The organism is Kocuria sp. MNB10, from assembly GCF_054073685.1.
Genome location: NZ_CM133411.1, coordinates 691,016 through 748,686 on the forward strand (window position 1 = coordinate 691,016; position 57,671 = coordinate 748,686).

General features: G+C 69.2%; 46 protein-coding genes, 4 tRNA genes and 1 pseudogene (1 of these 51 cut by a window edge). 21 read left to right on the forward strand and 30 right to left on the reverse strand.

Annotated features, from left to right (window positions below; all coding sequences use genetic code 11):
• Positions 1-41: 41 nt before the first annotated feature.
• Positions 42-857: a class I SAM-dependent methyltransferase gene (locus ACW9PK_RS03035; RefSeq protein WP_167318798.1), complete on the forward strand. Its 816-nt coding sequence runs from the start codon at positions 42-44 to the stop codon at positions 855-857.
• 81 nt (positions 858-938) lie between these two features.
• Here the strand turns inward: ACW9PK_RS03035 and ACW9PK_RS03040 are convergent, their stop codons facing one another.
• Together ACW9PK_RS03040 and ACW9PK_RS03045 are read right to left on the reverse strand one after the other, a co-directional pair.
• Entirely contained in the window at positions 939-1,286 is a 348-nt protein-coding gene (locus ACW9PK_RS03040; protein WP_167318799.1) for a DUF2516 family protein, read from the reverse strand.
• Between the two features lie 9 nt (positions 1,287-1,295).
• Positions 1,296-2,426: a trans-sulfuration enzyme family protein gene (locus tag ACW9PK_RS03045; protein ID WP_085108318.1), complete on the reverse strand. Its 1,131-nt coding sequence runs from the start codon at positions 2,424-2,426 to the stop codon at positions 1,296-1,298.
• A 93-nt stretch (positions 2,427-2,519) separates the two neighbouring features.
• On the opposite strand from ACW9PK_RS03045, the gene tmk reads away from it, so the two are divergent.
• From tmk to ACW9PK_RS03065, 4 genes are all read left to right on the forward strand, one after another.
• The gene (gene tmk / locus ACW9PK_RS03050) at positions 2,520-3,176 is read left to right on the forward strand and encodes a dTMP kinase (protein WP_457016418.1); all 657 of its coding nucleotides are present in this window, start codon (positions 2,520-2,522) and stop codon (positions 3,174-3,176) included.
• Positions 3,173-4,300, forward strand: coding sequence for a DNA polymerase III subunit delta' (locus ACW9PK_RS03055; protein WP_259864904.1), 1,128 nt, complete (start codon positions 3,173-3,175; stop codon positions 4,298-4,300). Before tmk ends, ACW9PK_RS03055 begins: the two co-directional genes overlap by 4 nt.
• 14 nt (positions 4,301-4,314) lie before the next feature.
• Positions 4,315-5,883 (forward strand): alpha/beta hydrolase, encoded by a 1,569-nt coding sequence (locus ACW9PK_RS03060; protein ID WP_457016421.1) that lies wholly within the window; start codon positions 4,315-4,317, stop codon positions 5,881-5,883.
• A 126-nt stretch (positions 5,884-6,009) separates the two neighbouring features.
• Positions 6,010-6,085 (forward strand) — tRNA-Thr (locus ACW9PK_RS03065).
• A 519-nt stretch (positions 6,086-6,604) separates the two neighbouring features.
• Here the strand turns inward: ACW9PK_RS03065 and ACW9PK_RS03070 are convergent.
• From ACW9PK_RS03070 to ACW9PK_RS03085, 4 genes are all read right to left on the reverse strand, one after another.
• The gene (locus tag ACW9PK_RS03070; RefSeq protein WP_457016423.1) at positions 6,605-7,189 is read right to left on the reverse strand and encodes a hypothetical protein; all 585 of its coding nucleotides are present in this window, start codon (positions 7,187-7,189) and stop codon (positions 6,605-6,607) included.
• 51 nt (positions 7,190-7,240) lie between these two features.
• A complete protein-coding gene (locus ACW9PK_RS03075; RefSeq protein ID WP_064846287.1) occupies positions 7,241-7,459 on the reverse strand; it encodes a YbdD/YjiX family protein in 219 nt (72 codons plus the stop codon).
• Positions 7,459-9,744, reverse strand: coding sequence for a carbon starvation CstA family protein (locus ACW9PK_RS03080; protein ID WP_457016425.1), 2,286 nt, complete (start codon positions 9,742-9,744; stop codon positions 7,459-7,461). Before ACW9PK_RS03080 ends, ACW9PK_RS03075 begins: the two co-directional genes overlap by 1 nt.
• 117 nt (positions 9,745-9,861) lie before the next feature.
• On the reverse strand, positions 9,862-10,845 hold the full coding sequence (locus ACW9PK_RS03085) for an NAD(P)H-quinone oxidoreductase (protein WP_457016427.1): 984 nt from the start codon (positions 10,843-10,845) through the stop codon (positions 9,862-9,864).
• Positions 10,846-11,027: 182 nt separating this feature from the next.
• Here ACW9PK_RS03085 and ACW9PK_RS03090 point away from each other — a divergent pair.
• Both ACW9PK_RS03090 and ACW9PK_RS03095 read left to right on the forward strand, forming a co-directional pair.
• Positions 11,028-11,115 (forward strand) — tRNA-Ser (locus ACW9PK_RS03090).
• A gap of 451 nt (positions 11,116-11,566) precedes the next feature.
• Positions 11,567-11,866: a sortase domain-containing protein gene (locus tag ACW9PK_RS03095; RefSeq protein WP_144998960.1), complete on the forward strand. Its 300-nt coding sequence runs from the start codon at positions 11,567-11,569 to the stop codon at positions 11,864-11,866.
• 40 nt (positions 11,867-11,906) lie between these two features.
• Here ACW9PK_RS03095 and ACW9PK_RS03100 read toward each other — a convergent pair whose 3' ends face one another.
• The 3 genes from ACW9PK_RS03100 to ACW9PK_RS03110 form a co-directional block, all read right to left on the reverse strand.
• Positions 11,907-13,607, reverse strand: coding sequence for a phospho-sugar mutase (locus tag ACW9PK_RS03100; RefSeq protein ID WP_457016430.1), 1,701 nt, complete (start codon positions 13,605-13,607; stop codon positions 11,907-11,909).
• The gene (gene deoC / locus ACW9PK_RS03105; RefSeq protein ID WP_085108293.1) at positions 13,607-14,263 is read right to left on the reverse strand and encodes a deoxyribose-phosphate aldolase; all 657 of its coding nucleotides are present in this window, start codon (positions 14,261-14,263) and stop codon (positions 13,607-13,609) included. Before deoC ends, ACW9PK_RS03100 begins: the two co-directional genes overlap by 1 nt.
• A 100-nt stretch (positions 14,264-14,363) precedes the next feature.
• Positions 14,364-15,659: a thymidine phosphorylase gene (locus tag ACW9PK_RS03110; protein WP_144998988.1), complete on the reverse strand. Its 1,296-nt coding sequence runs from the start codon at positions 15,657-15,659 to the stop codon at positions 14,364-14,366.
• Between the two features lie 122 nt (positions 15,660-15,781).
• Here ACW9PK_RS03110 and ACW9PK_RS03115 point away from each other — a divergent pair, with 122 nt between their 5' ends.
• Together ACW9PK_RS03115 and ACW9PK_RS03120 are read left to right on the forward strand one after the other, a co-directional pair.
• Positions 15,782-17,056, forward strand: coding sequence for a NupC/NupG family nucleoside CNT transporter (locus ACW9PK_RS03115; protein WP_457016432.1), 1,275 nt, complete (start codon positions 15,782-15,784; stop codon positions 17,054-17,056).
• Between the two features lie 33 nt (positions 17,057-17,089).
• A complete protein-coding gene (locus ACW9PK_RS03120) occupies positions 17,090-18,025 on the forward strand; it encodes a sugar-binding transcriptional regulator (RefSeq protein ID WP_457016434.1) in 936 nt (311 codons plus the stop codon).
• A gap of 140 nt (positions 18,026-18,165) precedes the next feature.
• Here ACW9PK_RS03120 and ACW9PK_RS03125 read toward each other — a convergent pair whose 3' ends face one another.
• Entirely contained in the window at positions 18,166-20,169 is a 2,004-nt protein-coding gene (locus ACW9PK_RS03125; protein ID WP_457016436.1) for an FAD/NAD(P)-binding protein, read from the reverse strand.
• Between the two features lie 246 nt (positions 20,170-20,415).
• Between ACW9PK_RS03125 and ACW9PK_RS03130 the strand changes: the two genes are divergently transcribed.
• Entirely contained in the window at positions 20,416-21,906 is a 1,491-nt protein-coding gene (locus ACW9PK_RS03130) for an MDR family MFS transporter (protein ID WP_144998954.1), read from the forward strand.
• Positions 21,907-22,047: 141 nt separating this feature from the next.
• Here ACW9PK_RS03130 and ACW9PK_RS03135 read toward each other — a convergent pair whose 3' ends face one another.
• Entirely contained in the window at positions 22,048-24,006 is a 1,959-nt protein-coding gene (locus tag ACW9PK_RS03135) for a S8 family serine peptidase (RefSeq protein WP_457016439.1), read from the reverse strand.
• Between the two features lie 179 nt (positions 24,007-24,185).
• Positions 24,186-24,274, reverse strand: a tRNA-Ser gene (locus ACW9PK_RS03140).
• Between the two features lie 200 nt (positions 24,275-24,474).
• On the opposite strand from ACW9PK_RS03140, the gene ACW9PK_RS03145 reads away from it, so the two are divergent.
• Both ACW9PK_RS03145 and ACW9PK_RS03150 read left to right on the forward strand, forming a co-directional pair.
• Positions 24,475-25,596: a glycosyltransferase gene (locus ACW9PK_RS03145; protein ID WP_457016441.1), complete on the forward strand. Its 1,122-nt coding sequence runs from the start codon at positions 24,475-24,477 to the stop codon at positions 25,594-25,596.
• Between the two features lie 10 nt (positions 25,597-25,606).
• Complete coding sequence (locus ACW9PK_RS03150) at positions 25,607-27,109, forward strand: lipopolysaccharide biosynthesis protein (RefSeq protein ID WP_457016443.1); 1,503 nt, start codon at positions 25,607-25,609, stop codon at positions 27,107-27,109.
• A 22-nt stretch (positions 27,110-27,131) separates the two neighbouring features.
• Here the strand turns inward: ACW9PK_RS03150 and ACW9PK_RS03155 are convergent, their stop codons facing one another.
• From ACW9PK_RS03155 to ACW9PK_RS03165, 3 genes are all read right to left on the reverse strand, one after another.
• Complete coding sequence (locus ACW9PK_RS03155; protein WP_457016445.1) at positions 27,132-28,265, reverse strand: glycosyltransferase; 1,134 nt, start codon at positions 28,263-28,265, stop codon at positions 27,132-27,134.
• 81 nt (positions 28,266-28,346) lie between these two features.
• Positions 28,347-30,503: a RecQ family ATP-dependent DNA helicase gene (locus tag ACW9PK_RS03160; RefSeq protein WP_457016447.1), complete on the reverse strand. Its 2,157-nt coding sequence runs from the start codon at positions 30,501-30,503 to the stop codon at positions 28,347-28,349.
• Positions 30,504-31,101: 598 nt separating this feature from the next.
• Positions 31,102-32,142, reverse strand: a complete 1,041-nt coding sequence (locus ACW9PK_RS03165; RefSeq protein WP_457016449.1) for a hypothetical protein — start codon at positions 32,140-32,142, stop codon at positions 31,102-31,104.
• A 100-nt stretch (positions 32,143-32,242) separates the two neighbouring features.
• On the opposite strand from ACW9PK_RS03165, the gene ACW9PK_RS03170 reads away from it, so the two are divergent.
• Positions 32,243-32,641 carry an SRPBCC family protein gene (locus ACW9PK_RS03170; RefSeq protein ID WP_085108167.1) on the forward strand — a complete coding sequence of 133 codons (399 nt, stop codon included), beginning with the start codon at positions 32,243-32,245 and terminating at the stop codon, positions 32,639-32,641.
• Between the two features lie 143 nt (positions 32,642-32,784).
• Here the strand turns inward: ACW9PK_RS03170 and ACW9PK_RS03175 are convergent.
• Positions 32,785-32,860 (reverse strand) — tRNA-Lys (locus ACW9PK_RS03175).
• 278 nt (positions 32,861-33,138) lie between these two features.
• Here ACW9PK_RS03175 and glsA point away from each other — a divergent pair.
• From glsA to ACW9PK_RS03195, 4 genes are all read left to right on the forward strand, one after another.
• On the forward strand, positions 33,139-34,980 hold the full coding sequence (glsA, locus tag ACW9PK_RS03180; RefSeq protein WP_457016451.1) for a glutaminase A: 1,842 nt from the start codon (positions 33,139-33,141) through the stop codon (positions 34,978-34,980).
• Positions 34,981-35,023: 43 nt separating this feature from the next.
• Complete coding sequence (locus tag ACW9PK_RS03185) at positions 35,024-35,644, forward strand: hypothetical protein (protein WP_457016453.1); 621 nt, start codon at positions 35,024-35,026, stop codon at positions 35,642-35,644.
• A gap of 258 nt (positions 35,645-35,902) precedes the next feature.
• A complete protein-coding gene (locus tag ACW9PK_RS03190; protein WP_085108141.1) occupies positions 35,903-36,520 on the forward strand; it encodes a hypothetical protein in 618 nt (205 codons plus the stop codon).
• A 6-nt stretch (positions 36,521-36,526) separates the two neighbouring features.
• Positions 36,527-37,558, forward strand: a complete 1,032-nt coding sequence (locus ACW9PK_RS03195) for an anion permease (protein ID WP_457016455.1) — start codon at positions 36,527-36,529, stop codon at positions 37,556-37,558.
• Between the two features lie 205 nt (positions 37,559-37,763).
• Here the strand turns inward: ACW9PK_RS03195 and pstB are convergent, their stop codons facing one another.
• The 4 genes from pstB to pstS all read right to left on the reverse strand — a co-directional run bounded on the left by pstB (position 37,764) and on the right by pstS (position 41,904).
• On the reverse strand, positions 37,764-38,543 hold the full coding sequence (gene pstB / locus ACW9PK_RS03200) for a phosphate ABC transporter ATP-binding protein PstB (protein WP_064846305.1): 780 nt from the start codon (positions 38,541-38,543) through the stop codon (positions 37,764-37,766).
• A gap of 36 nt (positions 38,544-38,579) precedes the next feature.
• Positions 38,580-39,695, reverse strand: a complete 1,116-nt coding sequence (gene pstA, locus ACW9PK_RS03205; protein WP_085108135.1) for a phosphate ABC transporter permease PstA — start codon at positions 39,693-39,695, stop codon at positions 38,580-38,582.
• Positions 39,695-40,642: a phosphate ABC transporter permease subunit PstC gene (gene pstC, locus ACW9PK_RS03210; protein ID WP_064846307.1), complete on the reverse strand. Its 948-nt coding sequence runs from the start codon at positions 40,640-40,642 to the stop codon at positions 39,695-39,697. The genes pstA and pstC overlap by 1 nt, the downstream gene beginning before the upstream one ends.
• A gap of 149 nt (positions 40,643-40,791) precedes the next feature.
• Positions 40,792-41,904 carry a phosphate ABC transporter substrate-binding protein PstS gene (pstS, locus tag ACW9PK_RS03215; RefSeq protein WP_368836082.1) on the reverse strand — a complete coding sequence of 371 codons (1,113 nt, stop codon included), beginning with the start codon at positions 41,902-41,904 and terminating at the stop codon, positions 40,792-40,794.
• Positions 41,905-42,156: 252 nt separating this feature from the next.
• Here pstS and ACW9PK_RS03220 point away from each other — a divergent pair, with 252 nt between their 5' ends.
• The 3 genes from ACW9PK_RS03220 to disA all read left to right on the forward strand — a co-directional run bounded on the left by ACW9PK_RS03220 (position 42,157) and on the right by disA (position 45,928).
• On the forward strand, positions 42,157-43,314 hold the full coding sequence (locus ACW9PK_RS03220; protein ID WP_085108132.1) for an FUSC family protein: 1,158 nt from the start codon (positions 42,157-42,159) through the stop codon (positions 43,312-43,314).
• A gap of 57 nt (positions 43,315-43,371) precedes the next feature.
• Positions 43,372-44,763: a DNA repair protein RadA gene (gene radA / locus ACW9PK_RS03225; protein ID WP_064846324.1), complete on the forward strand. Its 1,392-nt coding sequence runs from the start codon at positions 43,372-43,374 to the stop codon at positions 44,761-44,763.
• 88 nt (positions 44,764-44,851) lie between these two features.
• Positions 44,852-45,928, forward strand: a complete 1,077-nt coding sequence (gene disA, locus ACW9PK_RS03230) for a DNA integrity scanning diadenylate cyclase DisA (protein ID WP_457016460.1) — start codon at positions 44,852-44,854, stop codon at positions 45,926-45,928.
• Positions 45,929-46,079: 151 nt separating this feature from the next.
• Here the strand turns inward: disA and ACW9PK_RS03235 are convergent, their stop codons facing one another.
• Positions 46,080-46,805: a hypothetical protein gene (locus tag ACW9PK_RS03235; protein ID WP_457016462.1), complete on the reverse strand. Its 726-nt coding sequence runs from the start codon at positions 46,803-46,805 to the stop codon at positions 46,080-46,082.
• Between ACW9PK_RS03235 and ACW9PK_RS03240 the strand changes: the two genes are divergently transcribed.
• Positions 46,804-47,814, forward strand: coding sequence for an A/G-specific adenine glycosylase (locus ACW9PK_RS03240; RefSeq protein ID WP_457016464.1), 1,011 nt, complete (start codon positions 46,804-46,806; stop codon positions 47,812-47,814). The two genes, ACW9PK_RS03235 and ACW9PK_RS03240, sit on opposite strands and share 2 nt — an antisense overlap.
• 16 nt (positions 47,815-47,830) lie before the next feature.
• On the opposite strand, the pseudogene ACW9PK_RS03245 reads toward ACW9PK_RS03240, so the two are convergent.
• From ACW9PK_RS03245 to ACW9PK_RS03285, 9 genes and pseudogenes are all read right to left on the reverse strand, one after another.
• Positions 47,831-49,391: pseudogene (locus tag ACW9PK_RS03245) on the reverse strand (IS1634 family transposase).
• A 126-nt stretch (positions 49,392-49,517) separates the two neighbouring features.
• Positions 49,518-50,036: an amino-acid N-acetyltransferase gene (locus tag ACW9PK_RS03250; protein WP_179861259.1), complete on the reverse strand. Its 519-nt coding sequence runs from the start codon at positions 50,034-50,036 to the stop codon at positions 49,518-49,520.
• A 115-nt stretch (positions 50,037-50,151) separates the two neighbouring features.
• Positions 50,152-52,770 carry an ATP-dependent Clp protease ATP-binding subunit gene (locus ACW9PK_RS03255; protein WP_368844804.1) on the reverse strand — a complete coding sequence of 873 codons (2,619 nt, stop codon included), beginning with the start codon at positions 52,768-52,770 and terminating at the stop codon, positions 50,152-50,154.
• A gap of 217 nt (positions 52,771-52,987) precedes the next feature.
• The gene (locus ACW9PK_RS03260) at positions 52,988-53,329 is read right to left on the reverse strand and encodes a histone-like nucleoid-structuring protein Lsr2 (RefSeq protein ID WP_035959173.1); all 342 of its coding nucleotides are present in this window, start codon (positions 53,327-53,329) and stop codon (positions 52,988-52,990) included.
• A gap of 218 nt (positions 53,330-53,547) precedes the next feature.
• Positions 53,548-53,820 (reverse strand): hypothetical protein, encoded by a 273-nt coding sequence (locus tag ACW9PK_RS03265; RefSeq protein ID WP_240918959.1) that lies wholly within the window; start codon positions 53,818-53,820, stop codon positions 53,548-53,550.
• A gap of 61 nt (positions 53,821-53,881) precedes the next feature.
• A complete protein-coding gene (gene lysS, locus ACW9PK_RS03270; protein WP_241247141.1) occupies positions 53,882-55,330 on the reverse strand; it encodes a lysine--tRNA ligase in 1,449 nt (482 codons plus the stop codon).
• Positions 55,331-55,438: 108 nt separating this feature from the next.
• Positions 55,439-56,281, reverse strand: coding sequence for a pantoate--beta-alanine ligase (gene panC, locus ACW9PK_RS03275; RefSeq protein ID WP_206479341.1), 843 nt, complete (start codon positions 56,279-56,281; stop codon positions 55,439-55,441).
• On the reverse strand, positions 56,278-57,270 hold the full coding sequence (locus tag ACW9PK_RS03280; RefSeq protein ID WP_085108109.1) for a Rossmann-like and DUF2520 domain-containing protein: 993 nt from the start codon (positions 57,268-57,270) through the stop codon (positions 56,278-56,280). The genes panC and ACW9PK_RS03280 overlap by 4 nt, the downstream gene beginning before the upstream one ends.
• Positions 57,271-57,321: 51 nt before the next feature.
• Positions 57,322-57,671 carry the 3' portion of a PH domain-containing protein gene (locus tag ACW9PK_RS03285; RefSeq protein ID WP_457016469.1) on the reverse strand. The gene runs 1,486 nt beyond the window's last position, so only the last 350 of its 1,836 coding nucleotides appear in the window; its start codon lies beyond the right edge, outside the window; it ends in the stop codon at positions 57,322-57,324.

The window sequence follows — 57,671 nt, forward strand, 5'->3', positions numbered from 1 at the left end:
CGAGGGAACGCGTGTCGTGACGTGCGCACTACAGTGTGGGTGTGCCAACCCAGCCCCGCCCCGTGGGATCGATCACCCGCGGGACCACGAACCCGAACCGCCTCCGGCGCGCGGACCGGTACCTCACCGGGGTCCTGGCCCCGCTCGTGCGCCGGGCATACGACCCCCTGCTCGTGGACCTGGGGTTCGGGGCGGCCCCGATCACCGCGGTCGAGCTGTGGCAGCGGGCGCGCACGGTGCGCCCGGACGTGGAGGTCATGGGCATCGAGATCGACCCGGACCGGGTGGCCGCGGCCCAACCCCACACCCGCCCGGGGCTGTCCTTCCGGTGCGGGGGCTTCGAGATCCCCTCGGGGTCACGCTCCCCGGTCTTCGTACGCGCGTTCAACGTGCTGCGGCAGTACCCGGTGGAAGAGGTCCCCGCCGCGTGGCACCTCGCGTGCGGGCGGCTCGCGCCGAACGGGGTCCTGATGGACGGCACGTGCGACGAGATCGGGCGCCTGGCCACGTGGTTGTGTTGCACCGTGGAGGGCCCCCGCACCTTCACCGTGAGTATGCGTCCAGGTGCGTTCACCGTGCCCTCGGACGTGGCCGCGCGACTGCCCAAGGCGTTGATCCACCGTAACGTCCCGGGCGAGCGGGTCCACGCATTCCTCGCGGCCGCCGACGCCGCGTGGCTGGCCAACGCGGCCCTGTCACCATTCGGTCATCGACAGCGCTGGACGGCGATGTGCCGGGACCTGCGCGCCGCCGGGTGGCCCCTACTGCACGGGCCCCACCGGTGGCGGTTCGGGGAACTCACGGTGCCGTGGTCCGCGGTCGCGCCGGACGAACCGGGATGGCGCGTCGAGGGCTGACCCACCGAGCCCGTGGGAGGTCGACCCCACGGTGGCTCGACATGCGCTCCGGGAGAGACCTCGAACGGTAAATGCCTACTACTAGTACCCGGGGTTCTTGGACTCGCCCGAGACAGCGGGGCGCACGTCCGCGAGGTACACCCCGGTGATCGTCGCGGCGATCAGCATGAGGATCAACGAGCCGGTCCCCGGGACACCCACGGCCAGCAGCGCGAGGGTGGAGAACACTGCACTGAACACGGACACCACCGCGGCACCACCGGTCAGGGCGAGCCAGAACGTCTTGGTCCGCTTCCACGCGCGTTCGAACTGCACCGCCGAACGCCGCAAGCAGTCGAACACCGCGAGCAGCGCGAGGACGGCCACCACCAAGGTGATGGCGTAGTCCAGGTAGTTCGCCAGAACGATGGCCCAAGGAATGGAAGTCACGGGGTCAGTCTATCGATCCGCGAGCGCGTCGAGTCCGGCCCGGAGGTCCTCCCAGAGGTCCTCCACGTTCTCGATCCCCACGGACAGGCGCAGCAGGTTCTCGGGGACGGTCTCCGGTTCGTCGTGGTGGCGACGACGCCGCTCGATCAAGGACTCCACCCCGCCCAGGGACGTGGCGGGGGTCCACACGCGAAGGTCCGTCAAGAGACGTTCGGCCGCAGCGACGTCGCCGTGGGGGACCACCGAGATCACCGAACCGAACCCCCCCTGCAATTGCGCGGCGGCGCGCTCGTGGCCGGGATCGGACGCGAGGCCCGGGTAACGCACGTGGGCCACGGCGGGGTGGGCCTCGAGCCGGCGGGCCAGTTCCGCGGCGGTGGCCATGGAACGTTCCACGCGCACCGCGAGCGTACGCACGCCGCGCAGCGCGAGCCACGCCTCGAAGGGCCCGGGGATCCCGCCCTCGAGAGATCGCTGGGAATGCAGCCGTTGCCGCAACTCGGGCGTGGCGCACAGCACCGCACCCATCAACACGTCCGAGTGACCGGCGATGTACTTGGTCGCGGAATGCACCACCAGATCCGCCCCTACGCCCAGGGGACGCTGCAGCAGGGGCGTGGCGAACGTGTTGTCCACGCACGTGAGCACCCCCTTTTCCCGTGCGGCGCGCACGAGTGCGGGCACGTCCGCGATCTCGAGCATGGGGTTGGTGGGGCTCTCGACCCAGAGCATGTCCGCGCCGTCGAGTGCCGCGGAGGTGGCCTCGGTGTCCGTGATGTCCACGGTGCGCACCGTGAAGATGCCGCGCTCCTGCCATGTGTGCGCGAGTGCCACGCTGCCCTGGTAGCTGTGGCGCGGCAGCACGAGCGTGCCGCCCACGGGCACGAGGGTGAGCACCGCGGTGATCGCGGCGAGCCCGGACGCGTAGGACAGCGCGGGGCACGGGGCCTCCTCGAGCTGGGCCAGGACGTCCTCGAACGCCTCCCACGTGGGGTTGGTCAACCGCGCGTAGGTGCGGTCCGCGGGGTCGAGCTCCCCGGTGCCCCGGTAGGTGGAGGTCAGCACCACGGGCGGGTTCACGGGCGCGTCGTGTTCGTGGTCGGGGCGGCCGCCGGCGACCACCACGGTGTCTTTACGCATTGCTCCAGCCTAATCCCGCGGCGCCGTGCGGCCCGTCCTGTGGACACCCACGGCACCGCTGTAGCTGTCGGGTGCGATCGCTACAGTGGGGGCGTGAAGCAATCAGCGCGCGGGGCCCTCATCGTGTTCGAAGGCGGTGACGGCGCCGGGAAGTCCACCCAGGCTGCGGCGCTGGTGGCCGCCCTGCGCCGCGACGGTCGTACCGTGACGCTCACGCGCGAGCCCGGGGGTACACCCCTCGCGGAATCGGTGCGCGCGCTCGTGCTCGATCCTTCCCACGCGCCGGTGTCCGCGGTGACCGAGGCACTGTTGTTCGCGTCCGCGCGCGCGGACCACGTGGCGCGCAGGATCCGCCCCGCCCTCGAGCGCGGGGAGATCGTGATCTGCGACCGGTTCGTGGACTCCTCCGTGGCCTACCAGGGAGCGGGACGCGGTCTGGGCACCGAACGCGTGCTCGAACTGAACCGGTGGGCGGTCCAGGGTCTCGTCCCGGAGCTCACCGTGCTGTTGGACGTGGACCAGACCACCGCCGAGGCCCGACGCCGCGAGCGCGCCGTGGCCACGGACCGCATGGAGTCCGAGGCGCGGGCGTTCCACGACGCCGTCAACGCGGCCTTCCGTGAGCTCGCCGCGCAGGCACCCTCCCGCTACCTGGTCCTGGACGCGTCCGCGCCCGCGGCCGAGCTCACCGACGCGATCGTGGACCGCGTCACCGGGATCCTCGCCGAGCGCACGGAGGTCTCCGCGTGAGCGTGTGGGACGAGGTCGTCGGTCAGCCCCGCGTGGTGGAGCAGCTGCAACGCGCGGCCCGCGACAACGACCCGACCCACGCGTGGTTGTTCACCGGGCCCCCGGGCTCCGGTCGCTCCACGGCCGCGCGCGCCCTGGCCGCCGCGCTGTTGTGCGAGCACGGCACGGGCTGCGGCACGTGCCACGCGTGCCGCACGGCGTTCGCCGGGACCCACGCGGACGTGACCCATTTCGTCACGGAGAACCCGCAGATCAGCATCGAGGAAGCCCGCGAGCTCGTGGTCAAGGCGCAGGACCGGCCGTCCGTGGGCTCGTGGCGGATCATGATCGTCGAGGACGCCGATCGGATGACCGAGCGCACCTCCAACGTGATGCTCAAGAGCATCGAGGAACCCCCGCCGCACACCATCTGGTTGTTGTGCGCCCCGTCCCCCATGGACGTGCTCGTCACGATCCGTTCACGCTGCCGCGCCGTGACCCTCAAGGTCCCGTCCCCCGAGGACGTCGCCCGGCTGCTCGTGGCCCGGCACGGGGTCCCGGAGCAACGCGCCATCGAGTGCGCGCGGTTGTCCCAGTGCCACGTGGGCGTGGCCACGCGACTCGCCCTGTACGACGACGCCCGCACCCGCCGCCAGGAGGTCGTCTCCCTGCCGCTGTCCATGCACGGGGTGACCCGGGCGGTCAAGGCCGCGGACCGGTTGCACCGCCTCGCCGTGGACGAGTCCACCGCGGACGCCGAGGCCCGCAACGACGAGGAACGCGCGCAGTTGCTCGTGGCCATGGGTGCCCCCGAGACCGGCCGCGTGCCACCCGCCATCCGGGGTGCCCTGAACCGGCTCGAAGCCGATCAGAAGCGACGCTCCCGGCGCATCCAGACCGACACCCTGGACCGCTTCCTGATCGACCTCACCACGTTCTACCGGGACGTGCTGAGCGTGCAGCTCGACACCGGGACGGCCCTGATCAACCAGCACCTGGGCGAGCAGATCCACGGGTACGCGACCAACACCACCGCCGAGCACACCCTGCACAAGATCGACGTGATCAGCGAGACCCGGCGCCGCATCCGCACCAACGTCAGCGCACAACTCGCGTTCGAGGCCATGATGGTGGCCATCGTCTGACCCGAGAGGACCCCGTGAACCGTTCCCTCCCCCGCCGCCTGGCCGTCCTGCTGTGCACCGCCGCGCTGGCCCTGACCGCGTGCGCCGATCCCTCCCGGGAGACCGACGCCCGGGGCAGCGCGGACCCGGATGTCACCTCCGGCGTGGACTCCGCGCTGACGTCCTACTACACCCAGACGCCGCAGTGGCGGGAGTGCACCAAGACCTCCGAACGGCAACAGTTCCCGAGCGGTCTGGAGTGCGCGGGCATCACGGTCCCCGTGGACTACGCGAACCCCTCCGCCGGTGACACCACCGTGGAGATCGCCCGGTTGAAGGCCACCGGTTCCTCCCCCGTGGGTGCCCTGTTCCTCAACCCCGGCGGTCCGGGCGGATCCGGCGTGGACATGATGGGCTCCGCAGACTACTTCACGGCCAAGGAGGTGCGCAGGAAGTACGACCTCGTGGGGTTCGACCCCCGCGGTGTGGACCGTTCGGACGGGATCCGCTGTCTCACGGATCGGGAGATGGACCAGTGGCGTTCCGAACCGGCCTTCGACCCGCGCCGGCAGTCCCTGGACGAGGTGCGGCAGAGCTCCCGGCAGATCGGTGAGAAGTGCCACGAGCACTCCTCGGCCGTGGTCTCCCACATGGACACCCAGAGCGTGGCCCGGGACCTGGACGTCCTGCGCGCCGTCCTGGACCAACCCACGACCCACTACCTGGGGTTCTCCTACGGCACCGAGATCGGCGCCACGTACGCGCACCTGTTCCCCCAGCGTGCCGGGCGCATGGTGTTGGACGGCGCCGTGGACCCCACCCTGGACGATCGCGCCACCACGCTCGCGCAGGCCAAGGGCTTCGAGGACAACCTGCGCCACTTCGTGGCCGACTGCCAGGAGACGAACAACGACTGCGCCGTGGCCGGCGCGGACGTGGACGCGGGGATGGCCACCATCCAGCGCATGTTGCGCTCGGTGGCCCAGGACCGCCCCACGGTCTCGGACGGACGCTCCGTGACGCCGACCAATGCGATCGAGGGGATCCTGGTCCCCCTCTACTCGACCGCCTCGTACCCGCAGCTGAACTCCGCCCTGCAGCAGGCCCTGGACGGCAACCTGGACGCGCTCATGGCGTTCTCCGACTCCAACCATGGGCGTGAACCCTCCGGGAAATACACGTCCAACGTGTCCATGGCGTTCACGGCGGTCTCCTGCCTGGACACGGTGTCCAACGACGTCACGGACGAACAGATGGCCCGGGCGGCCCGTGAGATGACCCAGCAGGCCCCCACGTTCGGTCCCTACCTGGGTTATGGTGCGGCCGCGTGCCAGGGCTGGCCGGACAAGCCCGTCAAGCCCTTGGACACGTATCGGGCGGATCTGGAGACTCCCACCCTGGTGATCGGCACGACCCACGATCCCGCCACCCCGTACCCGTGGGCCCATTCCCTGCAGCAGCAGATGGGCGACGCCCGTCTGCTCACCCACGAGGGGTACGGGCACACCGCCTACACCTCCGGCAACCCCTGCGTGACCCGCGCCGTGGACGACTACCTCCTGGACGGCACCCTGCCGGACGAGGGTGCCACGTGCGGTGACTGAGGCCCGCCGCCGGGTGCCATCCACGCGACCACCGGCCCCTGTACCCGGGTGATCCGTGATTGGTGGTGTTCCGGCCCGATCTGATACTGTTTCCGGGTGCATCTGGGCCGCAATGGTCCCGGTCACGCCGCCTTAGCTCAGTCGGTAGAGCGATTCACTCGTAATGAATAGGTCGCCGGTTCGATTCCGGCAGGCGGCTCCATGGACCATCCCCGTTCTCCCCGGCAGGACCTGCTGCGCGGAGGGCGGGGATCGTCATTTCCGCGCCCGCTCCCTGTCTAGTGCGGCCGGCCCCTGTCACCCACCCTCCGCCGGCCGGCATCTGTGGTTTCAGGCCTGTGGGTCCTTACGCCGGTGACATATTGGCAACGATTTCGCGCAACACTTCCTAAACACAACGCTGTTCCATAACATATGTGTCAGGACGTTGTGGCTCTGGCTGCCCAATGATCCAGGACAGGGGACACCATGGCGCCCCGGGGGTTCCTTCAATCGGCCGAGATCCACGACCGACGGGCAAGGGGAACCCCCGGAGCCCCTCCCGAGCCTGAGACGCCACCGTCCACACCCACATTTGTTGCCTGCGGGCATCGGGTGCGCTGAGGGTGCAATACCTCTGAGGCACCGCTCATCCGACGTGAACGTCAACCACCCAGGGGAACGTCAACCATCCCGAGAGACGTAACGGATCCGGTCACACACCCGTTACCCGGTGGGGCCCTCAATCCTCCGGCGAGTGCTCCGCATGCTCACCGAGCAGCCGCTCCGCCGCAGTTACGTACTCCGTCACGACCGTTGAGCGGCGCTGGATGGCGCTCACACCCTGCGATGGTGCCGAGAGCTGCTCGGGGGACCCAGCGGCGTCGCCCCCGGAACCTGGCTCACCCACGAGACCCGACGTCCCCTCCCCCGCCACACCCGACGCGGACGAATGGGCATGGGAACCCGCGGCGAACCGCGCCATGGTGAGCGCCTCCGCGGCCTGAGCCATGGAATTGCCGGCCCGGGAGAGCTGCCGGTGCACGTCCGAGAGGTAACCGTCCGTGGAGTGCGGGATGTCCTGCGAGCGCGATGGGGCGCGCACGTGCGCTTCCATGCACACGGCGCGCACCCTGGGCAATAGGTCCGCGAGGTCGTTGGCCACCGGCACGGCGGCGGCGCGCAGTTCGGGGTCGCGCACGGATTCCAGGATCTGGTGGTAGCGGTCCAGGCCGCGCTTGAAGCGGTCGTGGGCCCGGCGCCAGACGCCCTCGCCCAGTTCACGTTCGTCGCGGCGCGTGGCCCTGTAGTCGCTGAAGAAACCCACCGATACCCCTTTCCGATCCGCCACCCGCGGGCAGCAGTCCATGGTACCGCTTCAGCAGCAACGGCCCTCGGGGTGCGCCTCCTGCCAGTCCTGGTAGTCCCGCCAGAATTCGCGTTCCGTCATGAGCGGCGTCCCGCACCCCGAGGCCCGGTGGTACTGCACGTAGTGCTCGTACTTGTCCGCACCGAGCACCCCGTTGCCGAAGCGCAACGCGCCGCGCCACCACGAGCCGACGCGGGCGAGCACCGGGATCTGCGCCGCGCCCGACATCAGTGGTGTCCCCCGCCGGTGGGGGTGCGCTGCTCGATCGGCAGCGCGTCCCATTGCTTGGCCAGGGCCTTCTCGGAGGGTGTGGCTCCCAGGCCCGACGGCGCGTAGAAGCGGGACTCCACATAGGGGTCCTCGTGCGTGCGGCGCTCGTGCCCGCGCAACGCCTTGACGGCCTCCACGACGGCCATGATCACCACGATGATCGTGAGCACCACGAAGAGGATGGACAGGGTGCCCTGCACGAACGTGTTGCGCACGACCGCTTCCATGGCCTCCACGTTCTTGGCGGTCCCGAAGCTCGTCTGTCCCTGGGCCAGTGCGTCCTTGAACGCGAAGTGGTTGGCCCAGTAGCCCACCTTGGGGTCCGGGGAGAAGATCTTCTGCCAGGACCCCGTGACGGTAACCAGGACGTCGAATGCGAGCGGCAGCAGGATGATCCACAGGTACTTGAAGCGGTGCAGGTTGGCCGCTATGGCCAGACACACCGCGAGCGCGATGGCCGCGAGCAGCTGGTTGGCAATGCCGAACAGCGGGAAGAACGTGTTGATACCGCCCAGCGGGTCCGTGACGCCCAGGATCAGGATGGATCCCCAGCCGGCGACCATGATGGCCGTGGTGAGCCACGCACCCGCGCGCCAATCGGCGTCGCGGAACTTGGGGATGAAGTTGCCCAGGGTGTCGGTGAGCATGAAGCGGGCCACGCGCGTGCCGGCGTCCACCGCGGTGAGGATGAACAGGGCCTCGAACATGATCGCGAAGTGGTACCAGAAGCTCATCATGGAGGCCCCGCCGAGCCACTGGTGCATGATGTGCGACAGCCCGAGCGCGAGGGTGGGTGCGCCACCCGTGCGGGAGATGATGGTCTCTTCGCCCACGGCGTCCGCGGTGCCCTGCAGCAGTTCCGGGGTCACGTGCACGCCGGAGAGACCCAGCGAGTTCACGAACGCCGCGGCGCCCTCCACGGTGCCCATGGTGGCCGCCGGGGAGGAGTTCATCGCGAAGTAGATGCCGCGGTCGATCGACACCGCCGCCACGAGCGCCATGATGGCCACGAAGGACTCCATGAGCATGCCGCCGTACCCGATGAACCGGGTCTGGCGTTCCTTCTCGATCATCTTGGGCGTGGTCCCGGATGCGATCAGGGCGTGGAACCCGGAGAGCGCACCGCACGCGATGGTCACAAACAGGAACGGGAACAGAGAACCGGAGAACACGGGCCCGTCCGAACGGCCCGCGAACTCGCTGACCGCGGGGACTGTGATCTCCGGGCGCACCACCACGATGGCGGCCGCGAGCAGCACGATGGTGCCCACCTTCATGAACGTGGAGAGGTAGTCGCGCGGGGACAGCAGCAACCACACGGGTAGCACGGCCGCGATGAAACCGTAGACGATCACGCACCACGCGAGGGTCACGCGGTCCAGGGTGAACAATTGGGCGCCGAGGTCCGTGCCCGCGACCCAGCCACCGGTAACGATCGCGGCCATGAGCAGGACGAACCCGATGATCGAGACCTCCATGACCTTGCCCGGGCGCAAGTACCGCAGGTAGACACCCATGAACAGCGCGATGGGGATCGTCATCCCCACGGAGAACACACCCCACGGCGACTCGCCCAGGGCATTGACCACCACGAGCGCGAGGATGGCCACGATGATGATCATGATCGCCAAGGTCGCGATGATGGCGGCGTACCCGCCCACCACGCCGAGCTCCTCACGGGCCATCTGACCCAGGGAACGGCCACCGCGGCGCATGGAGAAGAAGAGCACCAGGTAGTCCTGGACCGCACCGGCCAGGATGACGCCCACGATGATCCAGATGGTCCCGGGGAGGTAGCCCATCTGGGCGGCCAACACCGGCCCCACGAGCGGGCCCGCACCGGCGATGGCCGCGAAGTGGTGGCCGTAGAGCACCCGCCGGTCGGTGGGCATGAAGTCCTTACCGTTGGCGTTGTACTCCGCCGGCGTAGCGCGACGGTCGTCCGGGCGGGTCAGCTTCCGTTCGATGAACTTGGAGTAGAAGCGGTACGCGATGAAGTAGCTGCACACCGCCGCGAAGACGAACCAGATGGCGTTGATGGACTCACCACGCGCGAACGCGATCATGGCCCATGCGATCGCGCCCAGCAGGGCGATGCCCACCCAGATCACGATCCGCAGCGGGGTCCAGCGAGTCTGCTCGTGTTCCAGGACCTCGGGGTCCACGTGATTGGGGGGAAGGTCGGTGCGACCCTCGCCCGCGGGCCGGGGTGCGCCCGCCGATTGCTGATGTGTGGTGCTCATGGGGAAGGCTCCGGATCTCGTGCCAACACGCTGGCAGAAGCGTGAGATTGTTGGCACGAGTGTATGCGAGCGGGACCACATTGTCCCGGCATTGGCACCCTGTCTCGGGCACCCCGATCACACGGTCAGCAGCACCTTGCCCACGTGCGATCCGCTGTCGAAGTACTCGTGCGCTTCACGCACCTGGTCGAGCGGGAACGTGCGCGCGACCAGGGGGCGCACCTGTCCGGACGCCACGAGCGGCCACACGTATTCGCCCACCGCCGTCATGATCCGCGCCTTCTCGTCCGCCGGGCGTGCCCGCAGGGTCGTACCGATCACCGCGGCCCGCTTGTTGAGCAACCGTCCCACGTTGAGTTCGCCCTTGATCCCGCCCTGCATCCCGATGATCACGATGCGCCCGTTCGTCGCCGCGGCCCGGAGGTTGGGCTCGAGGTACTTGGCGCCGACGACGTCCAGGATCACGTCCGCGCCGTGGCCGTCCGTGAGTTCGTGGACCCGCTCCACGAAGTCCTCGTCCTTGTAGTTGATGGGCGTGGCGCCGAGTTCGCTCACGACGTGCATCTTCTCGTCACTGCCCACGGTCGCCAGCACCGTGAGCCCCAGGGCGCGGGCCACCTGGATCGCGTGCGTCCCGATCCCGCCCGCTCCGCCGTGGACGAGCAGGGTTTCCCCCTCCCGGGCCGCGGCGGCCATGAACACGTTGGAGTACACGGTCGCTGCCACCTCGGGCAGCCCCGCCGCGGCGACCGGGTCCACACCGTCGGGCAGCGGGAGGACCTGCCGCCACGGCGCGACCACGCGTTCGGCGTAGCCGCCCGAGTCCACCAGGGCGACGACGCTGTCGCCCACCGCGAGACCCGCCGCCTCCGGGACGTCCGCCCCGAGTTCCACGACCGTGCCCGACACCTCCAGGCCAAAGATGTCCGTGGCGTCCGGCGGGACGGGGTAGTTGCCGTTGCGCTGCAGGACGTCCGCGCGATTGAGCCCCGCGGCGGTCACGGCGATCAGGACCCCCTCTGGGGTCAGCTGTGGCTCGGCGGTCTCCGCGGCCTCGAGGACCTCCGGCCCCCCCGATCGGACATCGCGTACTGCTCGCATGGCACTTCCTTCTCTGACGACGGCGTTGTACCCCATTCTCCCGCAGCGGCATCACCCGCGCCAGGGGCGCACCACCGCACCCCTCCCTCCCTGCACCGCGCCGAGGGCATTGGCCCCCCGGGCGCGGCGCATGGAATAATGGCGATTCGTTCGCCCGCGCCACCGCGGGAGCGCGCGACACTGGAAGGTTGTCCGAGCGGCCTAAGGAGCTGGTCTTGAAAACCAGTGTGCGGTAACCCCGTACCAAGGGTTCAAATCCCTTACCTTCCGCCCAGTTCAAAGGCCCCGGATTCCTGTTCCGTCAGGAATCCGGGGCCTTCGTATGTCCGGCCCTACTGGCACGGATCAGTCGCCCCACCAGCCCTCGGGTTCATGGGGCGCGCGGCGGAGCACACGGCGGCCCACCGAGGTCGCCCCACGTCAAAAAAAGTTTGTCGTTTGCATGGATCCTGGCCGCCTCCGAAATAGACAGTAGTCTGTGATTTGCCTCACAGCTGGGCCCCGCACCCATCCGCCCAAAAGGCCATCGTCAAGAAGAGGTCCGCTCTCCTCGCCCTTCCCACTCTCACCCTGGGGGCTCTGGCGCTCACACCCGCGGCCGCGGGTGCCGTGAACCCGATGAACCCCGCGCTACCCCTGGCCACGGACGTGCCCATCGCGTGCGGCCAGTTCGTGTCCTCGCACATGGCGATGCCCGGAGGCCCCGCCGACACCGGGGCAGATGGGACCGGGCGTGGTGCTGGGCCACGTGAACGCCACGGGCGGTGGGCCAGGCGTCTTCGCGGACCTGCCCGTCCTGACGCCGGGGGACGAGATCCGCGTGCAACGTGCAGATGGCACGCAAGCCCAGTTCCGGGTTACGCACGCGGAACGCTACGCCAAGGACGCCTTCCCCACGATGCGCGTCTACGGGAACACGGCGGACCCGCAACTGCGGCTCATCACGTGCGACCGCTACGACCCCGCCACCGGCACCTTCGACGAGAATCTCGTGGCCTACGCGACCCTCGTCACCAGGTGAACCACTCAGCGGTTCCCGAAGTGCAGCCCGGGCGCGGAGCTCAGAGCCCCACGACCTCCCGCAGCTGTTCACTGATCCGCTCGAGCCGCGCCGCGGCCTCCTCGCGGGGAACGGCACCGCCCTCGGGAACCGGGAGGACGACCTCGAGGTAGCACTTGAGCTTGGGCTCGGTCCCGGAGGGCCGCACGATCACGCGGTCATCGGCCTCGGTGCGGATGAGGATCCCCTCGGTGGGCAGCATCTCGGGCCCGCCCTTGGACAGATCCGTGTACTCGACCACGGACGAGCCCGCGATCTCCCGCGGCGGGTTCTCCCGCAACCGGTCCAGCCCGCGGGTGATGAGCGAGAGATCCGCCACCCGGAACGTCAACGGCGCGGTCGCGTAGAGCCCGTGGAGCGTGGCGAGCCGGTCCAGTTCCTGCTGCACCGTGGCGCCCCGGTCCTTGAGAGCGGCCACGTAGGAGGCCACCCGCACGGCCGTGGAGATCCCGTCCTTGTCACGCACGGCGCTGGGATCGGTGCAATAGCCGATGGCTTCCTCGTACCCGAAACGCAGCCCGGGGGTGCGGGCGATCCACTTGAACCCCGTGAGGGTCTGACGGAACGAGAGCCCGTGGTGCTCGGCGATCCGCCCGAGCAACCGCCCGGAGACGATCGAGCACGCGAGGGTGTCCCCCGCGCGATCGGGATCCGCTGCGGCGTTCTCCCCCAGCAACGCGCCGAGCTCGTCGCCGCTCAGTCGCCGCCAGTCACGTGCGGGATCGCCCGTGCCCGCGCCCGTGGGGATGGCGACGGCGCAGCGGTCCGCGTCCGGGTCCAGGGCGATCGCGACGTCCGCGTCCTGGTCCGCTGCGAGTGCCACGAGCAGGTCCATGGCCCCGGGTTCCTCCGGATTGGGAAAGGCCACGGTCGGGAAGTCGGGATCCGGCTCGGCCTGTTCGGCCACCACGGAGACCCGCTCGAAACCGGCGCCACGCAGTACGGCGAGCGCGGTGTCCAGGCCCACGCCGTGCATGGGGGTCAGCGCGATGGAGATCTCGGAACGGGCCTCGGGGTCGCGCAGGCACCCGGCGCGTTCGATGTAGCCGGCGACCAGATCGGCGTCGGCGGCTGAAACACGCGAGGAGTCCCGGGGAACGCGATCCGCGGGAGGGGCGGCGGCCATGTGCTCAGCGATCAGGGCGTCGTCCGGGGGCACGATCTGCACGCCGCGCTCGTCGTCGGAGCCCACCGCGCGACCGCCCAGGTAGACCTTGTACCCGTTGTCCGCGGGCGGGTTGTGGGACGCGGTGACCATGACGCCGGCGTCCGCGCCCAGTTGTCGCACGGCGTAGGCCACGAGCGGGGTGGGCAGCCGGGACGGCAACCGCACGGCCCGGCATCCGGCGGCGGAGAAGACCGCAGCGGCGTCGGCGGCGAAGTCCTCGGAACCGTGGCGCGCATCGCACCCGACCACGACCAGGGGCGCGGGCCCCGCGCGCTCCGTGAGGAAGGAGGCGAGCCCGGCGCTCGCGCGGATCACGACCGCGCGGTTCATCCGCGATTCCCCCGCGCCCACGGCCGCGCGCAGCCCGGCGGTGCCGAACACGAGCGGTCCGGAGAAGCGCGAGTCGAGCTCGGCGAGCGCGGGCTCGTCACCGGAGGCGGCGGCGTTCGACAGCTCGGTGAGTTCGTTGCGGGTCGCGGGATCGGGGTCGTGCTCGACCCACTGCCGCACCCGCTCGAGCAGCTGATCGCTCATCAGGAATCGAGCCCCTCGAGCACCGCGCGGGTCCCGGACAGCCCGAGGCGCGTGGCGCCGGCATCGATCATGGCCAGCGCGGCCTCGGTCGTGCGGATCCCGCCGGAGGCCTTCACGCCCAGGCGCCCGCCCACGGTCTCGGCCATGAGGCGCACCGCCTCGACCGACGCCCCGCCCGCGGGGTGGAAGCCCGTGGACGTCTTGACGAAGTCCGCGCCGGCGGCCTCGGCCTCGCGGCACGCGGCCACGATCTGATCGTCGGTCAGGGCCGCGGACTCGATGATCACCTTGAGCACCGCGGGCGCGGGGCACGCCGCGCGCACGGCCTCGATGTCGTCGCGCACGCCGTCCCAGGCCCCCGCGACGGCGAGGCCCAGGTTGATGACCATGTCCACCTCGTCCGCGCCGTTCGCCACGGACACGGCTGCCTCCGCGGCCTTGACCTGGGCGGGGTGCGCGCCGGACGGGAAGCCGCACACGGTCGCGAGCTTGACACCCTCGGGCAGGTCCACGTCCAGCCGGGACGGGGAGACACAGATGGAGTACGTCCCGAGTTCACCCGCCTCCCGGGCGAGCTCGGCGACTTGATCGGCGGTGGACTCGGGCTTGAGCAGGGTGTGGTCGACCATGGCGGCCAGTTCTTCACGGGTGATCATGCGGTTCTCCTCGCGGGGGTGGTGCGGCGCGGTGACAATGCACCACGGTGGGGCGACGACGCCCGGTCCCCGAGCGTCGTCGTTGCGGTCGGACGGTGGGTCAGGCGATGCGATCCAGCACGACGTCGTCGCGCGCCCCGGTGCCCTCGGCGGCATCTGGGTCGATCGTGGCGCCGCCGTGGAGGGACTCGAGCGCGCGCTCGAAGCGGTCGGGGGTGTCGGTGTGCAGGGTGAACAGCTTCTGGCCCTTACTCACGCGCTCGCCGGGCACCGCGTGGATCTCCACGCCGGCGCCGGCCTGGACGGGGTCGCCCTGCCGGGCGCGGCCAGCACCCAGTCGCCAGGACGCCACGCCCACGGACATCGCGTCCATCTCGATGAGCACGCCCGAGGTCTCGGCCAGCACGTCCTGCGTGTGCTCCGCCTGCGGCAGCTGGGCGTCCGGGTCCCCGCCCTGGGCGGCGACCATGCGCTTCCACGTGTCCATCGCGCGGCCGTCGCGCAGGGCCTCCTCGACGTCCGCGTCGTGCACGCCGGCCGCCGCGAGCATCTCGCGGGCCAACGCCACGGTCAGGCGCACGACGTCGCTCGGGCCACCCCCGGCCAGCACCTCGACCGATTCGCGCACCTCCAGGGCGTTGCCCACGGTGCGCCCCAGCGGGCGGGACATGTCGGTGAGCAGGGCCACGGTGTCCACGCCGTGGTCCTTGCCGAGCTCGACCATGGTGCGCGCGAGTTCGCGAGCGTCCTCCTCCGCCTTCATGAACGCGCCCGGGCCGGTCTTGACGTCTAGGACCAGGGCTCCGGTGCCCTCGGCGATCTTCTTGGACATGATCGAGGAGGCGATCAGCGGGATGCACTCCACGGTGGAGGTGGTGTCACGCAGCGCGTAGAGCTTCTTGTCCGCGGGGGCCAGGCCGGTTCCGGCGGCGCAGATCACCGCGCCTACGGTGTCCAGGATGTCCATCATCTCGGCGTTGCTCAGATCCGCACGCCACCCGGGGATGGCCTCCATCTTGTCCAGGGTCCCACCGGTGTGCCCGAGCCCCCGCCCGGACAGCTGCGGGACGGCCACCCCGAAGCTCGCGACGAGCGGGGCGAGCGGCAGCGTGATCTTGTCCCCCACGCCACCCGTGGAGTGCTTGTCCGCCGTGGGGCGGGACAGCTCCCCGAAATTCATGCGCTCGCCCGAATCGATCATGGCCTGGGTCCAGTGCGAGATCTCCGCTCGGTCCATCCCGTTGAGGAAGATCGCCATGGCCAGCGCGGACATCTGCTCGTCCGCGACCACGCCGCGCGTGTAGGCGTCGATCACCCAGTCGATGGCCTCGGGGGACAGCGTCTCGCGGTTCCGTTTCATGCGGATGACGTCGACGGCGTCGAACGCTTCAACCACCGTGATCACTCCCTCGTGTAGCTGCGGCACGGTGTCGTGTCGGCGCCGGGCGTCCCAGGACACGACCTGTCCTGCAATCCTAGGCGGCGTATCGGAAAATTTGTCAATTATAGTTTTGACAAATGTTCGCGCCGCGGCGGATCCCGTCGCGGCGCCGGAAGTCGAAAGCTGGGGTCACCGTGGACCGTTTCCAGGGCCTGGTGGGGATCGTCCTCATCCTGGGCATCATCATTCTCCTATCCCGCCACCGCACCGCGATCAAGTGGCGCACCCTGGCGGTGGGACTGCTGTTGCAGGTGGGCGTGGCGCTGCTGATCCTCAAGTGGGGTCCGGGCTACGAGGCCCTGAAATGGTTCTCCGGTCTGGTCCAGGGACTGATCGGATTCACGAACGAGGGCACGCAGTTCGTCTTCGGCGGGCTGCTCAGTGACAACAACGGGTTCGTGTTCGCGCTCAGTGTGCTGCCCGTGATCATCTTCCTGGGTGCCGTGATCGGTGCGTTGTACTACCTGCGGGTCATCCAGATCTTCGTGCACGTGTTGGGCACGACGCTGAACAAGATCATGGGCACGTCCAAGATCGAGTCCGTGTTCGCGTCCACCGTGATCTTCCTGGGCCAGAGCGAGGCACCGCTCATGATCAAGCCGTACCTGAGCAAGCTCACCCGCTCCGAACTGTTCGCTTGTATGACCGGTGGGTTCGCCGCCGTGGCCGGATCGACCCTCGTGGGGTACTCCCTGCTGGGCGCACCGCTGCCCTATTTGCTCGCCGCGTCTGTGATGAACGCCCCCGGTTCCCTGCTCGTGGCCAAGGCCCTCATGCCCGAGACCGAGACCTCCGTGGCCTCCGTGAACACGCTGAAGGTCCGGGACACCGAGTCCAAGAACCTGATCGACGCGATCGGCAACGGCGCCATCAGCGGCGGCCGGATCGCCGTGATCGTGGGCTGCCTGCTGATCGCGTTCATCGCGCTGATCGCCTTGGTCTCCGCCGTGCTCGGCTGGGTCGGCTCACTCTTCGGTTTCGAGGGCTGGTCCCTCGAGGGGCTCTTCGGGATCATCTTCGCGCCGCTCGCGTGGGCCCTGGGCGTGCCGTGGCACGACGCCGCACAGGTGGGCAACTTCATCGGCCAGAAGACCATCCTCAACGAGTTCGTGGGCTACACCGCGTTCGGCCCGGAGATCCCCAACCTGGATCCCCAGTCCGTGCTGATCACCACGTTCGCGCTCGCGGGCTTCGCCAACCTGTCCTCGATCGCGATCCAGATCGGTTCCATCGGCGGGCTGGCCCCGGACCGACGCGCGGACGTGGCCCAGCTGGGCTTGTTCGCCCTGCTCGGTGGGTTCCTCACGAACATGCTCAACGCCGCGCTCGTCGGCGTGATCATGGGGCTGTGACGTGGCTGCACGGCCGGTGACCGGAGCGCCGTCGTGGACCTGACCGCGCGGGACGTCCAGTCCCTGGAGGCGGCCCGGCTCTACCACGAACGCGGCCTGTCCCAGGCGGAGGTGGCCCGGACACTGGCCATGTCTCGCCCCACGGTGTCCAAACTGCTGCAGCACGCGCGCGAGCGCGGGTTCGTGAGCATCGAGATCCGGGACCCCCGCACGGTGTCCACGGACGTGGGGCGCGAGCTGTGCTCGGCGTTCGGGCTCGCCCAGGCCACCGTGGTGGCCGATGCGGAGACCGAGCACGAGTTGCTGCACAACCTGGGTGTCGCCGGGGCGCGCATGCTCGAGGAGAATGTGGCCGACGGCGATCTCGTGGGGATCACGTGGGGTCGCACCATGCGCGCCGTGGCCCAGGCGCTGACCCCCCAACCGCGTAGCGGCGTGCACATGGTCCAGCTCAAAGGCGGCAGCAGCCTGGCCTCACCGGCGGCGGGGCACTTCGAGACCGTGCGGATGTTCTGCACCGCGTTCAACGCCTACCCCCACACGCTGCCCCTCCCGGCGCTCTTCGACAGCCCCGAGGTCAAACGCCTCGTGGCGCAGGACCGGCACATCGAGTACGTCCTGGACTTGGGCCGCAGCGCCCGGGTGGCGGTGTTCACCGTGGGCTCCGCCGGACGGGACGCACCCCTGCTCGCACGCGACTACCTGACCACCGAGGAGCGGGAAGGGGTCGCGCAGCGCGCGGTGGGTGACCTGTGTTCGCACTTCATTGACGACGCCGGCAACCCCGCCGTGCCCGAGCTCGACGCCCGCACCGTGGCCATCCCCCTGGACTCCCTGCGGCACAAGGAGATCCGGATCTGCGTGGTCGGCGGCGCGGCGAAGACCCCGGTCCTACGCGCGGCACTGCGGGCCGGGTACGTGTCCCACCTCGTCACCGACGAACGCACCGCCCGCACCGTCCTGGGCTGAGCCGGCGGCGCGGTAGTGGTGGGACCCGCATGGTTCGACGTGATCCCGGCGGTGTCGGCCCGAGCCACACCCGTCCCGGTCCCATGGCGCGCGGTTGCTCCGCGCACGGTCACTCCCCGTATGACGCCGCCCGGACCGGATCACTGCCGCGCGCGCGGCTCCCCCAGGATCTCCCGGGCGATGGCGTCCGCGTCCGCGATGGTCCGGGCACCCAGGTGGGCCGGTGCACCGGCCTCGGCCGCGATCGACACACCCCACTGCACCGAGGACAGTTGCAGACCGATCACGTGGATGCCGGGTTCCACCGCGTCTTTGTCCCCCACGGCGCGGTAGACGAACGAGCCGGCCGCGGCGTCGTCGTCGTGGGCACCCCGCGGACGCTCGCGCGAGACGTCCAGACCCGTGCTCGTCTCGGGGCTCGCGCCGTCGCGCGTCTCCATGAGTTTCGCGCGCACCAGGCCGCGCTCGTGCATGTGCGTGAGCAGCGGGGAGATGTTGCGGTGGACGTCGTTGCTCGGGGACATGGCCTCGATCATCCACCGTGAGCGCACGGGTGCCGCCTCGACCCACGGGGACGCGGCCACGAAGTAACCCTCGGAGCGGTCCACCACGAAGCGCGGTTCGGGACCCAGGAACCGCACGATCCCTGCGCGGGTCAGCGCGGCGAGCTGCTGGATCCGCAGCACGGGCGGTCCGGAGGCCAGCCCCTCCACGAAGGGTTCGAACTCGCGCTGCAGCTCGTGGACCCAGGACGAGTCCGAGATGCCGATCTCCGCAAGGACGCACTTGAGCACGCTGCGCGCGGCATTGAGGGACGCGATCGCCATTTTGACGGGATCGTCCTCACCCTGCAGGGACCCGTGGACGTCCCGGTCCAGGTAGTGCACCACGGCGGCCGCGTACTCGTCGTGGCTGGCGAAGCTCACGTCCTCGAAGGGCCGAGCGAGCCGGGCCTGCTGCAGTTGCCGCCCGGGGACCACCGAGTCCGAGATCAGCGCATCGCTCTTGCGCGCCCAGTTCACGTCCGTGCGATCCGTGAGGATTTCATCCAGCCGGTCCAGGAACGCCCGGGGGTCCCCCAGGAACGCGTCCGGTGCCGTGCGCGCGAGCACCACGTAGTAGTTCCACACGGCGTCCTTGCGGATCAGGGGTCCGAGTTGCCGGTCGAAGGACAGCTCGCCGGGGCTCGAGGCCGCAACGTGGCGCACCGCGTCCACGGTGAAGAAGCGGGTCTGCAACGACGCCGCGTAGTACCCCCGGAGCCGCGGCTTCGCCCGGTACGGCGTTCCGCGACGCGAGCCCGCCACGATCTTCGGTTCCCGTCCGGAGGGGTGGTACACCAACCGTTCAGGGTTGTCCAGATCGGTCGTGAAGCGGCCTCCCCGCCCCTCGGTGAGCTGGGCGAGCGCGTCGCAGAAGTTCAGGCCCATGCCCCGCACGAGCACCGTCTCGCCGTGCGGTAGATCGGGCCACGCGGCGTCCGCGGGCACGGTGGGCGGCCAGTACGTCAGTCCGTGTTCGGCGGCGCCGTCCACGAGTTCCTTCTGGGACGGACGCAGGTGCGCGTCCAGGTGGCCCAGCGCGAGCACGACAGCGTCCGCGGGCAGCACCACACCGCCCGCGAGCTCCACGGAGTAGCGATGACGCCCGTCCGTCCTGACCCACGCGTCCACGGCCTCGGCGCGGTGCACCGTGAGCTCCACGGTGCGCGGCAGGTTCTCCCGCAGGGTCGCGAAGACCCACGCGAGGTAGCGCCCGTACGTGGCGCGCGGCGGGTACCCCTGCGGGGTCAGCCGCGCGAGTTGGTCGCGTTGCTCGTCCGTGAGCGGGCTCACCGGGGTGATCTCCCCGGCGACGACGCCGCGGCGCCACCGTTCGAAGCTCACCCCCCGCAGGGGCTCCAGCGCGGGGACTGCCAATGCGCCGTCGGCGGCGATCACGGTGGGGAAAAGAGAAGGGGTGTTCATGAGGAACAGCTCCGACTGGTCGGTGCGCCACACGTGCCCCGGTCCGGGAGGGAAAGGATCCACCAGGTCCACGTGGACGCGGATCCCGTGGGCCGCGGAGTGCGCCGCGAGCCGTTCCACCACGGACAGGCCTCTGGGGCCCACTCCCACCACCACCACGCGTTGCTGAATCACCACGTCCTTCAGGATAACGAAGGGTGACCCCCGTTCGGGCCGGGCATGAATCCGACGTGGACGTCCGGCCGGTGTCGCGCTCGAGTGCTCGACGGACCGACCAGTACACCACCCGCGGGCGTGCCGCGGGCCTGGCGGAGCGCTCCCGATGCGCATGTGCACGCGCTCGTCTGTGACCGTTACCCTTACAGGGGCCCGGCCCCGGAAGGCCCGCCCGACCCCGTCCGCTCCAACGCTGGGAACCTCTCCATGTCCTCTGCCGCTCCGGCCGAACCACGCACGCTCGCCCCCCAGGGCACCACCGGGACCATTGCGGTGCTGCTCGTGGCCGCGTTCGTGGTGATCCTCAACGAGACCGTCCTGAACGTGGCGCTGCCCCACATCATGGGAGACCTGCACGTGGACGCCGCCACAGTGCAGTGGGTGACTACGTCCTTCATGCTCACGATGGCCGTGGTGATCCCCACCACCGGGTTCCTGCTACAACGCTTCAGTACCCGCGCGGTCTTCGCCCTGGCCATGGGCAGTTTCGCGGCCGGGACCCTGCTGGCCGCGCTGTCCCCGAGTTTCGGGGTGCTGATCGCCGCGCGCGTGATTCAGGCCTTCGGCTCGGCGATCATGCTCCCGCTGCTGATGACCACCATCCTCATGCTCGTCCCCCAGCAGCGCCGCGGGGTGGTGATGGGCAACGTGTCCATCGTGATCTCGGTGGCCCCCGCCCTGGGTCCCACGCTATCCGGGTTGATCCTGGCGCACTTCCCGTGGCGCACGGTGTTCTGGTTCGTACTGCCCATCGTCCTGCTGGCCCTGGTGATCGGCCTGCTGCGGTTGCGGGACGTGAGCGAGCGCGGGAGCCTCACACTGGACCTGCTGTCCGTGGTGCTGTCCGTGCTGGGCTTCGGTTCCCTGGTCCAGGGCCTGTCCGTGGTGGGGGCCGCCGGTTCCCACGCCGGCGCCGAGTCCGGCTGGCTTTCCACGACCGCCGGCGGTGCCACCGTGCTCGCGCTGGGCGTGGTCCTCGTGGCCCTGTTCGTGTGGCGGCAGATCCGGTTGCAGCGCAAGGACCAACCGTTCCTGGACCTGCGCACGTTCCGGCACCGGGACTTCACGGTCTCCGTGGCGGTGCTCGCGCTCGGCATGATGGCGTTGTTCGGCGGTGTGATCGTGTTGCCCCTCTACCTGCAGACGGGCCGCGGGCTGGACACCCTGCAGACCGGCCTGATCCTGCTGCCCGGTGGGCTCATCATGGGCCTGCTGGGACCGCTCGTGGGTCGGTTGTTCGACGCGTTCGGCCCCCGCCCCCTGGCTGTTCCCGGTGCCGCACTGCTGACCCTCGTGATGTTCGGCTTCTCCCGGTTACAGTCCGACACCCCCGTGTGGTGGATCGTGACTCTGCAGATCTCCATGTCCGTGGGGCTCGCGCTGATCTTCACGCCCGCGTTCACCTCCGGGCTGAACCCGCTGCCGCCGCAGTTGTACTCGCACGGTTCCGCGACGCTGTCCACGTTGCAACAGGTGGCCGGCGGCGCGGGCACGGCGTTGCTCGTGGGCGTCCTGCAGGCCGGCACCGTGATTCATGGACAGGCCGACGGCACCACCGTGACCGATTCCATCCCCGGCGTCCACGCGGCATTCGTCACCGCCACGGTGATCGCGGCGATCGTCCTCGTGCTGACGTGCTTCATGCGCCGCTCCACCCCCACGGAACTGACCCGCGTGGGGGACGACGCCGCTCGGTAATGTCCGCGCGCGGATGCCGCAGCGCTGTCGTACCCCGCCCACGAACCGCCCGAGAACATCCGAGGCCCGAAAGGGCACGCCGCCAATCGGTGGCGTGCCCTTTCGGGCCAAAAATGCAGCGGGTGGATCACCGCGGGGCGGTCACTTGATGCGGGTGACCTTGACACCCCCGCGCGGGGTCCAGGTGTACTGCGTGCGCTCGCCCGTCCTGATGTTCTGGAACCGCTGGTAGGCGCCGGTGGACGTGCGGACCTCCGGGGAGATCGGGTACCCCGCCTTGGTCTCGTACCCCTTGCGGACCCATACCCGGCCGATGCCCGAGCTCTCGACGATCGGTTGCGCACCCGTGCGAGCGCTCCACAGGATCTTGGTGGTCTTGCCCGAACGCGGGTCCACGAAGCTCTGGTAGTAGCCTCCCGTGGCGGTGCGCTGCTCGTTGTTGAACGGGATGCCCACCGCGCGGGCACCGCCCAGGCCCTCGTGGCGCGAGCCGATGCCCGTCCACGTGCGGACCTCGCGCACCCCGGTGCGGGAGGACCAGTAGAGCTTGGTGGTGCGCCCGTTCTTCACGAAGTGCTGCACGACGCCGCCCACGCCCGTGTCCCGCTCCCCGGTGGTCGGATTGCCGTAGACGCCCGCCCCACCGTGGGACTTGTAGTACGTGGCGATCGCCCCGCGCGTGGTGGGCGCCACCGCGCGGGCGGCGCGCACCGCGTCCACCTTGCGGTAACCGTTCACGTTCACGCCGGTGTCCCGCAGGGTCTTGCGGATGGCCTCCACGCCGATGTTCGGGTTGCGCTCCTTCATCAGGGCGATCACTCCGGACACGTGCGGCGCCGCCATGGACGTCCCGCTCAGGTCCCCGTACGAGGGCGCGCCCAGGCTGAACGCCCCCGTGTTGACCGTGGACCAGATCGGCGCGTTGGTGTCCCCGCCCGGGGCTGCGACGTCCACCATGGGCCCCCAGTTGGAGTAGCCGGTGATCCGGTTCTGGGACGACGTCGCGGCGACCACGATCGCGCCGCCACAGTTGGCGGGGGCGGCGAGATTGGCGCTCTTGCCCGCGTTCCCGGCCGCGACCACGAGCGGGACCCCGATCTTGTGCATGCGGTTGACCGCGTTCTGCATGACGGGTGCGCACGTGGGAGCGTCCCACGCCTCGGAGAGGTTCACGACCTTGGCGGGGGTCGTGTTGCGCGGGACCCCGGGGATGGCGATGCCCGCGGACCACATCACACCGTCCGCGATGTCCGAGACGTACCCGCGGCCGTCCGCTCCCAGGACGCGGGCGTGCTGGATCCGGGCGTCCGGGGCCACCGCGGCGATACCCGTGCGGTTGTTGGTGTGGGCCGCGGCGATCCCGGCCACGTGCGAACCGTGCCACCAGTTGGGCCGCCCGGGGCTCCAGTCACCCTCGTCCTGCGGGTTGCCGTCCCGGCCGTTGCCGTCCCGCGAGTGGTACAGGTCCGAGAGGAAGTCGTACCCGCGCACCGTGCGCTGAGTGAGGTCCGGGTGGTTGATCTGGCCCGTGTCCGCGATCCCGATCACCACGCCGTTACCCGTGCCGTGCGACCACGCGGAGGGCACACCGATGTTGCGGGGACCCCACTGGTAGTTCCAGTAGCGGTCGTTCGGGGCGGACGCCGTGTGCGCCGCGAGCCCGTTGACCACGATCAGGTCCGGTTCCGCCGATTCCACGGCGGGGTCCTTCTCGAGGGTCTCGACCACCGCTTGCTGCTCCGCCTTGTCGAGCATCGTGTCGGATTCCACGACCTGCTCGGCGTTGCCCGTGGTCTTGACGATCTCCGGGTCCTCGATCTCGGTGGCCGTCTCCACCTCGGTCAGGACCTCTTCCTTCTGCGCCTCGGGGACGTGGTCCTTGAACTTCACCACGACCCGGTCGGTTTCCGCCAGGACCTTGCCCTGGGCGCCCGTTCCTCTTCCGAGGGATTCGACGCCGCCCACGGTCGGGGGTTTCGTCTGAGCCTGTTGTTCCGGGGTGGGTCCCTCCGGGGGTGCCGCCGAGGCGGGTGCGGCCGTGGCCAGCAACAGCGCGGAGACGGACAACGTGAGAAGTGTTCGTGCGGAGCGTCGTGGCATGATGTCCCCCTCGGGAATCAGCTCGCGGAGGCGGGATCAGCACCGGATCGAGGTGGCTGACGCCCGTGGGCGGGAGCACCGGACTGCGAGTGCCACGGACTTTACCAATGTAAATATCGCGAGGGTACCCCCGACACGAACGAGGGCCCCACATGACGTGTGGGGCCCTCGACATTTCGCGGAGACGGGGGGATTTGAACCCCCGGTCCGGTTTAACCCGGACCCTTCATTAGCAGTGAAGTCCATTCGGCCGCTCTGGCACGTCTCCGTGTCGTTCGTGATGCTCCAATTCCATGAGAACAGGCTCATCCCAAAACAACGGACGTCAGCTTATCGGCACGGTGCGCGAGCGGTCAAAGCGGCGGGCGCGTCGTTCCCGCCGGGATGCAGCGGCAGCACACCCCGGCGTGGTAGTCATGGTGCGGGGCGTTGTGCTCCGTCCGCTTCCTCCCGAAAGGTCTTCGTCCCGTGCGATCACTCGTCGTCACCGCGTGGTTCCCCGACGCGGAAACCCCCAGCCGCACCCCCTTCATCGTGGAGCACTGCTGGGCGCTGCAGGAAGCGGGCCACGACGTCGCGGTGGTGCACGTGAACATCGGTCGACGCGCGCACACCACGGCGCAAGAGGTCTACCAGCGCATCCCTGTCACCCGCGTGTGGCTCGACGTGACGGATCCGCGGTCCTACGCGCACGTGACCCGCGTGCTCTCCGCCGGGCTGTGCGGCGCGGACGTGCTGCACACCATGGCGTTCTCCGCGGTCCTGCTGAGCGCGCCGGCGTGGGCCGCGCGACGCCTCCCCTGGGTGCACACCGAGCACTGGAACGGAGTGGTCAATCCCGCGAGTGTGAATCCGCTGTGGCAGCGGCTGGCGTGGCTGCGGCATGCCTTGCGACTGCCTCACGTGGTCACGGGCGTGACCGCCGAGCTGTGCACCGAGATGGCGCGCTTCTCCCGCCCCGGGGCGACCCACGTGGTGCCGTGCGTCGTGGAGAACCCTCACCCGGCCGCCGAGTTCCCGGCGAGCCCGCCCCTGCGACTGGTGGGCGTGGGGGCACTCATCGATCGCAAACGCCCCGTCCTGGCGTTGGAGACCGTCGCGGAACTGGTGCGCCGCGGAGTGGACGTGCACTACACCCTGGTGGGCAAGGGCCCCCTCATGGAGTCCCTCCCGCAGACCGCCCGTGAGCTGGGCATCGAGGACCGGGTCGAGCTGACCGGGGCGGTCCCCCCGGCGGAGATCGCCCAGCGGCTCTCCGACGCGCACATCTTCTTCCTCCCGAGCGCCCAGGAGAACTTCTTCACCGCGGTTGCCGAGGCGATCGCGGCCGGACGGCCCGCCGCGGTCCCCCTGAGCGGTGGGTTCGACGACTACTGCACCCCCGAGAACTCGGTGCTCACCCACAGCTGGGACGTCCCCGTGCTCGCGGACGCGATCGAGACCGCGCGGGACCGCTTCCGTGAGGCCGATCCGGCCGCCATCGCCGCCACCGTGCGCTCCCGGTTCTCCCGCGCGGAGATCGGTGCGCAGTTCTCCCGGCTCTACCGTGCCGTGACGCGGGATGCGTCCGGTCGACACGCGAGTCGATAAACTCCACGATGTGACATCCTCCCCCACCTCAGGCTCCCCCTCTCGGCGGTGGCGGGGAATCCTCTTCCCCCCGCCGAATCACGAGAACCGGGACAACCCCATCGGTTCGTCGTTCGCGTTAACCGTGATCGCCGTGTTCGTGCAGGGACTCTCCCGTTTCGGGTACAGCCTGCTGGTGGGCAACATCCTGGGCAGTGAGATCCTGGGGCGGGTCAACCTGGCCATCTCCCTGGCCCTGTTCCTGGTCCTGCTGTGGCCGCAGGCCTCGGGCAACGCGGCGGCCAAGTTCATTGCCATGGCGCGCGGTCAGCAACACCGCGAGGAGCAGTTGTCCGTGGCGGTCTACGCATCACGCACCGCGGCCCTGGCCTCGGCGGTGCTGGCCGTGGTGGCGGTCGTGGTGGCCACGTACTTCCTGCACCTGCCCCCAAGCTACGCGCTGTCCGCGGGCCTGCTGGTGATCGCGCTGTCCGCCTACAACTTCGTACGCGGAGTACGCACCGGCAACAACCAGTTCGTGACCACGGCCGTGTGGGACTGCATCAGCTCGGGGATCACCCTGACCCTCCTGCTCGTGGTGCTGCTGGGTGGTTTCACACCGCTGCTGCTGGTGCCGTTGAGCCTGGGCTACCTGATCTACGCGATCCCGGGCTGGCCGCACCGTTCCGGCGGCCCGCTGCCCACGTCCCTCAAACGGCAGATCAACTCGTTCACGGCGTGGGCGTCCATCAACATCCTCACCGCTTCGGGTCTGCTGCAACTGTCCATGATGCTCGGCAAGCACTACGACACCCCCGCCGCGGTGGGTCAGTACTCCGCCGCGGTGAGCATCGCGACGCCGGCCAGCATGCTCTCCTCCTCCATGCTCGTGGCCCTCGCGCCGGCCGTGGCCCGCATGTTCACCGCCGGGGACATGACCGGCATGAAACAGCAGCTCGATTCCATCCTGCGGGTCATGGTGCTCATGTTCCTACCCGTGTTCGGCGTGGGCATCCTCTGGGCGCCATACGTGATTCACGGGCTCTACAACGCCCGCGCCGAGGAGTTCACCGGGGCCGTCCCCTTGCTCATCGTCCTGTTCTTCGCGGTCTCCGCCACGAGCTTCAACGCCTCCAACTCGCGGCTCAACGGCGGGGAGAGCTGGGGGGTCCGCGCGCTCGCGGCGTGCAACGCGCTCGGGCTGATCCTGGGCGTCGCCACCGTCCTGTGGTGGGGTCCGCGGCTCGGTGTCATGGCCGCGGCCATGGGGTACCTGGTCGGCTGCCTCATCAGTGCGGTGGGGCCGCTGATCATCGTGTGGGTCCACGACCGCATGAAATGGTCCGGTCTCATGTTCCGGGTGATGTTGGGGTACGTGCTGATCCTGTCCGGGCTGTGGCTCGTGTTCACGCACCAGGGCGTGCTCGTGACCATCCTGGCGACCGTGGCTTTCCTGGCGCTGTGGTGTGCGATCTCATGGCGTGATCTCGCACCGCGTGTGGCCATGGTCATGCGCAGGTTCCGTCGCGCCTGACCCCATCACGACGGCGGTCGGTTCAGTTCCGCGACCCCGCGGCGAGCGCCCAGCGGTAACGCAGCATCTGGACGGCGCTCGCGGCGACCACCCGCAGGGGTGCCTGCCGGACCAGCACCCGGGTCCAGCGCTCGGTGAGCAGCGCCCCCGGCGTGGTGTAACGACGTCGCTCGGCCAGGGCCGCGAGCAACTCCCGCTCCCCCGCCCCCGGGGACAATAACCGCGCGACCCGCAGGTCCGCGCGCGAGAGCTGGTCCGTCACGTGCGGCGCGTACTGCGTCAGTTCTTCGAACACGGCATTCGCCGACCGCGCGTAGTGGGCGTCCCAGGCCCCCGAGCGCACGGCGTGCTCCAGAGCGGGGAAGAAGTTCACGCGGATGTACTTGAGGATGTAGGACCGCTTCAGCTCGTCCGGGACCCCTGCGAACCAGGGTTCGCGACCGAGATCCAGGGCGGCTGCCACGGTTTCTCGAATCGGGAGGAGCTGGCGCGAGACTCGGTCCGTACCATCCGCATGCATCAGCACCCCGGGGAGACCGGGCGCGAGATCGATCCGGTGTGCCCCCGTATAAAGGGCCATGACGAAGGACTGGTCCTCACCCGTTCTCGCAGACTCGTCAAAGCAAGCCCCCGTGCGCCTGACCGCGGACATACGGATCAGTCCGAATGCCGTGCTGCGATACCCCAGGCGGTCCTTCACGGGATCCAGATCCGAACGGCGCAACGGCCTGACGATGGGGGTGATGTCCACCCTCGGGTTCTCGTGGTGCTGGAAGGGCATGACCAGGTCGCTACCACACCGCTCGGCGATCCTGAGCCACCGGGTCACCGCGCCGGGATCCAGGGTGTCGTCGCTGTCCAGGAAACTGATGTAGCGCGCGCTGGTGCGTCGTAGCGCCTCGTTGCGCGGCACGGCCGCGGTACCCCCCCGGTCCTCGGACTCGATGACGTCCACCACGGCGCGTTGCTCGACGCTCAACATGGAATGCACCTGCTCGGCGGTGAGATGATGCGCGACCGCCGTCACCCGGCACTGACCGGGGGCCGCACCGGGGGCCGCACGCAATGCCGAGGACACGGCCCGCTGCAAAGGTCGCGAGGTGGAGTGGACCGGGATCACGATGTCCACGAGCGGCGGTTGCGGGTGTTCGACCATGTCGCAAGGATAATTTACACACGTTTCCCGTCGCCTGGGTGTCCCCTTAAGAGTGCCCGATCCATCCCGCGGCGGCCCGATTCACCCCTGGGCGGCGAGTACGAACGGTAGCACCGCGTCCGCCCCGGCGAGGCGCAACTGCCGGGCCGCGACCGTGAGGCTCCACCGGCTGTCTGCGAGGTCGTCCACGAGCAGCACGCTCGCCCGCGGCGCCCGCGCCAACTGTTCCGCGAGGGGCTCCGGGACCAGGAACCGGTCCCACACCTCGGCGAGCCGATAGGCGCTGTTGCCGCCGTGGGAGCCGCGGGGGACGTCCGGGTTCAGTTCGAGCGAGCCCCAGAACGGCAGGTGCCCCGCGGAGGCCAGCCCGCGGGCCAGGGAGTCCACGAGCTGTGGGCGGGACAGTGACGGCATGGCCACGACCCCGGTGGGCCGTTCCTGCCAGTCCCACTGCGCCAGGACGGTGATGCTCGCGCGTCCCAGGTCCGCCGTGACCACCGAATCCACGGGATCGCCGTGCTCGTCCGATCGGAAGATCTCCCGCAACCGCTGCCCCCACCCGAGATCGGTGAGCCGGGCCAGGGCGCGGCCGCGTTCGGCGCGTTCCGTTTCCGGGATCTTCCCCTTGGCCTGCAACCCCAATCGATCCATGCCGGTGGGCCACTGCGCGCGCGGTTCCACGGGGACACCGGCCCGGTGCAGGGCGGCGTCCGCGGCGGCGGATGCGTCGGAATGCACGGTGGTGGGGTACCACGGCCCGGCGCACACGTCGCACCGACCGCACGGTTCCGCGGTGGCGTCGTCGAGCTGACGGGTGAGGAAGCGCATGCGGCACTCGCTCGTGAACTGGTAATCCATCATGGCCTGCTGTTCCGCGATCCTGGCCTTGCGCACCCGCTCGTAACGCGGGGCGTCGTAGGTCCAGGGCTGGCCCGTGCTCTGCCAGCCGCCGGAGACCCGTTCCACCGCGCCGTCCACCGCGAGCACCTTGAGCAACAGCTCGAGCGGGGTGCGTTTGATGTTGACCCGCGGCTCGAGAGCCGCGACCGACAACGGGCCGCCGTTCTCCGCGAGCGCGGTGAGCACCGCGGTGGCCTTCTCCTCGGTGGGCATGGACGCGGTGGCGAAGTACTCCCAGATCTCCCGGTCCTCGCCGCCCGGTAGCAGCAGGACGTCCGCGGTGTCGGTCGCGCGCCCCGCGCGGCCCACCTGCTGGTAGTACGCCACCGGGGACGACGGCGCTCCCAGGTGCACCACGAAACCCAGGTCCGGTTTGTCGAAGCCCATGCCCAGCGCGGACGTGGCCACAAGGGCCTTGACCCGGTTCTCCTTCAGGGCGACCTCGAGTTCCTCGCGTTCCGCCGCGTCCGTGCGACCGGTGTAGGCCGCCACGGGATGGCCCGCCTCCGTCAGCGCTCGGGCAGTGTCCTCCGCCGCCCCGATGGTCAACGCATAGATGATCCCGCTGCCCGCAAGCTGGTCCAGGTGTTCGAGCAACCAGGCGAGCCGTGTGGCGGTGGAGGGCAGTCGCAGCACGCCGAGCCGCAGGGACGCGCGGGACAGCGGACCGCGCAGGGTGAACACCTCGCCGCGGTACCCGGAGCCCACCCCAAGCTGCTCCCGGACGTCCTCGATCACGCGTTCATTGGCGGTGGCCGTGGTGGCCAGTACGGCCACCGAGTCAGAGAGGTCCGCGAGCAGGTCCTTGATTCGCCGGTAGTCCGGACGGAAGTCGTGACCCCAGTCCGAGATGCAGTGGGCCTCGTCCACGACGAGCAGTCCGAGCCGGGAGACGAGCTGTGGGAGTTGCTCGTCCCGGAAACGGGGATTGTTGAGGCGTTCCGGGGACACCAACAGGACGTCGATCTCGCCGCGATCCAGGGCCGCGGAGATCTCCGCCCACTCGGTGGGATTGGCGGACGAGATGGCCGCGGCGCGGACACCCGCGCGCTGGGCCGCCGCGACCTGGTCCCGCATGAGTGCGAGCAGCGGGGAGATGATCAGCGTGGGGCCGTAGCCCTGGGCCCGCATCAACAGCGCGGATAGGAAGTACACCGCCGATTTCCCCCACCCGGTGCGCTGCACCACGAGTGCCCGCCGGTGCTCCTGGACGAGTGCGGAGATGGCCTCGAACTGACCGGGGTGGAAATCGGCGTGCGGGTTCCCCGTGAGCTCACGGAGGTGATCCAGGGCTCGGTCCCGGAGGGATGCGGTGTTCTCGTGCGCAGGCGCGATCATGACTCGAGTGTCCCAGCAGGTTCGGACACGCAGAAGCGACCGGAGCGCCCACCGCGGCGCGAGGTGCGGCCCTCTGTATCAGGCCCCATGACACGCCGGGTCGGGCGTACGACCCCTTAACGCGTTGCGTCCGCTGCGCCAGGACTCATTCCCCCGAAGGAGTCCATGCGGCGCAGCGGACGCATATGCCGGAGAACCGGCGCGGATCAGGTCCGCTCGAAGCACATGCCCCCCGGCATGAACCTCGTACCGTCGCCTCACGGGTGACCCGGACACACCACGCCCCCCAGCGTGGAACGCGTACGAATCCGTCATGGACGTACGGCCCGTATTCCCCCCGGTCATGACCGCACATCACTGAATGTCCCGTGTTGCGACATGAATATGCTGGCACGCCCGCTCCAGGATTTCCAGCGGTCACCGAGTCACGCAAGACCCATCGCAGTTTTGTGGACAAATCAACTCAAGCGTATGTTCTCCCATGTCGGAGGCCGATTCCTTGCTTCCATTGCGCGCAATCGACCGGACGGCGGCGCTGATTCGTAGCGCAAAATGGGGACAGCTCGGACGCCCCGAATGCCCGTCATGGGGACCCGTGTCAGTGGTCGTCGTCCTTCTCGACCCGCTCGGCGTTCCGCTGACCGTGCGTCAACCGCTCGATGTCCGCGTGGCTGTCGAAGTTCGACCCGAGAGCACCGGCGATCGTGCCGAGCGAGGCAGAGAGCCACGCGATGTCCACGTAGTTGCTCAGCGAGGGAGAGACTCCGATCACGGATTGCATGTATCCGACTTCGATCACCACCAGAGCGGCCACGAGGATCCCCGCCATGAGCACGGTGTAGAACGTGAGAACCGTCACGAGCAGCGTGGCGATCGTGGAGGCGTTGTACATCGCGGCCTCCACGCGACTGCCGAGCCGCCGGGGCGGGTCCCACAGGCGGTTGCTGAACATCAGCCACCCCACCATGGCCCCAACCGCCAGGAGCGAGATCAGGGCGAGCCGCCACGAGGGCAACGCCAGGGACATCTGCCAGATGGAGGAGTAGAACACGCCGAACGCGCCGGTGGCCGACGCCGCCGCCCACATGCGCTTGAGCTTGGTGACGTCCTGGAACGGCTGGTTGGTGCGCACCATGCCCAGGACCAGGCGGATGCGACCTGGCCACCACCACGGCGACGCAATGAACACGGAACGCCCGGTGTCCACGTCCTGCTCGTGGACCACTCCGAAGCGCACACGCCGGTCCTGGACGTCCGGGAGGTCCTGATGGGCCAGGGTGTCCAGGGAGTCGAAGATGGCGCGTCCCAGTTTGGTCGTGAGCCCCCGCCAGCCCAGCGCGGGCAGCGAGATGATCACGAGCCCGTCCTCGAAGTGCAGCTCCGCCATCTTGGGCAGCTTGCCCGCCCGCCGGGGGATCTCCGTGATCACGACCTGGAAATCGGCCTCACCCTCGCGGGACCACGCGCGCACGGCCTCCACGTCCAGGCTGTTGTCGGGGCGCAGGGGGATGGTCCTGTCCCGGCGCACGAGCTGGTAGTCCCCGAAGCCGTCCCCGCCGTGGCGTTGCTGCAATCGACTGAAGATCGCGGAGCACAGCCCGGGATCGGTGAAGACGTCTACGCGATAGGCCGGGTCCATGCGCCCCATGATCCCAGTCCGCCGGCTCGCCCCACAATCGACAGTGGGCTTACCGTTGCGTGACGCCCCCGTCCGCGCGGATCCCGGGCACACTGGTGCCATGGACATGACCGTGACCCGCACCGGCCCCGCTCGCCCGGCGGACGTGTGGCAGCACTACGAGCGCCTCGATCTGTGGACCGTGTGGGCTCCCCACCTCACGAACGTCCGCGCCGATTCCGCCACCCTGGCCCCCGGCACCTCGGGCGTGGTCACGGCGCTGGGCGTGGTACCCGCGGCGTTCCGTGTGATGAGCGTCCGCGCCAACCTGCATTCGTGGTCCTGGCGCGTGCGCGTGGGTCCCGTGACGCTGGAGCTCACGCACGATGTCGCTCCCACCCCGAGCGGCGGTTCCCGCGCGGACGTCAGGATCCAGGGCCCCGCCCCCGTCCTGCTGGCCTACCGCCCGCTCATGGGCTGGGCGCTCGCGCGCCTCGTACGGGTCGGCCCGGCGCACTGAGCGCTACTCGGCCAGAGGCGCTGCACGCGGGCAGGTCCGGGGCGCCGAATGCCGCTCGCCCCGGGCCCCGAATGCGAGCGGACACGGAAATGCCCCGCGCGATCGTGATCGCCACGGGGCACATGGTCTCCGGTTCCGGGAGGTGGTGCGCCCTGTGGGGCTCGAACCCACGACCCATGGATTAAAAGTCCACTGCTCTACCAACTGAGCTAAAGGCGCGTGCCCAGCCGCGAGTTCCCGCCACCGAGCACGGCTACTCTACCGCAGCGCGGGCGCATTTCCAGTTCGGGAAGCGGCCTCCCGCGCGGCACCGACGGCAACCACGGGCGGGCCCAGCGGGCCGCACCGCGCGGCGCGACGAGCCACCGCGCCGTGGGCGAGCGCACGGCGTCGTCGTCGACCGGGCCCGTCCGCAATATGGGACCCTGGGAGGAGACGACACCCGGGGCGTGCGCAGCCCGCCGCGGGGTTCCCGCCGAGCCTTCGAGGAATGACCCATGAGCACCGTCGCGATGTCCAAGCTGGGCCCCTCCCCCGTCACCGAGTACCTGCGCCGCGTGGTGGAGGACCTGCGCCCGCTGACGGACGGCACGGTGAACAATTCCGTCCCGGAGCTCGCGGCCGCAGACGAGAACATCGTGGGGATCGCCGTGGCCACCGTGGACGGCGCGCTCTACCAGGCCGGGGACACCAAGCTCGAATTCTGCATCCAGTCCATCTCCAAGGCCTTCACGTATGCCCAGGCGCTCACGGACCGCGGCCCGGAGGGTGTGTTCGAGAAGATCGACGTGGAACCGAGCGGTGACGCCTTCAACGAGATCTCACTGCAGCCGGAGACGGGACGCCCCGCGAACCCCATGATCAACGCGGGCGCGATCGCGGCGACCTCCCTCGTGCGCAACACGTCCCACGGCACGCGCATGGAACGGATCCTGCGGTTGCATTCCCGATGCGCGGGCCGGCAGCTGCGGATCAACAAGAACATCCAGTCGCAGGAGCACAAGGCCGGGGACCGCAACCGCGCGCTGGGCTGGCTGCTCGCGTCCCGGGGGATCATCGAGGGGGATCCCACCGGCGCGCTCGAGGACTACTTCGGCCAGTGCTCGATCATGCTCAACTGCGTGGACCTGGCCCGCATGGGTGCCACGCTCGCGGCCGGCGGGCGCAACCCCGTGACCGGCGAGCGCGTCCTGGACCCCGAGGTCGTCTCGGACGTGCTGTCCGTGATGAGCACGTGCGGGATGTACGACGACGCCGGGCGCTGGGCCATCCGCGTGGGCCTGCCCGCCAAGTCCGGGGTCAGCGGTGGCGTGGTGACCGTGCTCCCGGGGCAGCTCGCGGTCGCGGTGTTCTCCCCGCCCCTGGACCGCCACGGCAACTCCGTGCGCGGCGTGGCCGCATGCGAACGGCTCACCAAGGACCTGGACCTGCACTTCGCCCGCACGGAACGCAAAGGGCACTCCACGGTGCGCTCCGAGTACACCCTGGCGGAAGCGCCGTCGTTGGTGCGGCGCAACGAGGCCGCCACCGAGGTGCTCGACGCGCACGGCGAGGACGCTCGGATCATCGAGCTGCAGGGCGATCTGCGCTTCGCCGGGGCCGAGACCGCGGTGCGCACGGTGCGCGACGCCGCCCGCAGGTCCAGTTACGTGCTCGTGGACATCCGGCAGGTGGACGATATGGCCCGCTTCGTCCTGCCCATGCTCAGCCGCACCGCCGAACAGATCGAGAAGACGGGCCACCACATGGTGCTCGTCGCGGAGAAGAGCGGTGAGAACAAGCGGAACCTCGAACACCCGCTCACGGTCTTCGCCACGCGCGCCGAGGCCCTCACGTGGGCCGAGGACCAGATCCTGGAGCGCTTCGGCGGCCCCGAGTGCGCCCCGGACAAGGTGCACTCCACCCGTTCCGAACTGCTGAGTACGCTCGGCGAGGAGGACGTGGAGCGCATCCGCTCACGCACCGAGTCCGTGGACTGGAAGGCCGGGACCACGGTGTTGCGCACGGGCCAGAAGTTCAACGGCGTGTACATGGTCACGTCCGGCAACGTGGAGGTCTCCCGGCGCTCACCGCAGGGTGACCGCGTGGAGCTGGAGGTGATCGGCCCGGGAATGAGCTTCGGTGAGATCGCCCTGGGTACCAATATGCGCCACCTGGTGAGCTTCACCGCGCTCACGGACGTCTCCGCGCGCAGGCTCTCCCCGGAGGCGATCCAGGAGATCGAGGAGGAGGACCCCCAGCTGGCCCTGCGGTGGTGGCGCGCGGTGTCCCAGCAGGCCCTGCTGCGCATCGAGGAACGCTGGCGTCAGCGGGCCGGGGAGACGCACACGGTCGACTGATCCGCCGAGCCCCGTGAAAGGTGCGCGGCGTACACTCGGGCGCATGTCCGAACGCCGCACGCATCATTCGCCCGTGAAGTTCTCCCCCGAGAAGTTCGACGCCCACGAGGGCGGCACGGACCCCGCCCGAGTGTCGGAGGCGGCCCACCTGGCCGCGCAGGCGCTCGTGTCGCGGGGCCGGGAATCCGAGGATCCGGTGGTCCACGATCGCCTCGTTCGGCTCACGGACGAGCAGGGTCTCGAGGGGATCGCGGAGATGTGGGCGCAGGCCCCCGCGGTGTCCCTCCCGGGTGCGCTGTGGCGGCTCTACGCGCTGCGCGCCGCCGCCCGCAAGGACCCCTACCGCATGGGCCGCTGGTTCGCCGCGGGCAAGCAGACCGCGCAGGTGTCCAACGTGGTCGCGGGCGTCGCGGACCCGCCCGGTGCGGAGGAGATCTGCGAGGTCGCGGACGCCATCCTCTCCGGCGCGTTCGACGGCGATTTCGACGTCGCTCTCGAACGCTCCGCCGCGTTCTGCCGCGTGATCGCCACGGGCCAGGAACGCACGCTGGACATCTCGAGCCTCGGCGTGCGCGATCCGTGGCGCCGCATCCCCCGCCTGATCCGCACCGCAGAGGAACTCGAGTCCGCGGCCGCCGCGTGGCGCAGGGGTGCGCTCGAGTAAGGGCCTGCCCTCCGCGGGGCGTCCTCGTCCGGACGGACCGCTTTGCGGCGCCCCCGGGGTCGGGGATTATGATGGAGACAGGTGTCGGGCCGTGGCAGCCCCGGGCTCCATCATTTAGCCGCTACGAGCGGCCTTCCGCCGAGAGGCGCTCCCGGTCCGGCACCGCACCCCTCAACAAGATCCACATGTCCCCCCGGTTAACTTTCGTTCGGTACAGTGACGGCCGAAAAGTGAACGGTTCGACGGGAGGACGAACGGATGGCCTTTCGGATCTTCCCGGAGGACGAGCGGGTGACCGAGCTCCTGGTCCAGATGTCCCAGTGCGTGGGCACCGCGGTGGATCAGCTCGCCGAACACATCGGGCAGATCGACAAGACCTGGCAGCGCCCCATCACGGACCTCCTGGACACCGAGGACCGCTGCACCAACCTTTACTTCTCCCTGATGACCACCACGCGCTCCTCGTACGTGGTGCCCATCCCGCGTCAGGACGTCTACATCCTGGGGCAGTGGCTGTTGCGAGCAGTCCAGTGCCTCGTGGCGAGTGCCGAGACCCACCAGCTGTACCAGCTGGAGCGGCCCACCTCGCACGCGACCGAGGAGCTCGCGGTGATCCAGCACATGTCGCTCATGACCACCAAGGCCATGGGCCGGCTGAGCAGCTTGAACGAGCTGGACGACTACTGGTTCGAGATGATCCGTCTCACGCGCCAGGCCGAACGGACCCACCGGGTGCACCGCGCGAGCTTGCTGGATCAGTTCAAGACGGCCCAGGCCATCCGCCGCATGGACGCCGCCCGCCAGCTCTTCGATGCCGCACGCGCCCTGGGCCAGGTCTCCGCAGAGGTGGGCCGGATCCTCGTGGTAGAGTCCTGACGCGCGGTGACAGAGTTACTGGCCGTCGTAGGCACCCTCCTGACCCTGGTCTTAACGGTCGTCAACGGTTTCCACGACGCCTCCAACGCCGTGGCCCTGCCCGTACGGTTCAACGCCCTGACACCCCGTGTGGCCCTGTGGACCGGAGCGGTGTTCAACCTCATGGGCGCCCTCCTGGTGGGGCTGGTCTTGGACCGGCTGATCTCGTTCGAGATCCCCATCCCCCTCAACGACGCGGGCGTGGTGGCCCTGTTGTGCGCCCTGCTCACGGCCATCGGGTGGGACCTCCTCACGTGGTGGTGGCGCATGCCCACGTCCTCCACCGCCGCGATCGGCGGCGCCGTGGTGGGTGCTCTGCTCGGAGCACGCGCCGCGGGGCTCTACGACGACCACCTGGCCATGGGTTCCTACTTCTCCTGGAATGTGCTGCTCCCCCTGCTGATCTCCCCCGTGATCGCGTTCGTGCTCGCGTTCCTGCTGGTCGTGCCCATCGTGTACCTGGTACGCCACGAGACCCCGGGACGCGTGAACTTCCGGGCCGGGGTCGTGCAGGCCACGGGTGCCGCGGCCATTCACTTCGGACACGGGATCCAGCACGCCCGGCGCACGCTGTGGATCCTCTTGGTCCTCCTGCTGATCGTGAACCCCAACCTCTCCCGGGACAGCATCCCCGTGTGGCTCACGGTGCTCGTGGGGGCGTGTCTCGCGTTCGGTACCCTGCTGGGCGGCTGGCGGATCTCCTACACCCTCTCCGCACGCATCGTGACGCTGGATCCCCTGCGCGGAGCGGCGGCGCAAACGGTGTCCGGCGCCCTGCTGTTCGTAGGGGGGTTCCTCTCCCCCATTCCGCTCTCTACGTCCCAGACCACCACCGCGGCGATCCTGGGCGCGGGTTCCGCCCAGAAGTTCCGCACCGTGTATCACGCCACCGTGCTGCGGGTCATCGCCTCGTGGGTCGCCACGGTCCCCGTGTGCGGCCTGGTCTCCGCCATCCTGTTCCTGGCGGCCTCCCCGCTGATCCAGGTCCCCGCGGCCTGATCCGTACCCGCGGTTCGCTCGGGGCACGCGTCACGATCGGGGCACGCGGAGGCTGACGACGTCGCACGGTGCGGATCGCTGCGCGCTCCCGGTGCGTGCGTCGTCGTACCCCGGGTCCGGCCGGAGCGCCGTCGTACCCCCGGGCGTGCACGCGAACGGTGCCCTCCGAGACGGAGGGCACCGTTCGCGTGCGCGAGGACGCGGATCAGCCGAAGCGGCCGGACACATAGTCCTCGGTGTCCTTCTTCTGCGGGTTGTTGAAGATGTCCGTGGTGGGCGCGTACTCGATCAGACGGCCGGGCTTGCCCGTGCCCTCGATGTTGAAGAACGCGGTCTTGTCCGACACACGGGACGCCTGCTGCATGTTGTGGGTCACGATCACCACGGTGTAATCGGTCTTGATCTCGTTGATCAGGTCCTCGATCGCGAGCGTGGAGATGGGGTCCAGCGCGGAGCACGGCTCGTCCATGAGGATCACGTCCGGCTTGACCGCGATTGCGCGGGCGATGCACAGCCGCTGCTGCTGACCACCGGAGAGACCGGAACCGGGCTTGTCCAAACGGTCCTTGACCTCGTTCCAGAGGTTCGCGCCGCGCAGCGAGCTCTCCACGAGCTCGTCCGCGTCCTTGCTCGAGATGCGCTTGTTGTTGAGCTTCACGCCCGCGAGCACGTTGTCGCGGATGGACATCGTGGGGAACGGGTTGGGGCGCTGGAACACCATGCCCACCATGGAGCGCACGGTCACGGGGTCCACGCCCTTGCCGTAGAGATCGTCTCCGTCCAGCAGCACCTTGCCCTGGGCGTAAGCACCCGGGATCACCTCGTGCATGCGGTTGAGGGTGCGCAGGAACGTGGACTTGCCGCAACCGGAGGGACCGATGAACGCGGTGACCGAGCGGGGTTCGATGTTCATGCTGACGTCCTGGACCGCCAGGAAATCGCCGTAGTAGACGTTGAGGTTTTCGACGTCGATTCGTTTCGACATGGGTGTGTTTCCTTAGATCGAATGGTCGGCCAGCACTCAGCGGCCGGCGGTCTTGGGAGCGAAGGCCCTGGCGATCAAGCGTGCCACGAGGTTGAGCAGCATCACGATCACGATCAGGATCAGCGCCGCGGCCCAGGCCCGCTGCAGGGACGGATCGGGGTTCGTGGGCGAGGTGGGCGTCATGATCTGGTAGTAGATGAACGTGGGCAGCGTGGTCATCCAGCCGGAGAACGAGTTCCAGTTGATGGCCGTGGCGAAGCCCGCGGTCACGAGCAGCGGCGCCGTCTCACCGATCACACGGGCGATCGCGAGGGTCACACCCGAGGCGATACCCGAGATGGCCGTGGGGATGACCACCTTGAGGATGGTCCGCCACTTGCGCACACCCAGCGCGTAGGACGCCTCGCGCAGTTCGTTGGGCACGATCCGCAGCATCTCCTCGGTGTTCTTGACCACCGTGGGGATCATCAGCACGGTCAGCGCGACCGCCGCCACGAACCCGGTACGGGTCGAGGGGCCGAAGATCATGCCGAACAGAGCGGCCGCGAACAGACCAGCCACGATGGACGGGATACCGGTCATGACGTCCACGAAGAACGTGATGGCCTTGCCGAGCCAGCCGCCCCGGGAGTACTCCACGAGGTAGATCGCGGTGAGCAACCCCACGGGCACCGACATGAGCGTGGCCCAGAACGTGATGGACACCGTACCGATGATCGCGTGGTAGGCGCCGCCCATCACCTGACTGGGCGCATCGGCCTGGTTGTCGTGGAAGCCCGTGACCCCGTTCATGGAGGTAAACAACATGTTGGAGGTCAGACCGGGGATGCCGTTGGCGAGCACCGTCCAGATCACGGAGATCAGCGGGATCACCGCGAGGATGAAGGCGGCATAGACCAGGAAGGTCATGAGCGAATCGGCCCCGGCGCGGGAACCCTCGATCATGCCCACGGCCAGCGGGCCGACCACCAGGAAGATCACGGTGGCGAACAGGGCCCACAGCGCGATGCTGAACCCCACCAGAGCGGCAAGCGCGGCCCCCGCCACGATCGCGGCCACGCCGATGACGGGGACGAGCCACTTGGGGCGCTGACCGCGGGTGAGCCTTGACTGGCGGACGGGTGAGGTTCCGGGTTGGGTGGACGTGGTCATCAGTTGGCCCCCGAGAATTCCTTGTAGCGAGCGATGATGGCGCGGGCGATCATGTTGACCACGAGGGTGATCAGGAACAGCACGAGACCGGCCGCGATCAGTTCGGACAACCGCAGGCCGTAGGCCTCGGGGAAGTTCAGCGCGATCTCCGCGGCGATCGTCTGGTTACCGGACTTGATCAGGGACGCGATCATGGGCCCGGAGGACAGCACCAGGGCCACCGCCATGGTCTCGCCGAGCGCGCGGCCCAGGGCCAGCATGATCGAGGAGATGATCCCGGGGCGCGCGAACGGCAGCACGGCCATCCGGATCATCTCCCACCGCGTGGCCCCCAGTGCCAGCGCGGCCTCCTCGTGGAGCTTGGGCGTCTGCGTGAAGATCTCGCGGGACATGGACGTGATGATCGGCAGGATCATGATGGCCAGCACGATGCCTGCGGTGAGCATGGTCTTACCCGTCTGGGACGCGGGCCCGTCGAAGATGGGGATGAAGCCCAGGTGCTCGGTGAGCCAGTTGTACAGCGGTACGAGCGCCGGCGCGAGCACCGTGGCACCCCACGCGCCGTAGATCACGGAGGGAATGGCCGCGAGCAGGTCGATCACGTAGCCCACCGGCTTGGAGATCTTGGCCGGTGCGTAGTGGGAGATGTAGAGCGCCACCAGGATGCCCACGGGTGTGGCGATCAGCAGGGCGATCACCGCGGCGATGAGCGTGCCCACGATGAGCGGCCAAATGTAGTGGAAGAAGCCCTGCCCACCGGTGATCTCCTCGGCGGGGGCGGCGAACGTGGGCAGCGCCTGCAGCAACAGGAATAGCGCGACGGCCGCGAGCACCGCGAAGATCAGGATGCCGGCGGCCAGGCTGAGTCCGGAGAAGACGGAGTCACCGGCACGTCCGGCCGAGGACTGGCGGGTCCCCGGTTTCTGGGCGCTGATGGTGGTGGACATGAACCAGTCCCTTCGATCAAGGTGTGGAACGAGCTGAGCGGTGAATTCGGCCAGCGTAGGACGTGGCGGTCCGAGATGACCGCGTGCGTGGCTGCGGCGCCGACGCGCGATGACACGCCGGCGCCGCACTCACACGTCGTCGGGGCGGATCAGCCCTTCGCGGTGATGGAGTCCACGGCCGCCTTGGCCTGGTCGCGCAGGGTCTGGCTCAGCGGGGCGGAACCGGCGGAGTCCGCAGCGGCCTTCTGTCCGTCCTCGGAGATCACGTAGTTCTCGAAGGCCTTGACCAGGTCCGCGGTCTCCTGGGAGTCGTACTGGGAGCACACGATGTGGTAGGAGATCAGCACGAGCGGGTACGCACCGGATTCCTTGGTGTCGCGCCCGATGTTGATCGCGAGGTCGTGCTCGCCGCGGCCCTCGGCCTGGGCGGAGACCTCGACGGCCTTGGCGGCGGCCTCGGGCGAGTGGGTCACGTACTGGTCGCCCACCTTGATCGCGGCGGTGCCGAGATCGCCCACGGCGGAGGAGTCCGCGTAGGTCACGGCGCCCTCGGTGCCGGAGGTCGTGGAGACCACGCCGGAGGTGCCCTTGTTGTTCTCCGCCGCGTACTCGGAGGGCCAGGCCTGTGCCGGGTCCTTGGTCCACTCCTGCGGAGCGGCCTCGTGCAGGTAGTCGGTGAAGTTCTCGGTGGTCCCGGAGTCATCGCTGCGGTGCACCACCGTGATCGGGGTGTCCGGGAGATCGGCGTCCGGGTTCTGCTGCTTGATCTGCTCCGCGTTCCAGCGCTTGATCTCACCCTTGAAGATCTTGGCGATGGTGGGGGCGTCCAGGTTCAGGGACTCGATACCGGGCAGGTTGAACGCCACGGAGATCGGGGAGATGTAGACCGGGAGGTCCATGGCGCCGTCGGGGCCGCACTGCTGCTTGGCCTGCTCGACCTCGTCGTCGGAGAGGTAGGCGTCCGAGCCGGCGAAGTTCGCGCCGCCCGCCAGGAAGGCCTTGCGCCCGGCGCCGGAGCCGTCCGGGGAGTACTGCACGGTGGAGCCGCTGTTAGCGGACTGGAAGCCGTTCTGCCACGCGGTCATGGCGGCCTGCTGGGAGGATGCCCCGATGCCGGTCAGCGTTCCGGACACGCCGCTGCTCTCGCCCGAGCCCCCGCCGCTGTTGGTGTTGCCGGTGGCGTTGTCGGAACCGCAAGCGGTGAGAGCGAGGGCACCAATGGCCAGGACTGCGGCCGAACGGCCGACATGCGAAACCTTCATTGTATTTCCCTTCGAAAGCGTGAACCGGGGAGCCCGGTGGGTGCGGACAACCGGATCTTGGAGTCCAACGCCGCTGCGTCCGCAGCGCGCCCGAGAATTACCGTAGGCAGGCGATATTGACAGATGCGGCCGGGAAGGTGAACTGGCGGTTAACAACCCCTGTGACCGGCGCCACCCCTGGCCACGGCGCCGCCCGGTCACGCGTCCCGCGCGGTACGCGTCCGTCCGAGGCGCCCGCCTAGGATGGGAGCCATGACGTCCTCGGAAGCAGCTCCGTACCGCTCCCGATTCCGTCGTGTTCCCGAGGTCGTGGGCAAGCGCGGGCGCTCCGGCTGGGCACGCATGACGTCCGGTTTCTTCCAGGCCGTGCAGATGACCGTGGCGGCCGTTGGCGCGTACGTGATCGCGGAACGGCTGCTGGGCCATCAAGGCCCCATCTTCGCCGCGACCGCCGCGCTCGTGTCCCTGGGGTACGCCAAGGGCGGGCTGCGCTACCGCCGGGTGCTGGAGGTCTCGATCGGGTGCACCCTGGGGATCGTGATGGGCGATCTGCTCATCCAGGTCCTGGGCCATGGTGAGTGGCAAGCGGCCCTCGTGTTGCTCCTGTCCCTCTTGCTCGCCCGGTTCCTTGACAACGGCGCGATCTTCACCACGCAGATGGGGCTGCAGTCCGTGCTGGTGGTGCTCCTCCCGCCATCGCAGGACGGCGTGTTCGCGCGGTCCTTCGACGCCGTGGTGGGGTGCCTGTGCGCGCTGCTCCTCGCGTACGTGATTCCCCAAGACCCGCGCCGCGAACCGCGCCAGGACCTCAGCAAGCTCATCGTGGAGTTCACCCAGGTGCTCACGGACTGCTCCCGTGCGGTCTCGGACACCGATTCGCGCCTCGCGTGGCACGCCCTCGTGCGGGCTCGTCAGACGCAGCCGCTCGTGGACTCGGTGCGCTCGGGGCTCACGGCCTCCCGGGAGATCGCCCACGCATCCCCTCTGCACCGCCGGCACCGCCGCGAGATCGACGACCTGAGCGAGAGCATCCGGTACGTGGACCTCGCCGTGCGCAACTCGCGCGTGTTCGCACGCCGCCTCGCGTCCGTCCTCAACCGCGTCTCCCTGTCCGACGACGCCGTGGCCTCCCTCTCCGAGGCCCTCGCCGATCTCTCCGACGCCATCCTGAGCCTGGATCACACGTTCTCCGCGAGTCATCCCCAGACCCGTGAAAGCTACCTGCGCCAGACGCGCAATGAACTGATCTCCGTGGCCGGTCGCCTGGAACCCGGGCTCATGGGGGTGCGGACCATGGAGGGCGAGGCACTCGTGCTGCTGATCCGTCCGTTGGTCGTGGACCTGTTGGAGTCCACCGGTCTCACCCACGAGGAGGCGATCCGGTACCTGCCCACGCTGGGCGGTCGGTGACCGAGCCATGGATCCGTGCCGCTTATGCGCGTCAGATCCGCCCCCTACGGTGACAGCATGAGCGCGAAGACCAGGAAGCCGTCCGTCTCCTACCGGTGCACGGAATGCGGCTGGACCACGGCCAAATGGGTGGGCCGGTGCGGTGAGTGCCAGTCCTGGGGCACCGTGCAGGAGATCTCCACGAACCTGGAACACGGGCGCACCCGGGCCGCGGCCAGCGTGGCGGTGCCCGCTCAACCCATCGGCCAGGTGGATTCCTCGGTGGCCCGCTTCACCCCCACGCGCGTCACCGAGTTCGACCGCGTCCTGGGCGGCGGACTCGTGCCCGGTGCGGTCATCCTGATCGCGGGGGAACCCGGCGTGGGTAAGTCCACGCTGCTCCTGGACGCAGCCGCCAAGGTGGCGGGCGGGCCCGATCCCCGCACCGTGTTGTACGTGACCGGGGAGGAGTCCGCGGCGCAGGTCAAACTGCGGGCCGAGCGCATCGATGCCCTCTCGGAAAAGCTGTACCTCACCGCGGAGACCGACCTCTCCGCGGCGCTCGCGCAGGTCAAGGACTTGAAACCGGAACTGTTGATCGTGGACTCGGTGCAGACCCTCGCGAGCCCGGAGATCGAGGGTTCGGCGGGCGGGGTGAGCCAGGTGCGGGAGGTCGCGGCGAGCCTCATCCACGCCGCCAAGACCCGGAACATGACCACCCTGCTCGTGGGCCACGTGACCAAGGAGGGTTCGATCGCCGGTCCCCGGTTGCTCGAACACCTCGTGGACGTCGTGTGTCAGTTCGAGGGGGACAAACACTCGCGCATCCGCCTACTGCGGGCCGTGAAGAACCGGTTCGGCCCCACGGACGAGGTCGGGTGCTTCGATCTCGAGGAGAACGGTATCCGCTCGGTCTCGGACCCGTCCGGCCTGTTCGTCTCCCGCACCCCCGTCCCGGTCGCGGGAACATGTCTGAGCGTCACCGTGGAGGGGCGCAGGCCGCTGCTCGCGGAGGTCCAGGCCCTGCTGGACAAGTCCAGCACCGCGCAACCCCGACGGGCCACCTCCGGCCTGGACGGTTCCCGGGTGGCCATGCTGCTCGCGGTGTTGCAGCGCCGGGCGGGCGTGGCCCTCGCGACCATGGACTGCTACGTGTCCACCGTGGGCGGTGTGCGGCTCACCGAACCCGCCACGGACCTCGCGGTGTGCATGGCGCTCGCGTCCGCCGCCCAGGATCGACCGCTGCCCCAGCGGCTCGTGTGCTTCGGGGAGATCGGACTGGCCGGTGAGGTCCGCCCCGTACCCGAGATCAACCGCAGGATCCAGGAGGTCGCCCGGCTGGGCTTCACCCACGCCGTGGTCCCGGCATCCCCCAACGGACCCGGCAAGATCCCTCCGGGCTTCTCCGTGCGTGAGGTCACCACCGTCTCACAGGCCATGGAGCTGCTCTTCCCGCCGCGGCAGGGCTGAGTCCGACGCCGTAGGGCCGAGTCCAAACACACATGCCACGCGGGGCATGTTGGCCTTTGGGCGGGGCGAGCGCACATAGAATGAGGCCGTGGTGAAATCGCACGAGACTGCCCTGAGACGGACCCTGGCCAGGGTCTCCCCCGGTACCGAACTGAGGACGGGGCTGGAGCGCATCCTCCGGGGCCGCACGGGCGCGCTCATCGTGCTCGGATTCGACCGCTCCGTGGAGTCGCTGTGTTCGGGCGGGTTCGACATCGACACCGAATTCACCCCCACCAAGTTGCGCGAACTCGCCAAGATGGACGGGGCGATCGTGTGCGACAAGGAAGCCACCCGCATCCTCAAGGCCGGGGTCCAGCTCATGCCGGACGCGTCCATCCGCACCCAGGAGTCCGGCACGCGTCACCGCTCCGCCGAGCGCACCGCCAAGCAGACCGGTGTTCCCGTGATCTCGGTCAGCCAGTCCATGAGCGTCATCACGATCTACGTGGCCGATTACCGCTACGCGATCGACGGTTCCCAGGCCATCATGGCCCGCGCGAACCAGGCCCTGCAGACCCTGGAGCACTACAGCAACCGCCTCGAGCAGGTCCTGGGCAGCCTCTCGGCGCTCGAGATCGAAGCCGCGGTGACCGCCCGCGACGTGGCCCTGACGCTGCAGCGGATGGAGATGGTGCGCAGGATCTCGGACGAGATCGGGTGGTACGTCCTGGAACTCGGCTCGGACGGGCGTCTGATTTCCCTGCAGCTCGAGGAGCTCACGGCCGGGACGGGACCGGGGCCCGGCGTAGTCCTGCGGGACTACCTGCCCGAGGCCACGACGCCCGAGGTGATCGCGGAGTCCCTGGACCGGCTCGCCCGGTTGTCGTCCACCGAACTGATCGATCTGCAGCGGGTCGCGGTGGCCGCGGGTCTCACCGGGCCGCAGGGCAACTTGGAGGTGGACCTGCACCCCCACGGTTACCGGCTGCTCGAGGGCATCAAGTCCATGCCGCGTGCGGTGGCGAAACGGCTCGTGGCCCAGTTCGACGGCCTGCAGTCGCTCATGGCCGCGAACCTCGAGGACCTGATGTCCGTGGAGGGCATCGGCGAGCAGCGTGCCCGCACCGTACGCGAGTCCTTGTCCCGTACGGCCGAGACGAGCCTGCTGGAACGGTTCATGTAGCAGTCCGGGTGGCCCGGTCGCGGACGCGTCCCGTGCACCGCCCGGGCATCGCCCACCGATGGTCACCTCGAGGGCCGCCAGCCGGCCGCGCGAGCCCCGGGACCGCCGTCGCCAGTGGATCTGCGCGAGCCGCGAGCCGCCCGTCGCCCACTCACTGCAGGCTGAAAACGGCCTGCTGGCTCGCGACGTCCCCGAGCGACGTCGTGAGGTTGTAGTACCCGGCGAGCGCCTCGGACTGGCCGGCCGGGCAGCCCTCCGCGGTGCGCACCCGGTTCCACGTGAGCCGTGCGGTCTCCTTCTGCCCCGTGTCCAGGGTGATCTGACGGTCCTCACCGGCTGCCGCGCAGTGCCGTGAATCAAAGACGGTGTCCGCGCCGGAGGTCACCACGAAGGCCATGTGATTGCTACCGGCGTCCACGCGGCACGGATGCTGGCCCTTGTTCTCGAGGGTCAGTTCGAGCACCGGGTTCTGGCCCGCCGCGTAACTCTGTTCGTCGGTCGCAGCACTCACCGCCAGATCCGCGCCGCATTCCGGCGCCGCCGTACTGCTCGCACTCGGGCTGCCGGACGCGCCGGGTGCACCAGACCCGGACGGTGTGGGCCGGGCAGTGAAGTCCGCGAACTTGTTCTGCGGATCCGTGCTCGGCTGCGCCGCGGCGTCGGGCTGCTGCGTGGCATTCGTGCCGTCGGCGTCCGGTGCCGTGAGTGCGCGCACGCCCGAGACCACTGCCCACAGCAGGGCCAGGACCAGGGCGACGATCACGGCGAGCGCGACCATGCGGCGTCGCCGGTAGACGTGCTCCGGGAGCCTGCCCCCGGTGTCTGCGGATTCCGCGGGGGACGTGGGGGGATCGTGCTGTTCGGAACCGGAAGCCATGGTCTCCAGGCTACCGTGGACAGTTATGAACTCGAGCCGCACACCAGCCCGCAACGAGCGACTTCACGGCATTCACGCAGCCGTGATCGAGTGGTACCGGCGGGCGTCCCGCGACCTGCCGTGGCGCGCGCCCGAACGCACACCGTGGCAGGTTCTCGTGAGCGAGATCATGCTGCAGCAGACCCCGGTGGGGCGCGTCCTGCCGGTGTGGCGCCGGTGGCTCGAACAGTGGCCGGAACCGGGCGATCTCGCGGCGGCGTCGCCCGCGGAGGTCCTGCGCGCGTGGGACAGGCTCGGCTACCCGCGCCGCGCGCTGCGGCTGCAAGCGGCTGCCCAGAACATCGCCGTAGAGCACGACGGGCGGGTGCCCGAGGACCACGCACAGCTGTTGGCATTGCCCGGGATCGGCGCGTACACCGCGGCGGCAGTGGCCGTGTTCGCGTTCGGTCAGCGCCACACGGTCGTGGACACGAACATCCGCCGGGTCGAGGCCCGGGTGTTCTCCGGGCGGGCCCTGCCGTCCCGTTCCCTCACCGCGGCGGAGACCCGGTTGGCGCAGGACGTCCTGCCGCAGGACGTCGCGGAATCGGTCGCGTGGAACCAGGCCGTGATGGAGCTGGGGGCACTGATCTGCACCACGCGTTCCCCGCGCTGCGACGAGTGCCCCGTGCGGTGGGACTGCGCGTGGGTCGCGGCTGGCAGCCCTCCCGCGCAGGAGACGCCCAGGGGCCAGTTGTGGCACGGCACGGACCGCCAGGTCCGCGGGGCCATGATGGCGGTGCTGCGCGCCGCGGACGAGCCCGTGCCCGCGCACTTGCTGCTCACGGACCTCGCGGGCTCGGAACAGATCGCCGGGGAGCACGCGGCCCCGCCCGCTGTGGTGATCGAACGGCTCGGGGCCCTGTGGCGGCTGCCCGCGCCCGCCGAACAACGGGAGCGTGCGTTGAACGGACTGCTCGCGGACGGTCTGGCCACCTCGGACGACGGCGCGGTCAGCCTTCCGGGGTGACCCGAGTCGTGCCAATTTAGTGTGTTGGCCATTCGGTGCCGGTGGCGGTGAGGATCTCGCTGGCTGCCGGTCAGCGGGTCGGCGGCGACGTGGGGGTGACCGGCGATGACGACGGTGACCTGTTGCAGCGGGCGTAGGGCCTGGACGATCTTCTTGATGCTCATCCCGGTCTGATCCTGCAGGTGACGGGCGACGGCCAGGGCGGTGACGATGATGGTGAGGTGGGCCTCGATGGCATCGCGGTCGTGGTGGAACATGGGCCTGGCCCGCAGGTCGGTCTTGCTCATCCGGAACGAGGCCTCGACCTGCCACAACGAGTGGTAGGAGGCGATCACCTCCGCTGCGGGCATGGTCGTGACGGGCAGGTTGGTGACGTAGCCCTTCAGCCCGGCCAGGCTGCGGGCGCGGGTCAGGGCGTCCTCGTCCAGGCGCGTCGAGCCGTTCACCGTCTTCACGAACCGCGGTGTGCGGGCTGGCTTCTCGCCGGCGATGACCGCCTTGGCGCGGTTCTCCTGCAGGGTGAGGGTGGCCCGGTCCCGTGCGGCGCGCTTGACGGAGTACGCCCATACCGCCCGCCACGACCGATCGTGCACCGCGGGGTCCCACACGGGTTCGGCGCGCTTGGTGACGTCGTTGACCGAGGCCGCCTTGGTGGTGGCCACCCGTGGAGTGATGGTGTCGATGATCTGTCCGTCGGTGAACGCATCCCCGTGCCACCGGAAATGAGAAGCGAGGTCGCCGGGGGCCTTGGTGACCCGCGAGCCGACGATGAACCGCAACCCGGCCGCATCCAGCTCCTTGAGGTTCGATGAGGAGAGCATGCCCGCGTCGGCGACCACCACGATGTCGGCCAGGTTGTGGCGCTGCTGGAACTGCTCGATGATCGGCAGGATCGTGGCGGTCTCGGCCTTGTTGCCCTCGAAGCACCCCACCTCCAGCGGGAACCCGGCACGGTCCACGAGCAGCCCCACGACGACCTGCGGGTCCACGCGCCGCTCCTTCGAATAGCCGACCTTGCGCAGCTCGTCCTCCTGCTCGGCCTCGAAGTAGAGGGTGGTTACGTCGTACAGGACCAGCGACAGGTCCCCGTGCCCGGCGGCGTGGGCGAAGCACGCCGCGGCGACCTGGTCGCGGTAGCCGCGTTCCTGGGCCCGGGCCAGGCACCGGAACATCGTGCGCAGCGACGCGTGCGGCACACCGAGCTCGTCCAGCACCCGCAGCGAGTCGGCCTTGCTCGTGGGTTCCACGATCCGCGCCAGCACCAGCGCCTTGAACGCCTCATCGCCCAGGGCATCGAACCCCAACCTGGCGTACGCGCTGGTCAGCACGTGCCACAGCAGTGCGCTGCACTTGCCGGTGATCACCGACTGCCCCGCCGGCACCGCGCCCGCGCTCAGGTCGAGCTCGCCCTGACCCGGGTGCATCTTCACCCGGGCGGCCTCCAACAGCGCGGTCAGCTCGGCCTCGGTGTGCGCTGAGCCCAGGTGCTCGAGGACTTTGTCCCGCCCGCCCCGGCGCTCAGCGATCTGCACCGCCGTCGCCCCCGACGCCGTCCGGACCTTACGCACGAACACCACGGTCCGACCCTACCCACCCGATTAGTGTGTCGCCGACCCCCGCCACAGGACCCTGACCAGCGACAACACCGGCCAAGTCAGCCAGGAGCTCTCAAGTGGCACGAGTCAGGTCGGACGACGGCGCGGTCAGCCTTCCGGGGTGATCGCGCGGATCATCCGCGTGTTGCCCAGCGTGTTGGGTTTGACCCGGGCCAGGTCCAGGAACTCCGCGACGCCCTCGTCGTGGGAACGCAACAGCTCTGCGAAGACCTCGGGCTCGATGGTCTCCTGGTTCTCCATCACGGCGAATCCGTGCCGCGCGAAGAACGCCACCTCGAAGGTCAGGCAGAAAACCCGGCCGACCCCGAGCCGAGCCGCACGGGCCAGCAGTTCCTCGATCATCCGCCCGCCCACGCCATGACCGCGCGCCGCGGGGGACGTGGCCAGGGTGCGCACCTCCGCGAGGTCCTCCCACATCACGTGCAAGGCCCCGCAGCCCACGAGGTTCCCGGCGTCGTCCTCCGCAACCACGAACTCCTGGATACTCTCGAAGTACGTCACCGTGTCCTTGGTGATCAGGATGCGCTCGGCCGCCATGGGCGCCACGAGCTCCTTGATGCCGTGGACGTCCGAGGTCCGGGCGGGGCGGATGCGGATCTCTACCATGCCCACGACTGTACGCGTCCGTTCGAACGCGAGCGGGCGGCGCCGCCGACCGTTGTGGTCGACGACGCCGCCCGCTCGCGGAGGCGCCGCGGTGCCGGGCACCGCGCGGGGTGGCTCAGGCCTGCGCCTGGGCCGCTCCCCCGCCGCTGTCGGGCCCCGAGTGGGGCGAGCGCGGCACGTCTTTGCCCGACTGGCTGTCGGCGTCGTCCGAGAACGCCGGGGTGTTCTCGATCTCCCGGATCTCGTCGTCGGAGAGCTCGGACATGGGCGTGGAGGAGAAGGTGAAGGTGGCGCCGTCGCCCTCACCCTCGACGTCCACCGAGATCTTCTCGCCCGAGGCGATCTCGCCGAACAGGATCCGCTCGGAGAGCTGGTCCTCGATCTCACGCTGTATGGTCCGGCGCAGCGGCCGGGCACCCATCGCGGGGTCGTAGCCCTTCTTGGCGAGCAACTGCTTGGCGGCGTCGGACAGCGAGATGGACATGTCCTGCTCACGCAACCGCCGCTGCAGGCGCGCCACGAACAGGTCCACGATCTGCACGATCTCACTCTCGCTCAGCTGCGGGAACACGATGATCTCGTCCACGCGGTTGAGGAACTCGGGACGGAAGTGCTCCTTGAGCTCCTCCTGCACCTTGGCCTGCATTCGGTCGTAGGACGTGGCCGCGTCCCCGCTGGCCTGGAAGCCCACGGGAACCGTGCGGGAGATGTCCCGGGTACCGAGGTTCGTGGTCATGATGATCACGGTGTTCTTGAAGTCCACCACACGGCCCTGCGAGTCGGTCAGGCGACCGTCCTCGAGGATCTGCAGCAGCGAGTTGAAGAGGTCCTGGTGGGCCTTCTCGACCTCGTCGAACAGCACCACGGAGAACGGCTTGCGACGGACCTTCTCGGTCAACTGACCGCCCTCCTCGTACCCCACGTAGCCCGGAGGGGCACCGAAGAGCCGGGAGACGGTGTGCTTCTCCTGGTACTCGGACATGTCCAGCGTGATCAGGGCGTCCTCGTCACCGAACAGGAACTCCGCGAGCGCCTTGGCCAGCTCGGTCTTACCCACACCAGTGGGCCCGGCGAAGATGAACGAGCCACCCGGGCGGCGCGGGTCCTTCAGACCAGCTCGGGTACGGCGGATGGAGCGGGACAGGGCCTTGATGGCCTCGTTCTGCCCGATGACGCGCTTGTGCAACTCGTCCTCCATGTGCAGCAGCCGCCCGGACTCCTCCTCGGAGAGCTTGTACACGGGCACACCCGTGGAGGCGGACAGGACGTCCGAGATGACCTCCGGGGTCACCTCCGAGATCTGGTCGTCGCCCTCGCGCCACGCGGTGTCCTTCTCGTCGCGCTCGGCGATGAGCTTCTGCTCGGTGTCGCGCAGGGACGCGGCCTTCTCGTAGTCCTGGCCCTCGATCGCGGCTTCCTTGGCACGCTTGGTGTCCGCGATCTTCTGGTCCAGGGCCTTGATCTCCGGCGGCGCGGTCATGCGCTTGATGCGCAGACGTGCACCGGCCTCGTCGATCAGGTCGATGGCCTTGTCGGGCAGGAACCGGTCCGAGACGTAGCGCGCGGACATGTGCACCGCGGCCTCCAGCGCGTCGTCCGAGATGGACACGCGGTGGTGCGCCTCGTATTTGTCGCGCAGGCCCTTGAGGATCTCCACGGCGTGGGCCTCGGAGGGCTCGTCCACCTGGATGGGCTGGAAGCGCCGTTCGAGGGCGGCGTCCTTCTCGATGTGCTTGCGGTACTCGTCCAGCGTGGTGGCACCGATGGTCTGCAGCTCGCCGCGCGCCAGCATGGGCTTGAGGATCGACGCGGCGTCGATCGCGCCTTCCGCGGCACCCGCACCCACGAGCGTGTGGATCTCGTCGATGAACAGGATGATGTCCCCGCGCGTACGGATCTCCTTGAGCACCTTCTTGAGGCGTTCCTCGAAGTCACCGCGGTAACGGGAACCGGCCACGAGCGATCCCAGGTCCAGCGTGTAGAGCTGCTTGTCCTTAAGCGTCTCGGGGACGTCCCCGCGCACGATCGCCTGGGCCAGGCCCTCCACGACTGCGGTCTTACCGACACCGGGTTCACCGATCAGCACCGGGTTGTTCTTGGTGCGCCGGGAGAGCACCTGCATCACGCGCTCCATCTCGCGGTAGCGCCCGATCACGGGGTCCAGCGTGGACTCGCGCGCGGCGGCGGTGAGGTTGCGACCGAACTGGTCCAGCACGGCCGAACCCGCGGGAGCGCCCTCGGCGCGGCCACCGGTGCCGACACCGGCGGCTTCCTTCTCCCCGCCGGCGTTGCCGGACTGGTAACCGGAGATCAGTTCCAGCACCGTGGCGCGGACCTTGCCGGGATCGGCGCCGAGCTTGACGAGCACCTGGGAGGCCACGCCCTCGCCGGCGCGGATGATCCCGAGCAGGATGTGCTCGGTCCCGATGTAGTTGTGCCCCAACTGCAGGGCCTCGCGCAGCGAGTGCTCGAGCACCTTCTTGGCGCGGGGCGTGAACGGGATGTGACCCGAGGGCGCTTGCTGGCCCGGGCCGATGATGTCCTGGACCTGCTCGCGGGCGGCGCTCAGGGTGATGCCCATGGACTCGAGGGCCTTGGCGGCGACGCCCTCACCCTCGTGGATCAGGCCGAGCAGCAGGTGCTCGGTCCCGATGTAGTTGTGGTTGAGCATCCTGGCCTCTTCCTGGGCCAGCACGACGACCCTGCGGGCGCGGTCGGTGAAGCGTTCGAACATGGATACTCCTTCATTGATCTCTGTCAACGATGCTAGGCATCCCGCGCGGCGTTTCCGGCACTGTTCGCCACTGGCGCACGGTATCCAGCCCTCAGCAAAATTCCCCCCGGGGGGCCTTTCGCAACTCCCCGTCCCGTGCTCCCCGGTACCGACGACAACGGCCGGAACACGCCTGTTGCGGCGTGTTCCGGCCGTGATGCCGGGGTGTGCTACGAACTCAGTCGTTGTGAGCGGCGTAGTACTTGTCCTGGATGTCCTGGTGGATGCGGCCGCGGTCCGAGACCTGCAGGCCCTGCTTTTTGGCCCACGCGCGGATCTTGGGGGTCTCGGGGTTGCCCGAGCGGTTCGGGCGCGTGGTGGTGTTCTGGCTGCGCCCGCTCTTGGCGGACGCGCGGCGACCGGCCGCGACGTAGGGACGCAGGGCGTCGCGCAGCTTGGTGGCGTTGGCCGAGCTCAGGTCGATCTCGTACTGGCCGCCGTCCAGACCGAAACGCACGGTCTCATTGGCCTCGCCGCCGTCGATATCGTCTTCAAGAATGATTTTCACGGTCTGAGCCATGCTCCAGCTCCTCCAAACGCCCTACGGGCTCGTCGATCAATTATTCGCGCTAGCAAATTCATGCTGTGGGGTGAAACACAGGAATTTGTCCCCCGTGTGATTCCGATCTCCATTCCTCATGGAAACTGTTCGGATTCACCCATGGGAACGTCCCCGGAATGAAATGCAGGGACCGCGGATTCACGGTCCTATCATGGCAGATATTCGAATAATTGTCATCACGGTCTATTGGGATCTTCCGGGGATTCACGAATAGGAATGCTGTTGCGTAAGCCCAGACCCCGTTGTTGCCGGGGCTTATCCTCCTGATATCCGAACGGGACTTTGTCCCCCTCGCGTTCGCGTACCGAGCGGTACCACTGCTCGGCGTCGTCGCGGGCCTGTGCCTGCGCACTGCGCTCGGTCCTGTCCCCGCGCAGCAACCAGCGCATCACGAGGTAGAAGACCACACCCACACCGAGTGAGGGTACGAAGACGGCCAGGTAATCCATGACGGTGATCATCCTCTCCAGGACTGGACGGCGGCTGGACGCGGTACTGCGCCGGGCCGGTTCACTCGGGCTTCATGAGGGGGAAGAGGATGGTGTCCCGGATGCCCAGGTTGGTGAACAGCATGATGAGCCGGTCCAGCCCCAGGCCGAGCCCGCCCATGGGCGGCGCGCCGTATTCGAGGGCCCGCAGGAAGTCCTCGTCCAGCTGCATGGCCTCGTCGTCCCCCGCCGCGGCGAGCCGGGACTGCTCCGTGAGCCGGTCGCGCTGCACCACCGGGTCCACGAGCTCGGAGAACGCGGTGCCACGCTCCATCCCTCCGATGATCAGGTCCCACGCCTCGATCAACCCCGGCTTCTCGCGGTGGGGCCGGGCGAGCGGTTGTGCGGCCGGCGGGTAGTCGTACACGAACGTGGGTTGGATCAGGGTGGGCTCCACGATTTCCTCGAAGAGTTCCATGACGAGTTTCTGTGCGTCCCATGCAGGATTCACTTGGATATCGCGCTGAGCGGCGATCTTTCGCAGTTCCGTGACATCCGTGTCCGGGGTGATCTCCCGTCCCACGGCCTCGGACAGCCCCGGATACACGGAAACCCATGCCCACTCCCCGAACAAATCAATGCGGCCGTCCTCGGTGTCCACCCCGTCCACACCAAGCGCGCGGGCGCATTCCTGGATGATCTCCTGGATCCGCTGCGCCATCACGAATTGATCGGCGTAGGCCTCATACGCCTCGAGCGTGGTGAATTCCGGGCTGTGGGAGGAATCCACACCCTCGTTACGGAAGACCCGGCCGATCTCGAAAACCCTGTCGATACCGCCCACGACCGCGCGCTTGAGATACAGCTCGGTAGCGATACGCAGCGTCATGTCCTGGTCGAACGCGTTGAGGTGGGTACCGAATGGGCGCGCCGCGGCCCCGCCGTGCACGAGCTGGAGCATGGGGGTCTCGATCTCCACGTACCCCTGTTCCTCCATGACACGGCGTACGGTGCGCGTGATTGTGGAGCGCGTGAGGACGACGTCGCGGGCCTCCTGGCGCACGATCAGGTCCAGGTAGCGCTGCCGCACCCGGGTTTCCTCGTTGAGTTCCTTATGCATGGTGGGCAGGGGGCGCAGGGCCTTGGAGGCCATGGTCCACGAGTCCGCCATCACGGACAGCTCCCCGCGCCGCGAGCTGATCACGCGACCGGTGATGGCCACGAAGTCGCCAAGGTCCACGAGGGCCTTCCACTGCGCGAGGGGTTCGTCCCCCACGTTGACCTTGGAGAGCATGGCCTGCAGCCGGGTGCCGTCCCCCTCCTGGAGGGTCGCGAAGCACAACTTGCCGGTGTTGCGCACGTGGACCACACGACCGGCCACGGTCACGACGTGCTCGGTCTCCTCCCCGGCTTCGAGCTGACCGAACTGCTCACGGACCGCGGCAAGGGTCGTGGTGCGGTGCACGTCCACGGGATAGGGCGCCATCCCGGCGTCCTGCGCTGCCTGGCGCTTGGCGGCGCGCACGGCCATCTGATCGTTGAGCTCGTGGGCGCTCAGCTCCGGATCGGTGCTGGCGGTGTCTGCGGGAACGGTGGATTCGGGCTGCTCGGTCACAATGGACCAGGATACCGCCCGCGCTCAGATTCGCATGTTGTCGATCAGGCGGGTGGGACCCACCCACGCCGCCACGAGCGCGAGGGTCCCGGGGCCGGGTTCCACGAGGGAAAGATCTCCCGGGTCCACGGTCACGAGGTAGTCCAGGCGCACCTCCGGCTCGGCGTCGATGGCGCTGCGCGCCCGCTCGAGCGTGAGCTCCCCTGCCGCGAGCGCGCGCAACGTCCGGTGCAGCACGAGCGCGTGGTCGGCCTGCTCGGCGGAGAGGTACTGGTTGCGCGAGGACAGGGCGAGCCCTTGCTCCGAGCGCACGATGGGCACCGCACGGATCTCCACCGGGTGATCGAAATCACGCACCATCCGCTGCATGAGCAGCAGTTGCTGCGCGTCCTTCTCCCCGAAATAGGCCCGCAGTTCGGCGGCGGGGCCCGGTGCCGCGATCGTGAACAGCTTGTTGACCACGGTCAGGGCGCCGTCGAAGTGCCCGGGGCGCGTGGCCCCCTCCAGGATCGACCCTGCCCGCCCGGAGGTCACGGACACTACGGGCGTCCCGTCCGGGTACATCTGCTCGACCGACGGCGCGAAGACGAGGTCCACACCCACCTCGGCGAGCCGCGCAACGTCCCCGTCCAGGTCCCGCGGGTAGCTCTCGAAGTCCTCGCCGGGACCGAACTGCAGCGGGTTGACGAACACGGACACCACCGCGAGGTCGTTCTCCGCACGCGTGCGCTGCGCGATCCGCGCGTGCCCGTCGTGCAGGGCACCCATGGTGGGGAACAACCCCACGGTGCGGGCGCCGCGGGTCACGCGCGCCCCGATCTCCTCGCGCAACTGCGCCACGGTGGTGCACACCACGGGTCCCGTCACGGGCGTTCCTCTCCGTCGAGCGCGGCAAGCACCGCGCGATAGGTCGTCTCGTCGATCCGGCCCGACGACGCCGCGCGGGCCGCGGTCTGCCGCGCCAGTGCGCGGTACCCCGCCAACAACTGCTCCCCGGCGTCCGCCTGGCGCGCTCCCCGCACGGAGGCGTCGGGTGCCGTGACGCGCTCGGGCGAGCGGGCGGCGTCGGCGGCGGAGACCCCATCTTGGGATAGCTCCCGTAGGGCGGCGACGTGGGCGGCCACCGTGGCGACGTCCCCGCGGGCCACGGGACCGGTCAGGGCGTCCTCCCCGGAGGCCAGGGCGTTGTCCACCGTGGCGCGCGCGAGGGGGCCCAGGACGCGTTCCGGGTGGGTGACCCCGATCTGCCCGAGCACTTGCATGGACTCCCCGAGCAGGGTCATCACGTGGTTGGAACCGTGGGCGAGCGCCGCGTGGTACAGGGGGCGATCCGCTTCCGCGATCACCACGGGCTCGGCGCCCATCTCCACCACGAGAGCTTGCGCGATGGGCAGGACGGGTGCCGCGGCGGTGACGCCGAAGCTGCAGTCCGCGAGCCGGTGCAGGTCCAGGCTGAGCCCCGTGAAAGTCATGGCGGGGTGCACGGCCAGGCCAATCCCCCCGGCACGGCGCACGGGTTCGAGCACATCCGTGCCGTAGCGCCCCGCGGTGTGCACCACGAGCTGACCGGGTTGCCACGCGCCCGTGGCACCGAGCCCGCTCACCAGACCTGGTAGTTGGTCGTCCGGGACCGCGAGCAGTACGAGTTCACTGCGTTCCACGATCGTGGGGACGTCCAACACGGGCACGTCCGGCAACAGGGCACCCGCGCGCTCCCGGCTCTGTTCGGAGGACGCGTGCACACCCACGACGGCGTGTCCCGCGGCCCGCAGCGCGGCGCCCAGCACCGCGCCCACCTTGCCGGCACTGATCACGCCCACGCCCAACCGGCCCGGGCGGTCACTGGGTTGTCTCACGGAAATTCTCCTCGACGGGGACGACGGCACGCACAGAGTAGCGCACGCGCGTCAGCTCCCCCGCGGGTCGGGCGTGCCGGCCAGCGCAGTGGCGTGCTGTTCGCGGCCCCGACCGTTGACGCGGTCGCGCGCCGCGCGGGCAAGGTCCGTGTGGCGTGCCTGCAGCTCGCGGACCTGTGCGGTGTCCAGGTGGTGCACGGACGTGGTCACCGACCCGGGGGTCACGTGCACCGCGAAACCACTCAGCCGCAACCGCCGGTCCACGGGACCCTGGGTCACGGCCACGGACTGCGTCTTGTGGTGCGGGATCACGCTCGCGTGCCGTGCGAGTCTGCCCCACCGCAGCACGAGCGCGGACGTGTTCAAGGCGAAGCCCGTGCGACGCCACGTGAGCGGATCCA

Excerpts from the sequence above, each read along its gene's own strand:
- ACW9PK_RS03085 (WP_457016427.1), bottom strand. The coding sequence starts at position 10,845 with ATGCGAGCAGTACGCGATGTCCGATCGGGGGGGCCGGAGGTCCTCGAG.
- lysS (WP_241247141.1), bottom strand. The coding sequence starts at position 55,330 with ATGGCCGTGCGCGCCGCCAAGCGCCAGGCAGCGCAGGACGCCGGGATG.
- ACW9PK_RS03075 (WP_064846287.1), bottom strand. The coding sequence starts at position 7,459 with ATGTCGGGCGCGGCGCAGATCCCGGTGCTCGCCCGCGTCGGCTCGTGG.
- ACW9PK_RS03160 (WP_457016447.1), bottom strand. The coding sequence starts at position 30,503 with ATGATCGCGCCTGCGCACGAGAACACCGCATCCCTCCGGGACCGAGCC.
- ACW9PK_RS03220 (WP_085108132.1), top strand. The coding sequence starts at position 42,157 with ATGACGTCCTCGGAAGCAGCTCCGTACCGCTCCCGATTCCGTCGTGTT.
- ACW9PK_RS03045 (WP_085108318.1), bottom strand. The coding sequence starts at position 2,426 with ATGCGTAAAGACACCGTGGTGGTCGCCGGCGGCCGCCCCGACCACGAA.
- ACW9PK_RS03235 (WP_457016462.1), bottom strand. The coding sequence starts at position 46,805 with ATGGCTTCCGGTTCCGAACAGCACGATCCCCCCACGTCCCCCGCGGAA.
- ACW9PK_RS03260 (WP_035959173.1), bottom strand. The coding sequence starts at position 53,329 with ATGGCTCAGACCGTGAAAATCATTCTTGAAGACGATATCGACGGCGGC.
- ACW9PK_RS03115 (WP_457016432.1), top strand. The coding sequence starts at position 15,782 with ATGTTCGCGCCGCGGCGGATCCCGTCGCGGCGCCGGAAGTCGAAAGCT.
- pstS (WP_368836082.1), bottom strand. The coding sequence starts at position 41,904 with ATGAAGGTTTCGCATGTCGGCCGTTCGGCCGCAGTCCTGGCCATTGGT.
- radA (WP_064846324.1), top strand. The coding sequence starts at position 43,372 with ATGAGCGCGAAGACCAGGAAGCCGTCCGTCTCCTACCGGTGCACGGAA.
- pstA (WP_085108135.1), bottom strand. The coding sequence starts at position 39,695 with ATGACCACGTCCACCCAACCCGGAACCTCACCCGTCCGCCAGTCAAGG.
- glsA (WP_457016451.1), top strand. The coding sequence starts at position 33,139 with ATGAGCACCGTCGCGATGTCCAAGCTGGGCCCCTCCCCCGTCACCGAG.
- ACW9PK_RS03165 (WP_457016449.1), bottom strand. The coding sequence starts at position 32,142 with ATGGACCCGGCCTATCGCGTAGACGTCTTCACCGATCCCGGGCTGTGC.
- ACW9PK_RS03185 (WP_457016453.1), top strand. The coding sequence starts at position 35,024 with ATGTCCGAACGCCGCACGCATCATTCGCCCGTGAAGTTCTCCCCCGAG.
- ACW9PK_RS03190 (WP_085108141.1), top strand. The coding sequence starts at position 35,903 with ATGGCCTTTCGGATCTTCCCGGAGGACGAGCGGGTGACCGAGCTCCTG.
- ACW9PK_RS03100 (WP_457016430.1), bottom strand. The coding sequence starts at position 13,607 with ATGAGCGATCAGCTGCTCGAGCGGGTGCGGCAGTGGGTCGAGCACGAC.
- pstC (WP_064846307.1), bottom strand. The coding sequence starts at position 40,642 with ATGTCCACCACCATCAGCGCCCAGAAACCGGGGACCCGCCAGTCCTCG.
- deoC (WP_085108293.1), bottom strand. The coding sequence starts at position 14,263 with ATGATCACCCGTGAAGAACTGGCCGCCATGGTCGACCACACCCTGCTC.
- ACW9PK_RS03170 (WP_085108167.1), top strand. The coding sequence starts at position 32,243 with ATGGACATGACCGTGACCCGCACCGGCCCCGCTCGCCCGGCGGACGTG.
- ACW9PK_RS03135 (WP_457016439.1), bottom strand. The coding sequence starts at position 24,006 with ATGCCACGACGCTCCGCACGAACACTTCTCACGTTGTCCGTCTCCGCG.
- ACW9PK_RS03155 (WP_457016445.1), bottom strand. The coding sequence starts at position 28,265 with ATGGTCGAACACCCGCAACCGCCGCTCGTGGACATCGTGATCCCGGTC.
- pstB (WP_064846305.1), bottom strand. The coding sequence starts at position 38,543 with ATGTCGAAACGAATCGACGTCGAAAACCTCAACGTCTACTACGGCGAT.
- ACW9PK_RS03250 (WP_179861259.1), bottom strand. The coding sequence starts at position 50,036 with ATGGTAGAGATCCGCATCCGCCCCGCCCGGACCTCGGACGTCCACGGC.
- ACW9PK_RS03130 (WP_144998954.1), top strand. The coding sequence starts at position 20,416 with ATGTCCTCTGCCGCTCCGGCCGAACCACGCACGCTCGCCCCCCAGGGC.
- ACW9PK_RS03265 (WP_240918959.1), bottom strand. The coding sequence starts at position 53,820 with ATGGATTACCTGGCCGTCTTCGTACCCTCACTCGGTGTGGGTGTGGTC.
- ACW9PK_RS03240 (WP_457016464.1), top strand. The coding sequence starts at position 46,804 with ATGGTCTCCAGGCTACCGTGGACAGTTATGAACTCGAGCCGCACACCA.
- ACW9PK_RS03080 (WP_457016425.1), bottom strand. The coding sequence starts at position 9,744 with ATGAGCACCACACATCAGCAATCGGCGGGCGCACCCCGGCCCGCGGGC.
- ACW9PK_RS03255 (WP_368844804.1), bottom strand. The coding sequence starts at position 52,770 with ATGTTCGAACGCTTCACCGACCGCGCCCGCAGGGTCGTCGTGCTGGCC.
- ACW9PK_RS03095 (WP_144998960.1), top strand. The coding sequence starts at position 11,567 with ATGGGACCGGGCGTGGTGCTGGGCCACGTGAACGCCACGGGCGGTGGG.